We start from the raw sequence: 57671 nt of genomic DNA, 5'->3' as shown, positions 1-57671 counted from the left end.
TCCGTGCCATGCGGGACGCCGGAGCTGCTACCGCCCTTATGGGAAACCACGAATTCAATACCCTCTGTTTTTGGCAGCAGAACGGTACTGGCGGTGGGCATTTTCTGAAGACTATTACGGGTGGCTACCTGCGGGACCATTCCTTCAACAAGGTGGCCATCCTTGCACGGACGGTGGAATCTTACCGCGGGCGGCAGCAGGAATTCCAGGAGATGCTGGACTTTCTGAAGACATTGCCGTTCTATATGGAAACGGACTTGTTCCGGGCGCAACACGCCTGCTATGACGCCGAATGCGTACAGGCCCTGCGAGAGGCGGGCATTACAAGCTTTGCCGATGGGAACTTTGACGAACTGATTGCCCGGGCCTGCGACAGCCACAATGAATTTGAGGATTCCCTGTTCCACCCTCTGGATATCTTGCTGAAGGGCCCCGAGATGGAGCTGCCTGCAGGCGGGACCTTTCGGGACGGCGAAGGCGTGGTGCGCAAGAAGATGCGGCTCCGCTGGTGGATTGACCCGAAGAACGCCACCCTCCAGGACATTGCGCTCCAGCCCGGCGTGGACTTTTCCGACGAACCCGTTCCCGAGCCCATTCGGTCTCGCAAGTTCTACGGCGAAAACGAACGGCCCGTGTTTTTCGGGCACTACTGGCTTAAAGGCGAGCCGGCCCTTATCCGCAAAAACGTGTGCTGTCTGGATTACAGCATCGGGAGTTTTTACGGACATGGCCGTATGGTGGCCTACCGCTTTGACGGAGAGCAAACCCTTGATGCCCGCAAGTTCGTGTGGGTGGAGGGGCCGCCGGTTTGAAAACTCTATCGTCTCTCGCCTCTCGTCTCTCGTCTCTTAAGCTGACCGTCTTTTTGCTGGTCGCGTTCCTTCTGGTCATATTCTGGGGCGTCTTGGGACAGGCAAACGCCGAAGCGGCAGGAATGCCGGCGTCTGTTGCGGTAGAACGGTTTTTCGGGAGCTATTTCGTCTGGGTTTTTGACGTGGTTCCCGTGCCTGCCATGAAAAGCTTGGCGGTGTTGGCCTGCGTGAACCTGGTGGCCGCTATGATCTTTCGTATGCCCCGCGGTCTAAAGTTTGCTGGACTTTACGGAATCCACATCGCCCTGCTGGTGCTGCTTGCGGGGAGCCTTGTGGGAGGAGCCCTCCAGCGGGACTACAACGGCTACAAGAACGTAGCGCCCGAAAGCGTGCCGGAAAAGTCCGGAACCTTGACCATGTTCCCCGCAGGAGACAGCCTCGGGACCGTCGCGGTGCAGTTTCCTCTGGAAACTGCCGGCTGGACCTACCATGTGGAATATCGCGGGCGTTTCCCCATGTCGCCCAAGGCCTCCATCGACCTCTATACGGTAACCTACGACCCCATGCGTTTTGTGCCCTACGCCTTCATGTGCCTGGTGCTGGTCAGTCTTGTTTTTCATTATGTGGTCGTGGTGGTGCGCACCCGTAAGGGGGACTCGTGAAACGGCTCTCTTCGGGACAGTTCCCGCACTTTTTATTCCTGCGCCCATTCCCGCGCTTTTTGTTCGCGCCACTGCTCTTCGTGACGCTCCTGCCTGTGGCCTTGCCCTCGGCATGGGCTTCTGAACGGCCGGAGCTGCGGTCTGAATTGCGGGGCTCGGCGACGGCGGTGGTGTACCAGGGGGAGGTGCGGCCCTTCGCCTCTTTTGCACGAGATGTGCTGGACAACTTTTCGGGGAAGGTGTCCTACCGGTGCAAGGACGGCGAAGCTGACCGTTGCCCACGCAAGATGCAGGCTACCGAGGTGGCCTTGGGGATTATAAAAAATGAGCCCCAGAGTCGGGACTGGAAACTTTTCAAGGTCTTGCGGAGCGACGTTTCGGAGGCCTTGCATCTGCCGCCAGGCGAACGTTACGTGAGTTACGGCCAGCTGCAGCCCGCCCGGGACCTGCTGGAACTTTACGCCAGCCGAGATGACGGTCATGCCGCCACTCTGGAGATGAAACGGCTCTACGAAAACGTCCAGCTGTTCGAAACCCTGGGGGACAGCGCCCGGGTGAAGGAACTTTTCACCCTGGCAGAACCCGCCTTGGCCGAAAGCGGCCCTACGGTTCGGCGGGTCAACCTGGAACTGGCCTACTACTTTGTGGACCCTGTGCTGTGGGCCTTCGTGGCGGCATTTGTCGGGTTCTTGCTTTCCCTCTTGAACCTGAATTTCAAGAAGACGGCTCTGGACCGAGCCGCCAACGGGGCAGGCCTTGTGGCTTCGGTGGTTTTGGTCCTGACTCTTGCGGTGCGCTTTGCGGTGACGGGCCACCCGCCTATGGCGAATTTGTACGAAATTATCTTGTGGGTGGCCCTGCTGCTGGAGTCCTTTGAGGTGGTGGCGTTTTTCCGTTGCCGCCGTCGCCAGTTCTCCCTAATGGTGCCTATCGCCTTCGTGGCGGCCCTGCTGCTGTTCTTTGCGCGGTTCGTGCTGGAAACCGGCGATGCCTTCCGGGCGCTGCCCGCCATCTTGAATTCTTCGGTGTTCCTTACCCTCCACGTGTTTACCATCGCCATGGGATTTGCAGGCATGATTCTTTCGGGAATCGTGGCCCATGTGGCCCTGTTCCGTTTCCGTGGCAGGGAAATCCCCCGTGATGAGCCCCTCGTGCCGCTGCTCTACGGCACCCTGGTTTTCGGTTCGGTCCTGACCATCGTGGGCACTCTTTTGGGAGGCGTGTGGGCGGACTTTGCCTGGGGGCGTTTCTGGGGGTTCGACCCCAAGGAATGCGGGGCCCTCTTTGTAATCCTCTGGGCCATGCTGGGTTTGCACCTGCGGGCCGGGCGCTTGGTGACAGGCCGTGGCTTTGTGCTGTTCAACGCTTTCAACGTGGTGGTCACCTTCCTCTGTTGGTTCGGAATCAACCTCCTGGGCGTGGGGCTTCACAGTTACGGCTTCCAGAACGGCACATTTACCTGGCTCTTGAGCTTTGTTTTGGCGGACTGCGCCTTGATTCTCCTGTTAAATTTCTATTTTCGAAAACATGAGTGAGAATGTACCGAATGCAGAAGATGCCGCCGAGGAATCGGCGGAACTTCCGAAAGTGGAAAGCCGCGAAGACCTGATGCGCATTATCCAGGCCCTGGTCTTTGCGTCTCCGGATATCGTGACCCTGAAAAAGTTGCGGGAAATCCTGGGGGATTTCTTGGATGCCCGTACCGTGGCCGAGGCCTTGATTGCTGCCAACGATTCCCTGAACAAGATACAGTCTCCTTTCGAAATTGTGGAACAGGCCGGCGGTTACCGATTTAGGACCCGTGCCAAGTATTACCCCTGGGTGCGCAAGTTGTTCCCGGAAGCCAACGCCCGCAGGCTTTCCCAGGCGGCCCTGGAAACATTGGCCGTAATTGCATACCAGCAACCCATCACCAAGGCCGCCATTGAACAGGTCAGGGGCGTGGCCTCTGTCGATGGGCCGATCCGTAACCTGCTGGACAAGGGATTTATTTCTCTGGGTGCCCGTGCGGAGACCGTGGGAAACCCCTATACCTACGTGACCACCCAGGAATTCATGAAGTATTTCGGGATTAATCGTATTCCCGAAGACCTGCCCCGCTTGCGGGAATTCAGCGAGCTTCTGGAGGCGGGCAATCTGGTGCCCCAGTATTCGATTCCTGAAAGTTCTCCGGAGGAGCCCAAGCCCCCCGAGGAAGTTCCGGACCAGATTGAGCTGTCCATGGGAGAGACCTGATGGCCGCTACGCCCTTGATGCAGCAGTACTACGAAATCAAGAAACAGAATCCGGGCTGCATACTTTTCTTTAGAATGGGAGACTTCTTCGAACTTTTCGAAGAAGATGCCGTTATCGCTTCCAAGATTTTGGGGCTTACCCTCACCAGCCGAAACAACGGGGCGGCGGGGGAGACACCCCTTTGCGGGTTTCCGCACCATGCGGCGGACCGCTACGTGCCCAAGATGGTGGCCGCAGGCTATCGTATAGCCATTTGCGAACAGGTAGAAGACCCCAAGCTTGCCAAGGGAATCGTGAAGCGGGACGTGGTGGAAATCATCAGCGCCGGAACCGCCATGGACGAGACCAACCTGAACGCCAAGGAGGCCAACTACCTCTGTGCCTACATGCCGGCGGAATCGGGAGACGAGTCGGTGTTCGCCTTTGCCGACGTGACCACGGGCTACCTTGCGGTAAGCAGGAGTTCGGTGCAGGCTTTCGAGTGCGAGTTCTGCCGCCGCATGCCCAAGGAAGTGGTGGTGGCCGAAGGTTGCGAAATCCCCTCGGGCGTCATGGACATTATCCGCTCCGAAAACATCTTGATTACGGAGATTCCCGCTTTTCTGTTCGGGGCGGAACACGGTCGGGACGTGCTGTTTTCACACTTCAAGGTGGAATCCTTGGTAGGCCTCGGCCTGGACGGTCGCGACCGTGAAACGGCGGTGACGGGCGCCCTCTTGCAGTATTTGATGGACCAGAAAAAGTCCGAGCTTTCCCACTTTACGGGTCTCGAGATTTTGAACCTGGACGACTACATGACCCTGGACCCCAGCACCCTCAGGAACCTGGAGCTGGTCCGCCCGCTGAACGCCGACGATTATTCCAGCACCTTGTGTTCCGTTCTGGACTTTACCGTTACCGCCATGGGCGGCCGCGTGCTGAAGGACTGGGTGAGTCACCCGCTGATTTCTGTGGAAAAAATCAAGGCCCGCGAAGAGGCCGTGTCCGAGCTGGTGGGGAACCCCATGGCCCTGGACGAACTGAAGGAATCCCTCACCTCCATTCTGGACATGGAACGCCTGATGGGCCGTGTGGGGAGTGGTCGCGCAAACGCTCGTGACCTGGCCGGTATGGGTCGCTCCCTGTGTCAGGCCTCAAAAGTTGCTCGCGTGCTTTCGGAGCTGCATTCCCCCTTGTTCGAACAGTTCCGTCAGGTGCTGGAACTGGCGAGAGGCAGGGGAGAGGAACTCCTGCAGAATTTCAACGACGACTTGCCCCTGACGGTTCGCGAAGGCGGCATGATTCGGGAAGGCGCCAACGTGGAGTTGGACGCCATGAACGCCGACATCAAGGATAAGCGCCAGTGGATTGCCTCCCTGGAAAGCCGCGAGCGGGAACGACTGGAAATACCCAGCCTCAAGGTGGGCTACAACAGGGTGTTCGGCTACTACATCGAGATTACAAGGGCCCAGATGGCCAAGGCCACCAAGCCCATTCCCGACGAATACATCCGCAAGCAGACTACCGTCAACGCCGAGCGCTACATCACTCCCGAGATGAAGGAGTGCGAGTCTGTCATCAGCAACGCCGAGGTGAACATCCACGAACTGGAGTACCGCATTTTCTGTCAGCTCAGGGACCGGGTGAACAGTTGGCGTAGCGAACTCCAGGAAATCGCCGACGCTATCGCCCGTGTGGATACGCTCTACAGTTTTGCCCGGGCCGCCCGCAAGTACAACTACGTGTGTCCGGAGGTCTATACCGGCACGGGTATCGAGATTCGGGGCGGTTTCCACCCCGTCATCGTGGCGGTGAATCCGGATTTGGACTTTATTCCCAACGACGTGGAACTTTCTCCCGAGGCCACCCGCCTGATGCTCATTACGGGCCCCAACATGGCGGGTAAATCCACTTACCTGCGGCAGACGGGACTGATTGTGCTGATGGCCCAGATGGGCTGTTTTGTGCCGGCGGAATCGGCCCGCATAGGCGTGGTGGACCGGATTTTCACCCGCGTGGGGGCCAGCGACCGCCTGAGCCGCGGGCTTTCTACCTTCATGGTGGAGATGATCGAGACCGCCAACATTCTGCGGAATGCCACGCCTCACAGCCTGGTGCTGCTGGACGAAATCGGCCGCGGAACCAGCACCTTCGACGGCCTTTCTATAGCCTGGTCCATCGTGGAGACTTTGCATAGCGAGCCTTCCCGTATGGCGCTGACGTTGTTTGCCACCCACTATCACGAACTCACCGGCCTTGTAGATTCCCTGGAACATGCAGGGAACTATCAGGTGGCGGTTCAGGAGAAAGGCGACAAGCTCATCCTCTTGCACAAGATTCTTGCCGGGGCTTGCGATTCCAGCTACGGTATTCACGTGGCGGAAATGGCGGGACTCCCCTCTACGGTGGTGCGCCGGGCCCGCAAGATTCTGCTCCGTCTCGAAAAGCAGAAGATCGACCCCAGTGACGAGGCGATTCACAAGAAAATCAAGGACAGGCCCCAGATGGACCTGTTCGCCGCCCCCGACGAGTCCCTGACGCTCTTGAAACAGGAAATCTGCCGCCTGCGTCCCGAAGAGATGACCCCCCTGCAGGCCCTGCAACGCCTCACGGAACTGAAGGAAAACTATGGGAAGTAGGTTGTGGTGAGTAATGTGAGGCTCGAGGCTCGGGGCGAGAGGTGTCGCAAGCGTCATCCTCGCGACCTGTGGTGAGCGAAGTCGAACCAAGGCGAGGATCCATACAGTTCGGTGAACGCTTGTTAATATCGAAGGATCTAGAAACGAAGGATTTAAAAAAACAGGAGTAACAATGTCTGTACAAGTAATGGTAAATGGAATTCCGGGCAACATGGGCCGTATCGTGGCCGAAACCTGCGTGGCCCGCGGCTTGGAACTGGTCCCGTATTCCCTGACGGGCGAAATCATCGTGGAAAACGAGGCCGAAGTGGCCGGCAAGACCGTCCAGCTCCTTAAGCCCAGCAACCGCGAAGAACGCATTGGCGAGGTGCTGGCCAAGTACCCGAAAATGATTTGCATCGACTATACCCACCCCACGGCGGTAAACGACAACGCCGCCTTCTACGTGAAGCACAAGATTCCCTTTGTGATGGGCACTACCGGTGGCGACCGCGAAGCCCTGGCAAAGCTTGTGGCCGACGCCAACCACCCCAGCGTCATTGCTCCCAACATGGCCAAGCAGATTGTGGCTTTCCAGATGATGATTGAATTTTTGGCCAAGGAATTCCCCACGGCATTCAGCGGATACAAACTTTCCGTTGTCGAAAGCCACCAGAAGACCAAGGCGGACACCAGCGGCACGGCCAAGGCCGTGGTGGGGGACTTCCAGAAGATGGGATTCGACTTCTCTGTAGACGACATCGAGAAGGTCCGTAACGAAAAGGAACAGGTGGAACGGATGCATGTACCCGAGGAATACCTGGGCGGTCACGCCTTCCACACCTATAGCCTGGACAGCGCCGACGGCACCGTGCATTTCGAGTTCCAGCACAACGTTTGCGGCCGCAAGATTTACGCCGAAGGCACTGTAGATGCGGTGAACTTCCTCGCATGCCACCTCGCAAACGGAACCGCCAAACCCTTCAACATGATGGACGTTTTGCGTTCTGGAAAAATGCGTTAAGAGGAGTTACTAGTTACTAGTTCTGAGTTACTAGGAATGCGGGTAACAAGACGCATCATGTTGTCCTAAACCTAGTAACTAGTAGCTATTAACTTAGAACTTGCCGAAGGCAAACTATGCGGTCCTACATCCTCCGACGCCTGCTTTTGATGGTCCCGACCCTCATCGGGATTTCGCTGGTGTGCTTTATACTCATCCAGCTGTTGCCGGGCGGTCCTGTAGAGGAGATGATTTCCAGGGCCCAGCAGGCCGCCGCCATGAAAGGCGGGGTAGATGCGTCCAAGGCCCTGTCGCCAGACCAGATAGCCCAAATCCAGGCCTACTTTGGGTTTGACCAGCCCGCCTGGAAGCGTTACCTGACCTGGCTCTGGAACGTGCTGCACCTGGACTTGGGCGCAAGCTACACCTACGGCCTCCCGGTATGGGACGTCATCGTGAGCCGTTTCCCCATATCCCTGTTTTTCGGAATCACTTCGTTCTTCTTGAGTTACCTGATTTGCATTCCCCTTGGCCTCTGGAAGGCGGTGCATCACGGGAGCAAGCTGGACTCCCTCAGCTCGGGCCTGATATTCTCGGGCTATGTGATGCCGGGTTATGCCCTGGGCATCCTCCTGATTATTTTCCTTGCGGGCGGGTCCTACCTGGATATCTTTCCGCTTGGGGGCCTGACCAGCGACGACTTCGAGGATTTCTCCTTTTTCGGGAAAATCGTGGACCTGGGGCATCACCTGATTTTACCGATTTTCTGCTACATGATTAGCGAGTTCGCCTTCCTCACCTTCCTCATGAAGAACTCCGCCCTGGAGGAACTGGGCAAGGACTACATGCGCACAGCCCTTGCAAAAGGCATGAGTTTCAAGCAGGCCCTGGTGCGTCATGCGCTCCGCAATGCGCTTATTCCCATTGCTACCCGCCTTTCCGAAATCTGCACCCTCATGTTTGCGGGAGCTCTCCTTATCGAGAAAGTCTTCGACATCGACGGCATGGGCCTTTTGTACTACAACTCCATGGTGAACCGGGACTACAACGTGGTCATGGGCATCATCTTCCTCAGCAGCCTCATGGCCATGGTGGGTCGCCTCTTCAGCGATATACTCTATACGCTGGTGGATCCGAGAATCAAGTTCTCGTAAATTCTTTTTTTTGTTTTATTGGCCTCTATTATAACGAATCGAAGGCCTGCTTTACAAGAAAACGGTTTCTAAACAGGGAATATTTGTTTTTGGCTGGTCCGTTCGTCTTGGATTTATTCATCGTGCATCCGCGATGCTCCGTTTAGAACAAAAGAAGTGGCGTTGCCGCACTTGTTATGCTGTTTTTACAGCGGCAGTTCCATCTGCTCGGAGGCTTTGTGGCTGGGCATGCTCTTGTGGAGTAGCCTGTAGGCGTTGCTGGTAGCGACGCGCCCCTGCTTTGTGCGGGAAAGCAGCCCCTTCTGGATCAGGTAGGGCTCGTAAACTTCTTCCAGGGTGTCGGTCTCTTCGCCCAGGGCCGCCCCGATGGTACCCAGGCCTACTGGGCCCCCGTCGAACTTGTCAATCATCATGGAGAGGATTTTCCGGTCCATGGGGTCTAGGCCTTCGCTGTCGATGCCCAACATCTGCAGTGTGCGTTCCGCCGCCTCCAGGTCGATAACGCCTGAACCGCGGACCTGTGCCACGTCACGGCAACGGCGCAAGATGCGGTTCGCGATGCGGGGAGTGCCGCGGCAGCGCCCGCCCAGAATCTGGGCGGCGTCTTGGGTCAGTTCAATCCCGAGAATCTTGGAACTGCGCATCAGGATTTGCATCAGGTCCTTTTCGTCGTAGAGTTCCAACCGGTAGGACAATCCGAAGCGGTCGCGCAGGGGGCCGGTCAACAGGCCCGTGCGTGTGGTGGCGCCCACCAGTGTAAAATGCTTGAGGGGCAGGTTCACGCTTCGGGCCGCCGGGCCGGAATCCAGCATGATGTCCAGCCTGAAATCTTCCATGGCGGGGTAGAGGTATTCCTCGACGGTGCGGTTCAGCCGGTGAATCTCGTCGATGAACAGCACGTCGTTTTCTTGAAGCCCCGTAAGGAGCCCCGCCAGGTCGCTGGCCTTTTCCAGCACGGGCCCGCTGGTGATGTGGATGTTCACGCCCATCTCCTTGGCGATGATGCCCGCGAGCGTCGTCTTGCCGAGGCCAGGCGGCCCCGCAAAAAGGCAATGGTCCAGGGCGTCTCCCCGGTGCTTGGCCGCCTCTATGGCGATAGAAAGGCTCTCCTTGATGGAGGCCTGGCCCGTAAACTGCTCCAGACTGAGCGGCCGGAGGGTCTGCTCCATTTCGGATTCGTCCATAGAGTTTTTGCCGGGAGAAATGACGCGTTTATCTTCCATACTGCACAAATATACACTTAAAAGCGGGCTCTGTCAAGCCTGCTTTTATGGATAAGAAGTAGATGAACCAATGCTGGGGTTGAATCCGATGGAACGAGGTTTACACCTTCGCGGCCTTTTTCAACGCTGCAGCCTTGTCGGTCTTTTCCCAGGTGAAGCGTGCACCCGTGCGGCCAAAATGGCCGAGGGCGGCGGTAGCCACGTAACCCGGCTTGCGCAGGTCCAGCATCTTCTCGATACCGGCGGGCGAGAGGTCGAATACCTTGGCGACAATTTCTTCGATCTTGCGGTCGTCGATCTTGCCGGTGCCGAAGGTGTTCACCAGCACGGACACGGGCTTGCTGTAGCCGATGGCGTAGGCCAACTGGACTTCGCAGCGGTAGGCGAGGCCGGCGGCCACGATGTTCTTGGCCACATAGCGTGCGGCGTAGGCGGCGCTGCGGTCAACCTTACTCGGGTCCTTGCCGCTGAAGGCTCCACCACCATGACGACCCATGCCGCCATAGGTGTCCACGATAATCTTACGGCCAGTGAGGCCGCAGTCACCGTGGGGGCCGCCCACAACGAACTTGCCGGTCGGGTTCACCAGGTAACGGGTCTTTTTGTCCAAAAGCTTGGAAGGAATCACCTTCTTGATGAGCTTTTCGATGATTTCCTTTTCGATTACGGAATGCTTCAGTTCTTTGCCGTTCACGAATTCGTCGTGCTGGGTAGAAATCACGACGGTGTCCACGCGGACCGGCTTGTCATTCTCGTCATATTCGACAGTCACCTGGGACTTGGCGTCCGGACGCAGCCACTTGATTTTGCCTGTTTCGCGGAGGTTCTGAATTTCTTCCATGAGTTTGTGGGCGAGGCTAATCGGGAGCGGCATCAGCTCCTTGGTTTCGTTCACGGCGTAGCCGAACATCATACCCTGGTCGCCGGCACCCTGCTTGTCGTCTTTCTTGCCTTCGGCGGCTTTGGCGTTAACGCCCTGGGCAATGTCTGGGGACTGCTTGTCTAGGGCGACCAGGACGGAGCAACCCTTGTAGTCGAACTGCAAATCCGGGTTCACGTAGCCGATGTTCTTGATGGTGTTGCGGGCGACTTCCTGAAAATCGACAACGGCCTTGGTGGTAATTTCGCCGGAAATCACGACGAGTCCTGTGTTTACCAGTGTTTCGCAGGCTACGCGGCTTTTGGGATCCTGCGCGAGGCAGGCGTCCAGGATGGCGTCCGAAATTTGGTCGCAAACTTTGTCCGGGTGTCCTTTGGACACGGATTCAGAGGTAAAAAGATAATGTGCCATTATGGCTCCTGATGGTTGAAATTTTATTCTATGCATAAATCTACAAAAATGCATAAAAGGTGGCAACGGGGGAGGGTAAAATAAGTGAAATCTGTTGCTATGTGTTGTTCTCTTTTCTAAATTTGGGCACATGACCAAGTTTAGCGAATTCCCGTATATTGCCGACCGCTTCAATGCCGTCCGCAGGGAAACTGTACAAGTCCGCGTTGGCGAGGCTTTGATAGGGGGGGGCGCCCCCATTTTAGTTCAGTCCATGACCACCACCAAGCCGAAGGACGTCGAGAAGACGGTGGCCGAGACTCTGGCGCTCGCCAAGGTGGGTTGTGGCCTGGTTCGCATTACCGCTCCCACATTTGCAGATGCAGCCGCTCTTGAAGAAGTGATGAAACAGGTACGTGCCGCCGGTTGCACGGTGCCGGTTTCTGCCGACATCCACTTCCAGCCGAAGGCCGCGTTCGAGGCGCTCAAGTGGGTCGAGAAGGTCCGCATCAATCCGGGTAATTTTGTCGACACGGGCATTTTGACGCTGGACCAGCAGACGGACAAATTGTTTGACGAGGGCAAGGAAAAGGTGGCCGAAGCCTTTACGCCGTTCGTGCAAGAGGCCAAGCGCCTGGGCCGGGCCATCCGCATCGGTGTGAACCACGGTTCGCTTGCAGCCCGTATGATTTACCGCTACGGCGACACGGTGGAAGGCATGGTGGAAAGCGCCATGGAATACCTGGCCGTGTGCGAAGCCGAACATTTTGACCAGGTCGTTTTGAGCCTCAAGAGCAGCAACCCGCGGGTGGCGATTGCCGCCTACCGCATGCTCGCCGCCCGCATTAAGCAGGAAGGTTTCAAGCCGTACCCGTTCCACGTGGGCGTGACGGAAGCGGGCGCGGGTGCCGACGGACGACTCAAGTCGGCCGCGGGCATCGGCGCACTCCTGCTCGATGGCCTGGCAGATACGATACGCGTGTCCCTGACCGAAGATCCGGTGGCCGAAGTCCCGGTGGCGCAGGAACTCATCAAGGCCTGCGCTTTGCCTGCCGTTCCGACGGCTTACAGTGTGCCGGTTCTCGAAAAAGACCCGTATCATTATGAACGCAGGGCGACGACGCCTGTCGCTGTTTCCGGCGTGGAAATCGGTGGCAACAGCCCGGTGAAGGTCGGCGTGAAGGCCGACGCGATTGCACTTACCGGCGAACGCCGCAACGCTGAATTCGCTCTCCCGAGCCTGGATGCAGCCCCCGTGGTGCAGTTCAAGGACGCCATGGATATCGCGGGGTTCGCCGCGAATCCGGCGAGCGTGCCCGCAGATTCCGTATTCTGCTACACCGGCGCCGAGATGGTTTCGGGCGTGCGCGCTTTGGCAGCGGCTCTGGAGTCGGCCAAGCGCCAAGACCCGATTTTGCTTTACGCCAAAATTGGTGACTCCGAAAAGGAAACGCTCCGCGTGTCCGCCGATATCGGAAGCCTCGTCACCGACGGTCTTGGCGATGCCGTCGTGATTGACGGCTACAAGGGCGCGAAGGAAAGCGTGCTCCTTGCATTCGATATTCTGCAGGCCGCCTACTGCCGCCGCAGCAAGACGAACTTTATCAGCTGCCCGAGCTGCGGCCGCACCCTCTACGACATCCAGCAGGTGATGGGCAAGATCAAGGCCCGCTTCGGTCACCTCTCCGACATTTCCATCGGCATCATGGGTTGCATCGTGAACGGCCCGGGCGAAATGGCTGACGCCGACTTCGGTTACGTGGGCGGTGGCCCCGGCCGCATTACCTTGTTCGAAGGCAAGACGGCTGTGAAGAAGAACATCCCCGAAGAGGACGCCATCGAGGAACTCGTGAATTTGATAAAAGAGAGAGGCAGGTGGCATGAGTAAAAGTTACCAGTTCTGAGTTACTAGTTCTGAGAAATTCTTATGAAGAACGTCAAGCAAATCTCTAGTAACTAGTAACTAGTAACTGACAACTAGCCCTTTAGGGCGCGACTTTTAACTTAAACAAAGGACAATAAAATGGCAACTATTAAGACGATGAACAACATTTCCAAGAAAGGCTTGAGCCTGTTTGGCTCGTTCTACCAGGTTTCCGACTCCGTCGAAAAACCGGATGCCATCTTGGTGCGTTCCGCCCAGGTTGATACCGACAACTTTGACGGCCTGCTGGCTGTCGCCCGCGCCGGCGCTGGCGTGAACAACATCACTATCGACAAGGCTTCCGCAAAGGGCATCTGCGTGTTCAACACTCCGGGTGCAAACGCCAACGCCGTTGCCGAACTCGTGATGACCGTGCTCGGCATGGCCGTCCGTAACGTGGACAAGGCCGCCGCATGGGTCAAGAACCTCGATACCACCGACCCGGACCTCGCCAAGACCGTCGAAAGCGGAAAGAAGAAGTTCGCCGGCATGGAACTCGCTGGCAAGACTCTCGGCGTGATTGGCCTCGGCAAGATCGGCGTGCTCGTCGCCAACTATGCCCGTTGGAAGAACATGCGCGTCATCGCTTACGAACCGTATCCGAACGCCGCCAACATGCACGAACTTTCCAACAAGGTGGAAATCGCCGACCTCGACACCGTGATTGCGAAGTCTGACTTCCTCACCGTGCACGTTCCGTTCATCAAGGGCGTGACCGAGAACTTGCTCAACCGCAAGAACCTCGCCGGCTTCAAGGGCAGCTACATCATGAACTTCGCCCGCGGTGGCATCGTGGAAATGGCCCCGGTCAACGAAATGCTCGCCTCCGGTTCCCTCCAGGGCTACCTCTGCGACTTCCCGGATGCAGACCTCATCAAGAACGACAAGGTGACCTGCTTCCCGCACCTCGGCGCTTCTACCGAAGAAGCCGAAGAAAACTGCGCCGTGATGGCTGTCGAAGAACTGAAGGACTACATCGAATTCGGTTGCGTCCGCAATTCCGTGAACTTCCCGGCCCTCGTCGATCACCCGCATGCCGGCGTCAAGAGCCGCGTCGTGGTCATCAACCAGGACGTTCCGAACATGATTTCCGAAATCACGAAGGTGTTCGGTGCCGAGGGCATCAACATTGCCAGTTTCTCTAACAAGAGCAACGGCAAGATCGGCTACAACCTCGTTGACGTGGAAAGCAAGGTGGACGACTCCATCATCGAGAAGCTCTCCAAGCTCGACAAGGTCATCAAGGTCCGCGTGATCCATTTTTAAGACTGCTCGGGCTAGAATCTGACAGTCAAGTTTAGGGCTGGCCCTCGCTCTCACAACCGCCCCCGGTTAACACCCGGGGGCTTGTTGTTCACGGCTAATCTGATGGGGGAGGAATCCCCCTCGCTTCAGCCGCCTTGTGCGCGGCACTTTACGGAAGTCTTTCCCGGCTTAACCGTCATCCCCGCGCAGGCGGGGATTTCTTTTTATACTCGCGCCCAAGCCGTCTTCCACTACCCCCTCTCCTAGGGGGCCACCCCCTAAAACCCCCGCATCAGCGAAGTTTTTGTATGTTGGAATTTTATTTTTCCACCGTCAGCAAATCCTCGACCCAGGCGTCTCGTTTTTTGCGGAGGGCTTCCAGGGATTTGTCGTCGGCGCCGCTTTCAGTGCAAGTTTCTACAAGTTGCGTATAACTTAACAGAAGCTTTCCAGCCTTGGGATAGTCCGGCTCAAGCTGTTTAAGGGCGCTTTCAATGGCATTGTCAGAATATAGCCTAGAAATACCTTCTAGGCTGCGGATAATGTAGGATTCGCTGTTCCCCGCAATTTTGGCTTCCTCAGCCTCCTTGAACTCCAACGGGCGAATCTGGTCCACCCAGGCACATTGCTCCATATAGAGCTTGTCCCATTCAGCGAGGCTCTCCTTTTTGTCTGCCAGTGCCAGTTGCCGCTCCATCATGGGCTTATAGGACTGGACGTCTAAGTCTGACTTGATTTCTTTAAGAAAGTTTGCCAAATTCTGGAGGTTTCCTTCTGTAGGGTTGTTCAGCAGACATTCCTTCAATACTGCCAGCTTGTCTTTGGAAGGCAAGCTCTTGAATGCCTCCGTTTGGGCGTTGTTGGCCTTTACATGTGCCCAGAAAATACGGGCAAAGAGCAGTACAAAGAGCAGGGTTACAATTACGGTCCAGTTCATGTAGAGAATTATAGGAAAACGTAAATCCTTTTTAACAAAATATGGTGAAAACCAATTGTTTTGAGTCACGGAAAAAATGCAATACCCATTTTTTCGGTAAAAAATCGCAAAAAAGACTAACATGTGGGTCCAATATGGATTATATTTACACAGGTCATATTGTACCTATTGTATATAGGTGGAGATTGAGTTATATGAAAACAGTAAAATGGATTGCGGCTTGCGCTTGCTTTGCGGGTTCCGCTTTTGCTGCAGACGCCCAACTGGACATCGTGGTCCGCGACTTTAGTGTGGAACACCCGGACTTTGAGAACTTTTCGGAAGAGTTTGCCAGTACAGGTGACAACAATTACTGCGGTGGCCAGTGCGGCAACAAAATGTTGGCTGAAGCCGCGACCCTTGGTTGCGTGGGGTATGATCAGGCTTGGTACGATAGAGCGGCTTTCCACATGTCTTGTGGAAACCATCGTTCCGGTAATGGGTCTATGATTGGTGTCGATGGCAAGCCGATGATTGTAAACCCTCAGCTTCCGCCCTATTTGCAGCAGGTCAGTACTGGCCCTGCTCTGGAGTATGGCGAATGTGCTGACAAGACCCGTAACTACGCCAATGGTCAGAACTCTCCTCTGGAGTCTGTTAAGACGGCTAGCTGTGCTCAGGCTGGTGCTTGGGCCAACAAGGTTTACTATACCCCAGGCATGGTTCAACCACATCTGGTTTTCGATCCGAAAAAACCTGATGGCGAATATGATATGTACGATGGTGTACATATTCAAAAGCTTGCGGATTTGTGCGACAACGGAAATTTCCAGCAGTGGTACGAAGATGTGGAAGGTGTGAACTTCCGAATCAACAAAACATTGGATTTGCCTTCGGTGGGCCACAACCTTTATCAAGTGAATTACAACTACAACAATGGTGGTTACGCACCTTTGGATTCTGTCGTTAATGGCATTTATTCTGGTGTTCCGGCCTGTAATCCTCAGGTGCAGGTCAAGGGTGCGAACAACACCCCGATCAACCCCTCTTGTACTCAATGGGGGCCTCAGTCCTTGGCTATTTTCTGCCCGCCTTACAACTACCAGTATAAGGATGATCAGAAGGGAAAGGACGAGTGTGCTCGCTGGAAAGCTAACGGCGGTCCCAAGTCACCTACGGCAGCTCAGGCTGTCGGTGCAAATCAGTTCTTGCGCAACTATGCCTTCACTATGATGGGCTACGCTAAGTTCAAGTACAGGGCCGTCAACCAGGAGGGCGGTGGCGAAGTGTTTGAGTTCGTGGGTGACGATGACATGTGGATCTTTGTGGACGGCGTACTTGTGGTGGACCTTGGCGGTAACCACTTGGCCGCCCCCGGTGCTGTGAACATTCAGACCTTGGCCCAGAATAACCATGGTTGCCATGCTGGCGAACCTTTGGCTGACTATACAAACTGCACTGGCGCAAGCGATGCAACCGGTTGGGGCGAAGGCTCCTGGCACCACCTGCACTTCTTCTATGCAGACCGTCAGACCGATGGTTCTAATATGCTGATTCGTACCTCCCTTTCTGAACTGGCTCCTTCTAAGTATGGTCAGCCAACCATTACCGAAGCGCTTGCTACTATAGATGCGGGACAGTCCTCTATCTCTGTTACCATGAATACTAAGTTGGATGCTACAACGATGCAGGCTCTCCAACAGCAGGCTGCGGCTAATGCTGGTGTTCAAGTTGGTGGTAAGGTTGATCCGGCTTCTACAAGCTATTCCATGCTGGTTCGTCGTGTGGTGAATGGTCAGGAACAGGTGTTCGGCGTACTTCTGACGGGCGTTTCTGAGGTGGATAACGGAACAGGTGACATCAACTACGAATTTAAGGGCGTTCTTGTTGACGAGCAGGGCAACATTATCGGTAATATCCGTAATGGTGATGGCCTTGCTTTCAACTACACGGGACTTGAGGGTTCTGAAAACATGGTGTATCCGTATTGGAACACCCATGCTATTGATGTTGTGTCCGCTTCAGGTAAAAAGGTGGAAGGTTTCCCCGATGAATGGGCTAAGGTCATGCTGACGGTTAAGTATGAGGAAGCTGTTGTCCAGCAGGACAAGGCTATCAACCGTCCGGACTTTACGGCACAGTCTCAAAAGCTTACGAATCTCGCTGGTAGCGATGGCCTCCCGAACAATGCTACGGGCGAATTGAAGATGATTCCCATTACACCGGACATGGTGAATGGGGCCGACCCCAACAGCGTGAGCGCAGACTTGCAGAGAAAGTTTGTAGACGACCCGAGTCTCGGTTCTTACGCTACCTATGCGGGTAAGGATTCCAAAGAAGGGCTGTGTACCCATGCCCCAGGCGAAATCGATCCTTGCGTGACTTTTAACTTCCTCGTGATGCAGCCGTTCCGTGTGAATGTGCGCGTATTTGACCACATGGGTCATTTCGTGAGCCAGTATAGCCAGGAAATGGGAATTGATGAGTTTAACAAGGCTCTAGATGGAGTGCCCAAATACAGTGATGACTGTTCTGCAGACAACAAATTGCATGGTGCTGGAGCGATGCTTGTGGCCATGAAAATGTACCCCGTTGCTCAAAATGGTAGAAAACTTGGTACGGGCCCCTACATTTATCAGGTGACGGTTGTCCGTATTGATGGTAAGTATTGCGCTATTCAGGCGGGTGAACCAACCGAAGTGGAATTCATCTACACCCGTACCTCAGAGACGACCACTCGCGGTTACCACAGGGTTAAGAAGTAAAGTAGTGGTATAGAAACAATTGAAAATCCCCGTCAACGACGGGGATTTTTCTGTATCGTTGAGAAAAAAGAGAAGCCTCCGCTTAGCGGCGTCTGAAAGCCATTTGCTAATGCTGGCGCATTAGCGCCTTCTCTCGGCCATCTCTTTCTTCAAGATGTCCATGACGGCGCCCAGGTCTGCCGGGGCCTTGAACACGGGGTTCGCGAACTTGGAGCAGATATTCTCGAGCTTCTTTTCGTGGTAGCCCACCTTGAATTCGGTGAACTTGAGGCCGTGTGCCGTGCTGATGACGACCACGTTTTCTTCCTTGTCGATCTTGCCCGCGGCCACGAGCTTTTCAAGGGCGCCAAGGGCCACGCCGGTGTGCGGGCAGCAGTAGAGACCGATGCGGTCACCGCGGTGGGCGGCGTTCGCGAGTTCTTCTTCGGAAACACTCACGACCATGCCGTTCGTCTTCTGGATGGCGCGTACGGCCTTCGGGTAGCTGACCGGGTTACCAATCTGGATGGCGGAGGCAAGCGTCTTCTTCGCCTGCATCGGGACGAGCTTGTCGAAGCCGCGTTCGTAAGCCTGGTAGAACGGGTTAGCATTCTCGGCCTGGGCGACGATGATGCGCGGAATGCGGTCGATGAGGCCCATGGCCTTGCAGTCTTCGAAACCCTTGGCGAGTGCGCTCACGTTGCCGAGGTTTCCGCCCGGGATAATCACGGTGTCGGGCACCTTCCAGCCCATTTCCTGGCAGATTTCCGGAGAAATGGTCTTCTGGCCTTCCACGCGGAGGCTGTTCATGGAGTTCGCGAGGTAGATGCGGTTGTCGGCGGTGACCTGCTGCACAATCTTCATGCAGCCGTCAAAGTCGGTGTCGAGGGCCAAGACGATGCTGCCGTTAGAAATCGGCTGGATCAGCTGGGCGACGCTGGTCTTCCCGGCGGGGAGGAACACGATGCTCGGGATGCCGGCCTTGGCGCAGTAGGCGCTCAAGGCTGCGGAGGTGTCGCCGGTAGAGGCGCAGGCCACGGCGTCAATTTCGTGAATCTTTTTCTTGATAATGTGGTTCACCTGGTTCACGAGAACCGTCATGCCGATGTCCTTGAAGCTGCCCGTGTGGGAGTTGCCGCAAAGCTTCACCTTGAGGCTCTTGATGCCCATTTCCTTGGCCAGCGGGGCCGCGTCAAAAAGCGGGCTCCAGCCTTCGCGCATGGTGACGATGTCTTCGAGGGGCATGTCGGGGAGCACCATCTCGCGCTTGCTCCAAATACCGCTCATGTCGGCCGGTTCAAAGCTCATACGGCGTTCGGCAAAGAGCTTCTTCCATTCGTCGGGGCTCTTCTCGGCAAGGGCTGCACGGTCGTGCTCGACTTCGAGCAGGCTTCCGTCCACCTTGCTGCGGTAAATGACGTCGGTCAGCGGGTAGGTATCGTCCCCGTTGATGTTCCTAAAATGGGCGTTGAATTGGGCCATAATGTCCTCTTGTTTTTACGGCACAAATATAGTAAAATGGGGCTATTTTTCTATATTATATCCGTATTTTATGAATTAGACCAGGAGACCTGGGTGAAAAAGATTTTATTTGTTTACCTATTGTTGATGGCTTTAGCCTTGTCTGCTTGTATCTTTGACTCCGATGAGACTGTTATGACGGACTGGCTTTCTGACCAGGGAATTCCTGGTGGCTATAGTGTTCAAACATTGAGTGTCGAAAACCTGACGCCTCTTTCGTCAGAAGTTTTTTTGGACTCTGCCCCAAGTCTTGCAAATGACAGGGCCGTGCTTGGTAAAACAGCAAATATTTCCCATGATCTTGTTTTTGACATGGCTTTTTATGATTCCGTTTTCTTTGCGGATCTCAAAAAGTCTGATTCGGCTACGGCGTACATGTCTCTATATGTTTTAAGGCCTTTCTACTCATCTAAGTCTTACCCGGCTGATTCTCTGCCTTTAAATGAAGAATTGACTTTGAATGTTAGCTGGATACTTGACAAGGGCCCTTCTAAATCATTTGTAGATAGCGTTGGAGACATTTCTGATTCTTTGTGGCTGTCTAGCTTGTCGAAGTGGAAAGCAGATTCTTCGGTGGATATCTCTGTTTCGATTTCTGTTTCTGCTAAGGATTCGGTGATGAAAATATCGCTTCCTTCGGCATTGTTGACTGCTATGAAGGGTGTTTCGCGGGCCTGCCGCCTGCAGCTAAGATTGTCTGCTCCGGAGGCGGCAAGAACCTATCGTTTCTACGGAGCAGGGACATCGCTGTACCCAAAACTCTGGGTTTCTTTCCCCAAAGAAAAGAGCTATAATGAATACGATCCCTTCCGCATGGCCCATATCATCTCGAACAAGGAGTCATGTTCTGATTGCTTAGTTCTCCATGGCGGTATCTATGATTCTCTTGTTGTGGAATACGAAAGTGCTCCTATTATGAAAGCATTGTCCGAGTTTTATGGTGATGAGTTCCCTTATATGGCTGACGATGGCGATGATGTTCGCCAGACGGTGGTCCTTGCCCAGATGACTTATGCAAAGGATGACAGCCAGGGTTCAAACGAACTGGGACTGCCCATCCAGGTTGTGGTAGGCTCCTATACGGATAGCGCAGGCAAAAGCGTCCGCCAGATGGAGGCCTACAAGTTGAACAAGTCTTTGATTGCGTCCAAAGGTCACCCCAATATGGTTTTCTATGAAGGGGACTCTCTCACTCTGCAGGTGACTTACGGCCTTCGGGACTTTATCAACCGTGCTCGCGACGGCCGCACCTTCAAGATGATGATGCGTCTGGGTTACCCGGTCTTGCAGCCGAAGGATTCCTCGTATTCTGACCACGTGACCTCTAAGAAAGATACATCCTATGTATTTTTCTCCCATTTTGACCATGCCCGCTACGATTTCAGTTCCGTCATGAAGCAGCCCTCGACCTTGAAACTCTGGCTTGCAAACAAGAGGGGGGATAAGTAATGAAAAAGATTATCCTTATTCTCCTTGCTTTAGCCGTCTGCGGTTTCGCCTCTGTCATCGGTCTTGACGCTCTTGGCGAGGAGCAGGTGGCCGGCGGTATGGCGTCTACGGCGGGCCGCGGTTATGCCGGTGGTGCAAAGACGGGAGATGCCGAAGGTCTTTCGGTGCTGAACCCTGCCCGCAATGCATTCGATACCAAGGTTGTTTTCAATGTCAATTTCTTGATAGAAATGGTATCCTTGGAAAATCACGGGGATAATTTCGGGGTGAACAACATCACCATGCCCTCGTTCAACCTGTCGTTCCCTATGGGCGGCTTTGGTGCCATGGGACTTTCCCTGTGGCAGAGCTATGCGTCTAATTTGAACGAAGAAGTGAGCAACGGTAAGAATTCGCTGGAAACCACCATCGAATACCAGAGCAGTGTCTACGAGATTGTTCCGAGCTACACGTTCCGCCTGCCGGTCATCCGCAATTTCTCCGTAGGTGCGTCGGCCCACGTGGTGATGGGCAACTCCATACGCAAAATTTCTATGGGCCCGAATACGGAAGGGCTTTCTTCTGAAGATACTTGGGCGGTAAGCAATGCCGAAATTTCTGACTACGTGGATGGCACTTGGGAAATCAAGAACCATCCGGCATATTATACGGCCGCCTTGCAGTATCGCGGCCATCAGTCCTCGTTCTACTTCTCTTACACTACGCCCCATACCCTTTTGAACGAATTGGACTACAATTTCCGCATGAGCGAACTGGATACCTTGGCTCCTACCAAGAAATCCAGGGAAATCGATGTTCCTGCAATGCTTGCCGCGGGCATGAATTTCCGCTTTATGAAACGGAACAATGTGATGTTTGACATTGCGGCCCGCGGATGGGACAAGGATATCGAAAACATCGGTGGCAGTTTCAATATGGAATCTGTCACGGAAACCCAGAAAGATTTGTTGGTCGCTTTCGGGCTCCAACGCGATGGAAGCCCCATGTTCTATGACCCGTACCTGGATCGCATCACCTACCGTTTGGGAGGTTGGTACAAGACCTGGTATGTGAAGGATGTTTATGAACTGGGCGGTTCTTTGGGTGCTGGATTCCCTTTGGGCCGTAAGGGGACAACGTTGGATTTGTCTTTCCAGGGAGGAAAGCGTTTTGCCGATTCTGGCCGTGGGTGGGATGAAATCTTTTTAGGGTTCCGCATAGGCTTGATGGGTGTCGGCAACTGGGGTCAGACCCGCTAGAAGTTTTATTAAAGGAGGCTGAAAATGGCTGTCAAGAAAACAACTGCTGTAGCAAAGAAGGCTGCCCCGAAGGCATCTGCCAAGACTACGGCAAAAGCTGTAGAAAAGAAGGTCGAAAAGACCGTAAAGACTGCGGCGACCAAGGCTAAGGCCGCTGTGGAAACGGCAACGAAGAAGGTGGAATCCGCCAAGAAGACTCTGGACAGGTCCAAGTCTATCAAGAAGGTGGCCGAAGCCGTGAAGGCGACGGCAAAGGCCCTTGCCAAGGTGGCAAAGTCAGCTCCTAAGGCTTCTGAACAGACCGACGTGTCCAAGAACATTACGGCCAAGAAAGTTACGAAAGCGGCAGCAAAGGTGACTGCGAAGGCAACCGAAAAGGTTTCCACGGTCAAGGCTTCTGCAAAGCCCGTAACAAAGACGGCTTCTTTGGCCCAGTCCTACGACGCCGAATACCTGGTGCTCATGCAGAAGGACCCCAACTGGATGCAGGCCTTCTGGGATGTTTCCGAAGACCGTATCAAGCGTGCCCGCAAGGGTAAGGGCAAGCTGGTGCTCCGCCTGTTCAACATTTCTGGCGACCTGACGGTCAAGCGCAACAAGAAGCGCAAGTTCCACGATATCGAGGTGCCGGCCGATGCCCGCAGCTGGTATGTAGAGAACAAGGCTTCCGAAAAGACGGTGGCCGTGCTGGGTTTTGCCGCCGGCAAGAACTTTATGCCTCTCGTGGAATCTGCTCCTGTGCAGGCCTACTCTACGGACGGTTCCGAAGTGAACCTGAACGACGCCTTTGTCCGGGCCTCTTTGGGCGGTGCCGCCCTCGGCGGGTTCGGCAGCTCGGGCCTTTCCAGCATGTCTGCCAAGAACTGGCTTGAAAGCCTCTCTAGCTCTTCGGGCTCCATGTTCTCGGGCGCTCTTTCCAGTGCAGCCCTCAAGAGCAATAAGCTGGAACTCCCCAAGGATTCCGTGAACTACGGCAAGGACTTTTTCCTGTGGGTCAAGACCCGCCTGATCGTCTATGGCGGAACCCGTCCTGACGCTCACCTGCAGGTGCGTGGCGAACCGTTCCCCCTGAATCCGGACGGAACATTTAGCTTCGAAGAGGACCTGCCCGATTCTACGAAGATTATCCCGGTGTTCGCCACCGACAAGGACGGCGATTTCCCGACGACGATTGTTCCTATCGTGGTGAAGCGTACGGAGTAGTTCCCGCGAGGGTCGCTCCAAGGTCCGGCGTCTATGTCCGCCCCCGGCAAGATACACTTGCTGCTCCACGCGCACCTTCCTTTTGTGCGTGAGCCTGAATTTGACCGGTTCTTAGAAGAGAACTGGTTTTTCGAGGCTATGGCGGAAACCTACCTGCCCCTGATCCAGATGCTCTGGCGCCTGCAAGAGAAGGGCGTGCCCGGCACCCTGAACCTGAGCGTGTCTTCGGCCCTGCTTGCCATGCTTACCGACAAGCTCCTGCTGGAAAAGTTTACCCGGCATTTGCACAAGCAGCTGGACCTTTTGGAAAAGGAGCGTGTTCGCGCCCGCGGTGACGAAGCCTTGTCGGAGGTGGTGGATTTTTATTACCGTCGGCAGCTGGCCCTGATCAGCACTTGGGAAGGCCCCTGCGACATGGAAATTGTCCCGGTTCTTAAGGAACTGGAAGAACGGGGCAAGCTGACGCTCATTACCTGCGTTGGGACCCACCCGTTTTTGCCCGCCTACCAGTCAGATGTAGAGGCAATCCGCCTGCAGTTGGGCATTACCGTCCGCGCCTTCGAAGAGGCCTTCGGTCGCAAGCCCAGCGGGCTCTGGTTGCCGGAGTGCGGTTATTTCCAGGGGCTGGATTCCATTCTGGCTGAATTCGGCTTCAAGTATTTCTTCTTGGAGACCCATGGCGTGCTTTTGGCAAAGCCCGCACCCAAATACGGAGTATTTGCGCCAATAAAGACCCCTGCGGGGCTTTATTGCATGGGTCGTGAACAGAGCAGCTCTATGGAGGTCTGGAGCCGTAAGACAGGTTACCCTGGGCATCCGGAATACCGGGAATTCTTCAAGGATATTTCCCAGGAACGCACTCCCGAATACTTGGGCGATTACTTTATGGCGGGCAAGACTCCCATAGAGACGGGCCTGAAGTATTACCGCATTACCGGCAGCGAAGACAAGCAGATTTACCGCCCTTGGAATGCGCTCCGCCTGGTAGAGGATCACGCCCGCCTGTTTGTGGCGAACCGTGAAGCGACCGTTACCGAACTCTTGCCCCAGATGGATGGCAACAAGGTCTCCATCTTGTGCCCTTACGACGCCGAACTCTTTGGACACTGGTGGTTCGAAGGTCCCCTGTTCATCGAAAAACTGTTCGAGCGGGCCGCCAGTTCCCGCGTAGTGGAAATGGCCTCTCTAGAAGACACCATGCAAAGCTCTCCAGACCCAGATATTCATGACCCCATCTTTTCGTCTTGGGGCGAGGGCGGCTTTGGCGAAGTCTGGATGAACGACGAGGTGAGCTGGGCCTACCCGCTGTTTTTCAAGATGCGGGGCATGATGAACGACTTGAAAGCCAGGCAGAACAGGGCTCCCAAGGCTTTGGCCAGTTTCTTGAAACGCTGTTACGATCAGGTGGCTCGCGAACTGGTGCTTTTCCAGGCTTCGGACTGGGCGTTCATGATCCACAACAACTCTGCCGCCGATTACGCCAAGTTCCGCCAGAATACCCACTACAAGAACGCCTGCGCCCTTTATGCGGCGGCTACGTCAGCGCTGATGCTTGGCCGCAAGCGCTCCGGCGAAAGCATTCTAGAAAAGCTGGAAAAACAGGATAATCTATTCCCTTGGATTGGCGAGCTGGATTAACGCCCTTGCCGGAATCCAGAACCAGTCAGGCCTGAATTCCAATTCATAACACGCCTCGTAGATGGCCTTTGCTATAATGTAGGGCTTTAGTTCTTGCTGCAGGGCGTCTTCAGGAACATTTGCTGTTTTTGCATAGCCCCGGATAAAAGCATGTCGGACATTGTCCATGTTTATTTTGCTGACGGCTTCGGTGTAGGCGAAGCTGCGGATCATTCCCGCCACATCTACGGCGGGGCTCCGGAGTCCACGGCGGAATTCCAGACTTCTGGTAGGCTCTCCTTCGAAGTCGATAATCTTGAAATGCGCGTCGGGCGTCATCAGGACCTGCCCTAGGTGAAAGTCCCCGTGAATCCGTTGTGGCTTAAAAATGGCGCTTATGTTCGGGGCTGTTTCGGTCCAGATTTTTTGCAGGTGGGGGTGGATGACTTGAACGGCAGTCAACTCGTCATTCCCGGCAGCGTCCGGAAACCCCTTTGCGTCTCCAGACTCGTCATTCCGGGCCCCGACCCGGAATCTGGCTGCGTTTTGTTCTAAAAGCCTACTCAACCGTTCAATCGGTGGCATCTCCGAAGGCGCTTCGCATCCGTCCATTTCACGCAGGACCATGTGCATGCGGGCGGTCTCGCACCCCAGTTCGTAAGCCTTTTCAGCGGTTGGTTCCCGGGTGAAAACATCCCAGGCGTTTTGGGCGCCGGGGATGTGCTTTTCTAGAATCCCGAGAACGAAGGTCTTGCCGCTGTCACTGGTGTAGCGGCAAGAGGCAAGCAGTTCGGGGCTTCCCTGATAGCCCTGTTCGTTCAGGAAACGCAGAACTTCTTCTTCGGGATGGGCTCCGGCCTGCAGGCGCCTGAAAATCTTGAAGAACAGTTTTCCCGGAGCAACAAAAGAAGAATTGCTCTGCTCGGCAGAAATGGGTTTCAGCGATTCAAGGTCTTCCCGTCCAAATTTGCTGTAGGTTACAAACGAAAAGATTCCTTTCTTGCTTCTGAAACTCTTGGAACCTACGGTTTTCCCGAGGGCACGGTATAATAAGGGCCCAATAAAATCGTCATTTTCGGTGAGCAGGTAAAGGTCAGGTTCCCCTTCCCGAAATCGCAGGGATACAAGGGATATGGAGGCGTTGCCGATAGTGAGTTCGTCAATTTGTTCAACATGGGTGGGTGTGCGGCCCTTGCCCATGTACCAGCGCTTGCCGATGATGTCCTGCAGGTTTATCATTTGGTTGGAAGCTTTGGAAAGAATCCTCGTTTGCGCAAGGTAGAAAGAATTTTCAGCTGGTTTTCCAGAGGTTCTTTGTCAAAGCCTTCCAGCACGAATTCGGGGATTCTCTTCTGTGGACGGAATGCTGCGGGAACATCTTCCATGTCCCCCATTTGCCAGGCGGCAAGAAGCTTTGGGAGAAATTGATTCCAGGGAAATTTGTCAGCGGGGGTCAATATAAATTGGCCGGGCTTAAGACCGTCTCTGGATTCAATGAAGAGGGAACCATCCCTGCGGCACGAGGCCAATGCCCCTTGCCTTGCCACTCCGTTAGTGGCCGGTTGCGCTTCGATTTCCAATACCAGTTGCACGCTAGGCGGCCAGCAATTCCCGCTGGATTTGGGCGTATTGGTAGTTGGAAATGGAGGTAATCTTGAGTATCAAATCCCTAGCGACTCCAGCCCTGATCAGGGCTCTTGCGTAGTTCATTTTGTTCAAGTCCAGGTTTGTCATAAGGCACCTCGCTTTCCCATTTGTTCACTAATTTAGATTAATTTTATGACAAAAGCATGACAATTCCCCAAGTTATTTTTTTCTTATCGTCGAAATAAAAATCGATTTTAGCGGCATTAAAATCGTAACTTCTTGAATGCTATGAAGATAAAATTTTTGTCTTTTCAAACAGGAATACTCCACGTTGGAATATGCCTGTGATGTAAATCACTTACGAAAAATGTAAATGCTAAAAGATGGGAAAATCCTTACGGATTTTTTCCACAACAGATGCCGAAATTTCTGCAGAAACCACTTGTTCTTTTTTTGTTTCTGCCTTTACGATAATGTCTCCGTCGGGAGCGATGACCTGCGAATTACCGATGTAGGTGCCGTCGGCAGAGACGTTGTTCACCGCAAGAACATAAGCCTGATTTTCGATGGCCCGTGCACGCAGCAGTGTTTCCCAGTGTTCGTTGCGCACGGCAGGCCAGGAGGCTTGTACGGTAAAGGCTTGAACGCCGTTGGCTCTAGCTTTTCGAAATTCTTCGGGGAATCGCAGGTCGTAGCAGATGGATGTTGCCAGGGTAATGTCTTGGATTTTGAACAAAGTAATTTCTTTGCCGGGGGTGAAATTTTTTTGCTCCGGAAAGAAGGGGTGGACCTTGTCGTAGTAAAGCTGTTTGTCTGTTGCTTTTGCTGGGCCGTAAAGACAAATGCGGTTGGTAAAGCCGTTGTCTGCGCGGTGCATGCCGCCACCTAAGATGAAGCAGTCCGTTTCTTTTGCGAGTCCGCTCAGCATTTGTGCCGTTATGCCGCTACCCGTTTCGAAATCTTCGGCAAGTCCCTCTGCGCGTTCAGGAATGTACCCCGTGGCAAACATTTCGGGGAAAAGAATTAGGCTTTCGCGTATGGGCTTGGCTTCGAGTACTATACGCCTGGCCTTTTCCAAGTTCTTTTCTTTTTCTCCCGGAACGGATTCCATCTGTACGAGATAAACGCGCATGGCAGAAATGTAGTAAATAGGGGGTAGGGGCTAGGATTTAGGGACTAGGATCTAGGGGCTAGACTGTAGGAATAGGAAGCAGAGGTATGGGGTTAAGCAAGAGGCGTTTTTTTATATTTGGCATAAAATTCGGGTAATGAAATGTTGGGAGTGCAAAAATGAAAGGGTTGTTTTACAAAAGAATTGCTGCATTGTTGATTCTCGTAGTGGCAACGAATGTTTGTGCGATGCAAATTTTTGTAAAGATGCTGACGGGAAAAACTTTGACGTTGGAGGTGGAACCTAGTGATTCCATAGATGCGGTCAAGGTGAAAATTCAGGGAAAGGAGAACATTCCTACGGAGGAACAACGACTAATCTTTGCTGGGAAACAACTGGAAGATGGTCATACTTTGGCAGATTACAATATAGAGAAAGAGTCGACCCTCCACCTTGTTCAACGCTTGCATGGTGAAAGTTCAAGTTCTATGGATGATGCGTCCAGTTCTTCGCAAAACATTGAGTCAAGTTCTTCGGAAATAGCGGAATCCAGTTCTTCGCAAAACATTGAGTCAAGTTCTTCGGAAATAGCAGAATCTAGTTCTTCACAAAACATTGAGTCGAGTTATTCGGAAAGTGTAATTTCTAGTTCCTCTGAAAAAGGCGCAGGGTCTAGTTCGGGAAGTCGAGAGACGCAGACATTGTACCCCATGCCTGCTGAAGGCTTTGAAATTGTTGTTTCGGATAACATGTTGGTGGTAAATTCACAAGGTTCCGATGTCAGTATTCTTGTCTTTGACATGATGGGTAACTTGAAAAAGAGATCTCTTAATCATTCTGTGAGTTTTGAGTCCATCCCTTCTGGATTGTACCTTGTCCGTGTTTCTGTTGGGAATGTGACAAGGGTTCGGCAAATTTTGGTCAAATAGCAAGGCATTTTTTCTACATTGTGTCTTATGAACTTTAGATGGCTCTGGATTTTGGCCCTGCTTGCGGCATACGCTTTTGCCGCGACGCCTACGCCCATTGTGGGTGTGGTGGTGGATTCGGAGTCGGAACTGCCTATTACCGATGTGGAGGTGACTTACCGGTCTGGCAAGAAACTGGGGACCACTAATTCCGATGGCCGTTTCGAGTTTACGGTTGATTCCCGTAATGCGGCCCTGGTGTTCAAGAAGCCCGGTTACGACAGCGTCTTTGTAGAGTTGCAGGACTTTGCCGATGTGCTGGACATGGTGGTAAGCCTTTCGTCGAACCTGCGGGACCTGGGGGCAAGCACCATCGTCGGCGGCGGAGAACCTGAGAAGTGGGAACCGGTTCGTACCATTTCGGTGGACAAGCTGGAAGATGCGGCGGGCATGCGTTTCGATGTGACGGAACACCTGAGCCAGATGCCGGGAATCTCGGGCCAGAAAGATTTTAGCAGTGCTCTTTACTACGACGGTTCCCGTGCGGGGGACGTGGCTTACCACTTGGGCAGGCTCCGGATTCCCAACATGCGTCACCTGGATGTGGGCTTTCCCGGAAACCTTTCGGTAATCAACCCCCACATCTTGAGCGGGATTGAAGTTCATGACCATTACGGTTCGGGCCCAATCGGCCAGGGCCTTGCCACCTCTATCCAATACCTGCCCGAACAGACCAAGGGAGAGTGGGGGCTTAAGGGTGCCGTTGGCCTTACGGTGCAAGAAGTGGTGGTGGATGCCCCTTGGCTTTTCTGGGATAGTTTCCGTTTCGCTTTCCGTAGGCTGGACGGCGAGATGCTCAAGAACCTGGGCGAAAAATTCTTTACAGAATTCCGCAAGCGTGATGGCGACTGTGTAAACGATTGCCGGGTCAAGTCTTCGGACCCCTTCGACCTGACAGCCTTTGACATTTACGCCCAACTGAACGGTTCCGATTCCATGGGCAACACCTGGGCAATCCGCACCCTGTACAGTTCCGACGAATACAAAATCCGGCAAGATACTTCTACGGCCTACGACGAGGTAAATTCCATCGATATTATCGCGGGTGAGCAGAATTACCTGGTGTTGGGGGCGGAATACGCTTCCCGCTTTGGGACCAGCGCCCACGCGGGTTTTGTCCGGGAATACCTGAGCGATACCCTGCGGGATACCACCGGGTTCAAGACTCCTGCCGAGGGCGTCAATATGGACCAGGCTCAACGGTCCTTCATTGACGGTTACGACTATACCCACACTACCATTTCGGGTGGGCTGGACAAGAATTTCAAGGGGAATATTCTGGGCTCTAAGCTCAGCGGCGCTCTCCTTTACGAGCAGCACATTTTGGAAAGGAACTACTTGAATTTCGGCGAACAGTCCGACGACTACCAGACGGGCGTTGTTTCCGGAACGGGTCGTCTGGACTGGAAACGGGATTACTACCAGTACATTCTTTCTGCGGGAGCCGTGGCCGACGCCATGGACCACAAGGCCGCTCCTACGGCCTCGCTGGACATGGAACGGAACTTGTCGGGAGCGGATACCGCCTACTGGCGCCTGTTCGGAAACGCCGCCTACCGCAGCGACTGGAAACCCTACTACGACAAGGGCGACCTGACGGGCCGTCTAGAATCGGGAACCTCTGCCAAGTTGGGTCTCGGTTACCGTTCCAAGTACCTGGATGTGCAGGCTTCTGGTTTTGGCCGTTACTATCCTGATCCGCTGCTGCCCATGCCTAAGGCCTACGCTCAGTACGAAGACGTGACCGACGTGGATTTCGCCTGGGTCTTTGGCGGCGGTGCCAAGATGGAGTGGAAAACATCCCACCATTTCTCCATGTCCACCAATATCAGTTCCGTCTATGGCGAATACGAACTGGAAGGCTCTGGCAATTCCCTCCCGTGGGAGGCGAACTCCCGACTGGACGTGGTTTCTCATTTCCGTTATTACCCCCGCAAGGACTCCCTGGTTTCGGTCATCTTGACCCACCATGCTTTGTGGCACAGGCCCTTGTACTATTACCAGATAGAACCTTCCAGTGCCGATGGCACCAACGGCAAACGCAGGCTCAAGGACCTGAATGAATTTACGGACTTGTTCCGCACCGACTTGCGCCTGAATCTGGACCTGATGACTTCGAAGTATTTCTTCAGGAGTGCCCGGTTCTACCTGGAAGTGGACAACATCTTTGCCAAGCTGGATGTGCCCGCTCTCAAGTTCTTGGGCGGCGAGAACGCCCGTGAGCGTTCTTGGGTGACCAGGGATGCCGATGGCGATTCCAACGACGGTTACGACCTGGTTCCCTTTATGGCGAAAGGCATGGGACTTTACTTGCAGTTCGGCGTAGAAGTGCAGCTGGGAATATAATGGTGCGAAAATGTGTAGTGTGAAATGGGTGGTGAGTTGTGAGTAATGAGTTATGAGTTGCAAGTTTTGAAAAAGACGTTATTTCTGTCTGTTTTTCTCTTATGTGCTGTAGCTTTTGCTCACGAGACGGATTCCTTGTTCGTGCCGCCCAAGCCCGAAAAGCCCCTGCGTTTCTGTTCTTCGGTCAAGAAGTGGATTGAATTTGCCACTACGGATTCCAATATGGTAGAAATCACCCGCCTGAAAGGGCTCCGCATGGACTTGCGGTATGGCACTTTCAACAACGTGACGGGACACGATTTGTATTGCGGAGTGCAGCGGGCTTTTGTCCATAAAGACGCCCTGCCGAAGCTCAAACGGGCCATCAAGATTATGGAGAAGGAAATGCCGGGCTCTGTGCTGGTGATTTTCGATGCCTCCCGCCCTCTGTATGCCCAGTCGGCCTTGAAACGTACGGTGGCAGGCACGCCCTATTCTAACTATGTGTCATCTGGCGTTACCGGCGGGCTCCACAATTATGGACTTGCACTGGACCTGAGCATCACCGATGCCGAAGGGAACCTGCTGGACATGGGAACGGACTTTGATTCCTTTGAGCGGTGCGCAGGCGAGGTAGGGGAGGCGGATGCCCTGCAAAGCGGTCGCCTTACGGAACAACAGGTAAACAACCGCAAGATTTTGCGCTCTATTATGCTTCGAGCGGGTTGGGTTCCTCTAAGTAGCGAATGGTGGCATTTTAACGCCTATACGCGGGCCTACACCAAGGAAAACTATTCGCTTTTTCCGCTGTAAAAGACCGTTCGCGCTAAAATCAGGGACAGTCTCTCCGGTTTGCGCTCACTCTCGCCTTCACAGCCGATTAATATCGACTGTTCCGGCTCACGTAAGGACCGTTCGCGCTAAAATCAGGGACAGTCTCTCCGGTTTGCGCTCACTCTCGCCTTCACAGCCGATTAATATCGACTGTTCCGGCTCACGTAAGACCGTTCGCGCTAGAATAAGACCGCTCGCACTATTTTACAAGTGCCGCTTTCAGGGCGCGGATGGCGTTTCCCCGGTGGCTGATGGCCTTTTTCTCTTCCAGTTCCATCTGGGCGAAGGTGCGGGTCTCGCCGTCGGGTACAAAGAGGGGGTCGTAGCCGAAGCCCATATCGCCTACGGGGGCGTGGTTGATAGTGCCGCGGCATTCCCCTTCAAAGATGCGAGGCTCGCTGATGCTGAACTTTCCGTCGACTTGCGAAACGGTCTGGTACGAAAGGGCGCAGAAGTAACGGGCCCTGCGGTCTTCGATATTTTCCAGCTTTTTCAGGAGAAGTTCGTTGTTGCTTATGTCGTTTCCATGGCCTCCGCTATAGCGGGCACTGTAGATTCCGGGTTCCCCGTTCAGGGCGAAAACCTCCAAACCGGAATCGTCGGCAAGCACGGTAGCTTCGATCCCGCGTTCCATAAGCCAGCGGGCGGTGGTGCTGGACTTGATGATGGCGTTTTCGGCAAAGGTCTTGCCGTCTTCTACGATGTCGACGTCAAAGCCGATGTCTTTCAAGGTCTGGAATTCGTAATGATCGGTTCCCAGAATGTGGGCGAAGTCTCTAATTTTTCCGGCACTTCCGGTAGCGATGACGAATAGGTGTTTCATAGGATTTAGGGGGTAGGATCTAGGGGCTAGGATCTAGGGGGTCGCTGGTTGCAAGAGGCTTTGGGGTATGAGGTTCGAGGCACGAGGTTTGAGGTCGTTGGTACAAGAGGCGTCATCCTGAGGAGTGCAGCGACGAAGGATCCAGGCCGAAGGAACAACTGAGCTTCACTCACAACTCATCACTCACAACTCATAACTCACTCAGTATTTCTCCGGCTTCATCACGATGAGGATTGCATCTACGACAACGCCAACTCCACAGAGGCCTGCCGTGCAGAGCCGGAGAATGCCTGTCCAGATTTTACCTTCATAGAAACGATGGATTCCCAGGTATCCTAGGAATATGCAGAGAAGCAGAGCAATCCACTTATTGTGTTCACCTTCGGCGACCATATAAACTCCTTTTTTTCTATTAAGAATATAGAAAATGTAGTAGGGAATTAGTTTTCAGTTGTCGGTTACGAGTTGTGAGCTTCGATAGATAAAAAGAATTTTGAAGTTTGGATATAGTAATTGAGTAACGGAAGTAATACGCTACTCACCACTCACTACTCATAACTCACAACTCGATTTCTCACGCTCTTGGGTGAGTCTTCTTGAAGGCCTGCTTCAGCCGTTCCGCGTTCACGTGAGTGTAAATCTGTGTGGTGGAAATGCTGGAATGCCCGAGCATTTCTTTTACGCTCATGATTTCGGCACCGTTTTCCAGCAGGTGGGTGGCAAAGCTGTGCCGCAGCACATGGGGGCTGGCCTTGCCTTCCCAGCCGATGTCCCGAAGCAGGTTTTGGATATCGTTTCGGAGAGTTCGGATGCTGTAAGGTTTACCGTCTTCGCTGACAAAGACAAATCCTGTGGCTGAAACCAGGTGCCCCGCTTCGGTCAGCTTGGCCTTGAAAAGCCCTAGGCGTTCCACAAGGGCGTCCGTGATGGGAACAATCCGCTCCTTGTTGCCCTTGCCCAGCACACGAACCAGCCTTTCTTTTTCCCGCAGGCGGTCCCAGGTAAGACTTTGGCATTCCGAAATGCGGAGTCCCGAACCGTAGATGAGCTCCAGCAATACTCGGGCTCGGACCTGCGGAAGAGTCGGGTTTTCAATTTCGGGAAATCTTTCTTCGGAAAGGTCCTTTTGTCCGAGGAACGCCACCAGGCGTTTTGGCCGTTTGGGCATGGGGATGTTCTCTGTCGGGTTGGTTTCCAAAATAGAGGACCGGACCAGATACTTGCCGAAACTTTTTAGAGCGGCCAGGTGTTCGCAGATGCTTGTGGGGGAAAGCTTTTGCCGCATTTTCAAATCCCATACGAAACTTTTGACCTGCATTTCCGAAAAAGACTCCAGGAGAGCTTCTTCACCTACAAGTGCTAGGAACTTGTCCAGGCTCTTGCGGTAGGTGTCAATTGTTCTAGGAGAAAACCGGCGTCGGGTTTCCAGGTAGGTCAAAAAATTGGATATGTGGTTTTGAAGATTCATTGAATTACATCTGAGTCGATAAAAAAATCTATTTTGTTTTGGAGAAAATGTCAATGACATTAAAATCTTTTGCTGCGTTCAGCCGACCACGTTTGTGGTGCGCCATCCTTTTGTTCGGGATGGGGGTTCAGGTGTTCGCCATGGATCGCGTGTCAGGAGCGAATGCGACCTTGGATACAGAGCCCGGAGCCCGTTCTGCGGCTTTGGGGTCGGCCACTATGGCGGTAGACGGGGATTACCTAGGTTTGGTTTCCAATCCGTACCAGCTATCCAATATCCGCTATGGGTGGGCTAGCTTTTCCCATACGGCTTATTTCGAAGATACCCAGTACGATTTTGCTTCGGCGGCATTACCTTTGGGCGAGGGTCAGGGCCTGGGGATTTCCTTTGCTCGATTCGGTGCTGACGACATCCCCTATATTCGTGAAGGAGAACCCATTCCCGAAGGGAGCGATTACAATACCTTGTCCTATGCGGACTGGATGTTTTCGGTCACTTTTGGTCGGCGCATTTTGCCTCGTCTGGATATTGGCGTTGGATTTCATGGGCTGTACCGTGAGATGGACCAGACCGGCTGGGGATTCCGGGGCGATGCGGGGTTACGCTATCGTCCAGTGGATAAGTTGTATGTATCGGGCCTCTTGAAGGGCTGGACCTCTTCTGCCACAACCTGGGAGTCGGGGGAGGTGGAATACTCTTCGCCGGAATTTTACCTGGCGGCAAGCTATTCCCTTCCGGTTTCGTACCTCTATGGAACACTGGGACTGTACTGGCAGAGCGCGGGACTGTTCCATCACGAAGCCCGCAGTCTGGATTTTGATACCGACGAGGATAGCGGCGGCCGCCTCTGGGACGACCCGGTGGATTGGCTTTCCGGCGGTCGCGGCGGTGTGGAATTCACTTTTGATTTCGGACTGTCTCTCAGGGCCGGCCTCAGCAGTTTCACGACCCTTCAAAGTGTAACCGCAGGTGCGGGTCTTGTCATCGCTAAGTTTTTGCGGGTGGACTATGCCTTTGAATCTCACCCGGTGCTCTCTCCAGTCCATCGGGTGAGCGTCAGCATCAGCCCGTATCTGTTCTCCCATCCAGAAAAGCCAACCCCGGTAGAACATCGGGTCGTTCCGGCAAGGGAGACTGTGGAGCAGGATGTTTCTGTTGAGGCCGAAGAAAAGTCCAACCCGGCTCCGGAAACGGCAGCCCCTGAGGGAACCGTTCCCGACGAAAATCCGGTCCAGCCTGAAGAAGGTGCCGACGAATCAAAGGAATCTTCAGATGAAGTCCTCTACAATGCACCTGCTGGTGGCGTCTATTGGGAAGAATAATTGGCGTTTTATCAAGAAAAAAGAGTAAAAACCTTTAATTTCGTTAATTTTTGGTTATATTTAGACCATGAATTCTTTGAAGAACTATCGCGAAGTCGGAATATTTGACCTTTTGTCTGCCCCCCTTAACCCGATTGGGGCTTTCGATGCGGAGCAATTCAAGAAGGATGTTCGCGCCTTAATCGACGCCAACCCCGACGATAAGTTTGTGGCCGTCGACCTGATGGGTCTCGATTTCGTCTATAGTGACGCTTATAACGCTTTTATTCAATTCCAGCAAGAGCTGTCTTCCAAGGGTGGAATGCTGGCCCTGCTTTCCAACAGCAAGACCATTGCTGACGGTCTTATGAAGGCGGGCCTCGCCTCCAAGTTGAAGGTTTTTTCCTTTGAAGCGGAGATGATGTCCTTCTCCCTGCACAGCCAGTCTCCCGAACAGGAAAGTTCTGCCAGTGCTTCCGAGGAACCTGCAGTTGTCGCAGCAGTTGCTTCCCAGAACATTGGCGGCGGTGCGGCCCCTGCAAAGCGGACCGAAAGAAAGACAGGCCTCAACAGGCGCTTTACCAAGAGTTTCAACGCGATTATCAAGAAGAAGGACAACCTGGAAAATCAAGGGATTAAGGATCCATTCGAGGAACCTCCCACGACTCACAAGGTTGCACCTGTGATAGCAGTCGTCCTTTTGATTTTTGCCGCATTGGCGGTGTTCATCTTGATGTAATGAATGCCCGTCGAATTTTCGGAATACCGCTGTAAACGTAAGTACAAATCGGGATCCCACAAGTTTCCTTTGTTTCGGCTAATCCTTTTGGGACTTGCCTTTTTGTTGGCTTACCGTTTGGGATTTTTTTCCATGGTGGTGGATCTGCTGCCCTTGCCTGGTTCGGCAGAGATGAACGATAAGCCTTCTTGGAAAGTCGCCTGCGAAAAATATTCAGGGAAAGCTTTTGAGCTGGATGGCAATCTTGGCCAGTGCTCTTGGATTGTTCGGGACTCTATGGCAGAATTGCCCAATAGTTTCTTGCGCTATGTGGCTTCGCTTCGCAAGGGGCCAGCATCATCTATCCATTGGGTTGCCCCAATAGGGGATTTTTCAAGGGCCCTTTTTGTCCTTCACGAGGACTCCATATCCAGTGCTTACTTGCATATTCCAGCGGCGGATTCTTCAATGATATGGATCGATGCTTCTACGGGTTGTCGTTTTCCGGGGCTTTGCCCAAAACAGCCATTGGGATGGTCGTCGTTGTCCATTTCGGATGACTTTGACTTTAGTGGCCAAGAGGCCTTGCTCGCCATGGACAAGTTGCGCGGCATAGGGGAGGCTCCCGTCAGGCCGATTCTTTCGGGAAAGGTTCTGGCAACCGGCAAGGATTCCTTGGGCTATTATGTTGAGTTGGATCATGGTTATAATGTAACCTCCAAGATGTCTGGACTTTTCCGCTACGATAAGGATTCTGTTTCCTTTGAACCCGGTTCCTGGGTGGACTTGCAAACCCTGGTTGGGCGTATTGCACCAAGGGACAGTTCCGCTATTTACTTGACGATTCGTCGCAATGGACATTTTGTTCGCTGGAACGATTTCTTTGCCGAAAGCCATCCGGTAGATTCTGCTAAAATTTCTAAATTCAAGGAACAGATTGGCTTGTAACTGGGCCTGGAGTCGTTGTGAATTTTATCAAGAAAGTGCCGTTGTTCTTTGTCTTTGGGCTGCTGCTGGTTGTTGCCTGTACCCAGGATGATGACGGCCCTATTGATATATACAATTCTACGGATGTGTTTGGCGGTGAAGGATTTTTCTTGGGTGCGGAACTGGATTCAGGAAGCCTGATTCACCTGGCCGATGATACCCTGTACATCCATTTGGACAGTATCTGGTCTTTTTCCAATTGTGCCTTGAAATCCATAACGATTGATACGGCGTGGCGAGATACCGCCTTAGAATTGGAACCCATCATTCAGTACCAGACCAAGAAAGAAGACTGCGCGTCTCCCATGTTTCGGCCGGATACTGTTCTAAAAGTGCTTTTCGATAGGAATTCGTTGAAGGGAATATCCCAAATAGAGATTTATAACGATGTTGATTCCCTGCTAGATACGATTCTTGTTCGTCATGGTTCTTTTAGCCTGGATACTTTTAAGGTTTATATAGATTCCCTTTTTGATTCCATAAAGACGTTGCCCTTGCGGACAAAGGGGTCTCCTTCGTTTCTGAAGGTTTTGGACTCCTTGACTCCAAGGGTCTATTATTGGCGCCCTATGAAATCGGTTTGCAAGTTTACCATGGATAAATGCGACAAGATGGTTCCCGATACACTTTTTCCTAGAAGCTGGAGTTTGACCGATACGGCTTTAGTCCCGTTGCGCCAGAAATGTGCCGATTCCACCTTGTTTTATTGTAAATCTGCCGGGTGGGAAAATGATTCCAATGCTTTGGGAGATGTGCAAGAGCGCTTGGATACCCTGTGGCATACCCACTTATACTATGTGGAAAAGATTCCCGAGTGTGGTGCTGTCAATGTGGTTCCCAATAGATTTTCCATCTCGGCTTATGGAACAAAGCGTGAAATGATTGCGGTACGTGAACTGTACACTCCCGATGCTGCAGAATCATTCTGCGGTCCTTCTACGCAAAAGGACATGTTCTGGTTTGACTTGAATTACAACCGTATGGTTCCCGACACCATCAGTATGGACTCCCTGCGTGGGGTGTGGGAAAAGGCTACGGTGGCGACAAGTGTGAATCCGAATAAGCGGAAGTAGTTGTGAGTTTTGAGTAGTGAGTAATGAGTTGTGAGAAACGTATATTTTTTATTTAGAGCATCTTGTTTCCGCTATAACTGAAAACTCATCACTGATAACTGAAAACTGACTATGGAATACTCTTTTGCTTCTGAAATTGCCGAGTCCGACTATCCTTTGATTTTGGAAAGTCGTATTTTCAAGGACTGGCTTGCAGCGACTAGTGCAAAATTCAATATTACCAAGATCCATTTTACCTCGGTGGATTTCTTGCGCAATGGCCGCCAACCGCTCTTTATAAAGCTGAACGCCACGGCCACGCTTCCTGACGGTCGCCCGGTTCACGGTATTGTCCTTGTTCGCGGAAATGCTGTCGGAATTTTGGTGGTGCTTCGTTGCGAGGGGAAAAAATACCTGTTGCTGGTGAAGCAACCCAGGTTTGCCATCAGCGAGCAGGCCTCGTTGGAAATTCCGGCAGGGATTCTGGATTGGACGGGGGACTACCGCAAGGTGGCCCTTTCGGAGCTGGAAGAAGAGGCTCAGATCAAGGCCGATGATTCTGAACTCATTGACTTGATGGATTTTTGGTACCACGGTAAGAGCGAAGGCTTTGCCGCCAGTTGTGGGCTTCTAGATGAACGCATTTGTTTGTATGCCATTGAGCGGGATGTGACTCCAGAACAACTTGCTGCCATGGACGGCAAGGACCAGCAGTACACCGAAGAAATAGAGTGGATTAAGACCGTGGTGCTTCCGTACGAAGAGGCCGCCCGTCAGTTTATCGACGGAAAGAACTTAATAGCGCTGTTCCTTTACGAACGATGGAAACAGGCTACCAGTTCCCAAGGTTGTTGATTGTAAGCCCTGCAAAAAATACCAGCAGGTAACCATACCACAGGTAGGTCATGACATAGTTGAGCCCGCGCTTATAGGCCTTGGGCTCGTTCTTGTTTTTTTCGCGAATGCGTACAATATTCTTACGCAGGTAAAAAACAGATATGGCGATGCCGATTAAGCTGGCGAGAATCAATAGAACGTAAACCATGGGGGGGAATATAGCTATTTGGTGGTTGGTATTTAGTGGTTGGGTGACGTGTTTTTACTAAATTTTCCTTGCTAAACTTAAAAGGAACCGTTATGGATAATATTACCCAGATTTGGAAGAAAATTCAGTCCCCCGAGTTCAATCCTGCCACAGACATGGGTCTGGTCGAACAGGTGAAACAGGTCGCTCTGACCTCCCAGGAGCCCGCCAAGGTGAGTTTTGGTACCTCCGGTTGGCGCGGCGAAATCGGTTCCGAATTTACGCTCCGCAATCTGCAGGTGGTGGGTGCGGCAATCGTCCGCCTGTATAAGGAAGCCACTCCTGAACTTTTTGAAGCTCTCGGTGTGAAAGATTTTGCCGAACTCCAGAAGCGTGGCGTGGTTGTGGGTCACGACAACCGTTTGCTCGGTCACGAATTCTGCGAAGCCGTGGCTGACCAGTTTGCCAAGGCCGGCGTGAAGGTCTACTACGGTGGCGAAATGCCCACACCGGAATTCAGCGCCTGCATCGAGATGCTCGGTGCCGCCTGCTCCATCAACATGACTCCGAGCCACAACCCGAGCCATTACAACGGCATCAAGTTCAACCCGGCCGACGGCGGTCCTGCCGGTCCGGAAATCACGAACGTAATTACCAAGCTCAGCAACGAAATGATGGCCACCTGGAAGTTTGAACCGGTGGGCAAGGTCGACTGGGAAATCATCGACTCCCTCAAGATTTACAAGGAATTCCTTGTGAAGCAGGGAACCATCAAGTTCGACCGCATCAAGGACTTTATCAAGAAGGGCCGCCTGACTCTCGTTTGCGACCACGTGCACGGTTCTACCCGTCGCCGCCCGGCCGCTCTCCTCGACAATCCGGAATGCCTCATTACGCTTCGCAACGAAGACGACTCCCTGTTCGGCGGCATCGCTCCGGAACCGTCCAGCAAGAACCTGGAAAAGGTCCGCAAGGTGCTGGACGAAAGCAAGTCCTGGTTCCGCCTGGGCGCCATCTTCGACCCGGATGGAGACCGTATCCGTTTCTACGACGGCACCCGCGAAATCGACATGAACCAGTTCGGCGCTATCGCTTTCCACTACATGGCTACCTGGCGCAAGGAACAGGGCTGTGTCGCCAAGTCCGTTGCTACTTCTAATTTTGTGAACATCATTGCCGAAAAGCTCGGCGTGCCCGTGATGGAAACTCCGGTGGGCTTCAAGAACTTCCGCCCGTGGCTCAGCCGCAACGCGAAGCAGAAGGCTCTCGTGGCTTTCGAAGAATCCTACGGTATCTCTGGCCTGAACAACACGCTGGAAAAGGATGCCCAGTTCGGTCTCCTCATCGCCCTTGAAATTATGGCTACCACGGGCAAGAACCTGGGTGAATACTTGGACGCCCTGTACGAAGAATATGGCCGCTTCTACCCGACACGTTCCGGTTTTGAAGTGGACAAGTCCCTGGTGGGCGAACCCCTGAAGGCCAAGGTGAACGCCATCGCCGATATTGCGAAACCGGGTGCAAAGGTTATGGTCGGTAACAACGAAAAGACCGTGAAGCAGCTCCTCACCCTCGATGGCGTGAAGGTCATCTTTGACGACGACTCCTGGATGCTGGTCCGTCCGTCTGGTACCGAACCGAAGGTTCGCATTTATACGGAATGCCGCAACCCGGATGAAAAGGACCCGATGTTCGAGGCTGCCAAGGCTCTGTTTTTCAAAAACTATGGTATGTTTGAGATTAAACAAAAAAGGATAGGATGATGAAAAAACTGCTATGCGTGCTTTTTATGGCGCTCGCTGTGCTGAGTTTTGCACAGGGGGATACGAAGCCTGAGTTCCAGGCTTTTTCGAGTTCGCTTCTGAAACTGAAACCTGCCGAGGGTGGATGGCAGAAGTTCTCTCTCAAGGTTGAAGTGGCTCCTTGGGCATTCCAGGCTATCGGTGAAGTCCATGTGGTGGCTGGTGACCCGGAACTTCTGAATTCCGCTCTTTATGACGGTACCCTCTATTCCATAGTCGCCTATATTCCGGCCCCTGCTGCTGGGACCGACGGTAAGGAATATCAGGTGGGCGTGTTCGACGTGATGCTCTTCTTGGAAGACGAACCCACCCAGGTGCGTAACGTGAAGTTCCGTCTTTTACCGCCGGCAAATGACGAGTGGGCCATGGGTATTTTCAAGGACGCTATTGCCTCCGGTACGGCCCTGGGTTCTGTTTGGGGCGGAGCATACGAAGAAGAGATCACCAAAGCATCCGCTGTTCCTTTGGACAAGAAGCAACTTCAGGCAAACCTGAAGAAGAAGGAACGTCCTGAACCGACGCCCGTTGCCGAACCTGAACCGGCTCCTGTTGCAAAGAAGAAAAAGAAACGCTCCTATAACGAAGACGAAGAAGATGAGGATGGTTCTAACCTGACGATCAAGGAAAAGCGCCGCCGTGCTATGCTGCAGAAAAAGCGCGAAGCCGCAGCAGAAGAGGCGGAAGAAGAGGAAGAACCCGTTGTGAAGAAGAAAAAGAAGAGGCGCTCTTATGACGAAGACGAGGAAGAAGCTCCTGTCGTGAAGAAGAAAAAGAAGAAAAAATCTTACGACGAAGATGAAGAGGAACCTGTCGTAAAGAAGAAGAAAAAGAAGAAATAGAAAAACGTCGTCTACGAAGATGACGAGGAAGAGGAATAGTATTCCTGAAGAGTTTAACAAAACATCAACTTTAAACCCCGATAGAGGTATTTATGTCTGGTCACTCCAAATGGGCCACCACCAAACGCAAGAAAGCTAAGACTGACGTCGCCCGCGCCAAGGCGTGGAACAAGCTGATTAAGGAAATCTCCATTGCCGCCAAGCTCGGCGGTGGAAACCCCGACGCAAACCCCCGTCTGCGTGCAGCTATCCTTAAGTCTAAGAGCCAGAGCTTGCCCACCAAGAACATTGAAAGCGCCATCGCCAAGGGTACGGGTGCCAACTCCGGTACCGAAATGACGGAGCCGCTGTACGAAGGACGCGGCCCGGCCGGTGTTGCCATCATGGTGCAGTGCTTGACCGACAATAAGGTCCGTACCGTTGCCGAAGTCCGCAACATCTTCAACAAGAACGGCGGTTCCATGGGTGAATCCGGTTCCGTTTCTTGGGCTTTCACCTACAAGGGCGTGATTATCGTCGATGCCGAAAAGTACCCCGAAGAAAAGGTGATGGACCTGGTATTGGAAGCCGGTGCCGAAGACATGTCCACCGAAGATGGTGTGCACGAAATCTCCACCAGCCCCGAAGCTTTCGACGCTGTTTCCAAGGCGCTTGAAGCGGCAGGGATCGAAATGATGAGTGCGGAACTGAGCTACGTTGCCAACGACCCTGTAAAGCTCGGTCATGACGACGCCCAGAAGCTCCTGAAGCTTATCGACAAGTTCGAAGACCACGACGACGTTCAGGATGTGTACCACAACGCCGAAATCGACGAAGCGGACATGGATGCGGAGTAGAGGCTTGAGGTCGGGCTTCGCCCTTTGAGTGGTGAGGTCGCTCGTTATACTCGCTTTGAGTTAAAAGCCGATTGCCAAAAGCAGTCGGTTTTTTGTTTAACCAATTCTAGTAAGTATTAATTAGTAACTGCCGCGCTATGCGCGGCCTATCGTCCCAGCGTCTCTCTGTAGCTGTGGACTGCGGCCTTGTAGGTGCTGACGGCCTTGGAAATGCGCTCGGCGATGTCCTTTTGGCCCTTGTCGGTTATCATGTAGGCTTCGTCTTCGGGGTTGCTGATGAACCCGATTTCAAAGAGGACGGCTGGCATCAGCGCGCCCACCAGCACCATGAAACCGGCACCGCCCACGCCGCCTGCCTGCTTGCGGATTTTTCCGCCGTCCATGGCCTTGAGCATTTCTTCGGTGAACATGTAGCTGTTCTGCTTATACTTTTCTAGGCGGGCTTCCAGCTTGAACCATTCGATGGGGGACAGTTCTTCTTTGGCGTTCTTTTCGCCGTAGAGCGTGGCCACCTTGTTTTCACGACGGGCGATGGCCTTGTCTTCTTCGCTTTCGGGGGCGCGCAGCACGTAAACATGGTAGCCCTTGACTTGCTTTTTGCGCTCGGCGGTAGCGTCGATGGCGTTGCAGTGCAGGCTGATAAACAGGTCACCGTCCCACTGGTTCGCAAGATTCGCCCGCTGGCCCAGCTCAATGAACACGTCCTTGTCGCGGGTCATCTTGACATTGAAACCTTCTTTTTCCAGTTCTTTTTTCAAAAGCTTTCCGATGGCGAGCACGATGTCCTTTTCGTTGGATTTTTTGCCCTGGGCGCCGGTGTCTTTTCCGCCATGACCGGGATCGATGACGATGGTCTTGACTTCGCGGGTCCCTGCGGTTTCGTTTTTCGGGGGAGCAACAGGCGTGGCGGTGGGAATTGTGCTTGCCGGTACAGCCACCGCTGCAGGAGTTGTCGTGCTTGGAGCAGGAGCGGCGCTTGAACTAGACATAAGCGTTGCGCTGGAGCTGGACTGCGTCACGGAGCTAGAAACCGGTGCGGCGCTTGAACTGCTGGGTTTTGCGTTTGGGAAAAGCTTGTAGGCGTCGTCTCTTGAAATCCAGAGGTGGCCGTTTTCAAGCTTGGGACTTGCCGCAAGCTCCATCACGTTGCTGTTGTGGGAAACGAAGGGAATCCCGACGGCGAACTTGGCCGTATCCTTGGCGGTAACCAAGATGAATGTCTTTTGGATGGGGAACCAATGGAAGGATGCGCCGGCGTCCTTGGAAAGAATCTCTGCATCCAGAAAATTTACCGATGCCGCATTGGAAGCCCCCCATGCGAAGGTGGCGCAGACAAGGCATGCGAATATGGCGGCAACCAGTCTTTTCATCGCAGGTGCACCTTTGCCGCCCGGGCCATTTCCAGTTTGGCGTCGCGGTTGATAATATCTTGCCGCTTGTCCCGCTGGTCCTTTCCGCGGCAGATTCCCATCTCCAGCTTGGCGCGGCGGTTCTTGAAGTAGAGCTTCAGGGGGATCAGCGTGCAGCCCTTCTGCTCCTTGGCCTTGCGCATCTTGGCGATTTCGTGAACATGGGCCAAAAGTTTGCGGCGCCTTGCCGGGAAATGGTTAAAACGGTTTGCAAAAACGTACTCATCGATATGGGCACCTACCAACCAGAGTTCGTTCTTTTTCTCGTCGATGTCGATCCAGGCTTCGCCCAGGGTGCACTTGCCGTCGCGAATGGACTTGACCTCTGAACCGATAAGCATGATACCCACTTCGAAGGTCTCATCTACGAAGTAGAGGTGCTGCGCCTTGCGGTTCACGATAACAGGTGTACTCTGTTCCTTTTTAGCCATAGGTTAGGCCTTCTTTTTCCAGCCGCCTTTTTTGCTGTCGCTGCCGGAACTGCTCTTGCTTTCCCAGCCCACTTTTTTCTTTTGCACATGGGGCACGGCATCGTCCAGGGCCTGCTGCAGTTCCTTGCAGCCGTCGCCTGTAATGGCAGAGGTCACGATGACCTTTTCCCTGTGTTTCTTGAATTCCTTGATGGATTCTTCTATTCCAAGGTCGCTCTTGTTCAGGGCAATTACATAGGACTTTTGGGCGAGCTTCGGGTGGAATGCCTTCAGTTCGCTCTTGAGCACGGTAAACTGCTCGTAGGCATTTTCGGCAAAGCCGTCGATGACGAACAGCAGCGTGTGCGTGCGTTCGATGTGCTTCAGGAACTGGTGGCCCAGGCCCTTGCCTTCGCTGGCGCCTTCCAGAAGCCCCGGAATGTCGGCCACCACAAAGCTGTGACCATTCATCTGCACAATGCCGAGTACCGGCTCCAGCGTGGTGAACGGATAATCTCCGACTTTAGGGCGTCCGCTAGAAATCCTGTTCACCAGGCTGGACTTGCCCGCGTTTGGGAACCCTACCAGGCCCACGTCGGCCATGAGTTTCAGTTCCAAGAAAAGTTCCCGCTTTTCGCCCTTTTCGCCGGGGGTGCACTTGCGGGGAGCTTGCACCTTCGGGGTGGCGAAATGCTGGTTGCCCATGCCGCCCTTGCCGCCACGGGCCGCAATCCATTTCTGGCCTGCTTCGGTGAGGTCTGCGAGGATTCGCCCTTCGGCGTCCTTGACGATGGTTCCGCGGGGTACGTCCACAATCAGGTCTTCGGCAGAAGCCCCGGTGCAGCGCTTGGCGCCACCGGGCTGGCCGTTTTTTGCCTTGTACAGGCGGGCGTTCCCCATGTCCAGGAGGGTGGAATACTGTTCGTTGACTCTGAGAATTACGTGACCGCCGCGCCCGCCGTCACCGCCGTCGGGGCCTCCCAGGGGCACGAACTTTTCACGGTGGAAGCTTACGATGCCGTCACCGCCCTTGCCGGAGCGCACTTCTATGGATTTTTCGTCTAGGAACATGCAACAAATGTAGAAAAATTGTTATCGGGAAAACCCATTTCTACTTGTTGCAGGTCCCGTACTTGCTGATGGAATGAATCTTTGACGAAATGTTCGAGCCTGGTTTCTCGAAACTGACTTCCACGCGGCTGATGTTTTTCACGACGCTGTCGCGTTCGACGCGGAGCCCGAAGCCTTCCTGGACAAAGTCGCTCCACTTGATGTTTGCGGTCACGAGCTGTTCCGTTGCGGGCAGTTGCGCCTTGTAGTAATCGTATTCCGTCAGCTTGTTGTCGTTGGGGAAGCGGATGTTTATAAAGAAGCTTTCGTTCGCGGTGTAGGTAATGCATACGCCGCCCCATTCGGTCAGGTCGTTGCCACGCTGTTCATCGCCGGAAATTTCGAAAAAGATTCTTGCATAGGGGTGGCTGTCGCCGAGGCGCGCGATGGTATAGATGTAGCCGTACTTGTCGCGGGATGCCGATTCGTAGCCGTAACCCTTGTCGCCCGCGGGCCAGCTGAGCGCCGATGCGGAATCCGTATAGAAATGCAAGAAGCCGTAGGTGTCGCTGCCGTCGTCGATTTGCGTGTTCACTCGGCTGCAGGTGCGGCCAAGGTCCGGGTCCATCACGTTCATGCAGTTTTGGGCGCAGTACATGGAGCCGGTGCAGTCCAGTTCGGTGATGGTGTCCAGCTCGACGACCGGGAAGATTACGGTGTCGCCGCCACCGAATTTCTGCTCCAGAATCCAGTGGCCGTCTAGGCAGCGGAATATGGAGCGGTAGTAGGCGGAGTTTTCGCTGGTGTCGGGGAGCAGCGCGCCGGCGCGTTTTTCGGTGCAGCGGCCAAGCCCGTAAACATCGTTCCAGAACGATTCCATGACGGGCTCGAATGCGGAAATGGTGTCCGCGAAATCCCATGCCTCGATATTTTTGCGTATTTTTGGGGCGTTCGTTTCGAAGGCGTTGTCGGCAAGGGTCGCCTTCAACTTTTCGTTGTTCCAGAAACCGTCTTCTTCCAGGTCTTTTGCAAAGTCTGCCAGCTGTTCGCTGAATTCCGCCTCGGTGCAGTTCAGCTGCATCAAGATGGAGATGGCGAGCAGGGCAGCGTCCCCTTCACTGTCGCCGAAGATGTTCAGGTCTTCGAATCCCCTTGAAATGTCCGTAATCCCGAATGCGGCGAAAATTTCCCGCTCCGCTTGCGATTTCGCCTCGCCGATTTTCATGGACTTGTTCCGCACCAGCCATTGCGTGCGCTCGTAGGCGAGGTGCGTGAGCAGGTTGATGTTCGCGGTTTCGCGGTCTTCCAAATCGGTCAGTGCGTTCAGTTTTATCAGGCCTGCCGAACGTTTGCCGGTGACTTCGTTCCAGTAGTATCCTTCTGCTTCGAGCAGCGCATAGGGGGCGTCCAGGTTGATGTTGGAAATATTGAATTCGCCCTTGTTGCTTGCGACTTTTCCCGTAAACGTGTTGCCTGTTTGCACCAGGTTGTCCCCATCGACTTCGTACAAGGTTACGGTTGAGCCGATCACGAACGGTCCCTTCTGCGAAACGCCCGCCACGGTCTTGTCGGCGATGGCGTTTTCGGCTTCGGTGGAACCGCCGGTGGATTTTTTGTCGTCGCCATTGGAGCAGCCGACAAAGAATATGGCCGCGGCAAACATTGTTAAAACTAATTTGTTCTTCATAAAAGATTTACTCCTCATTGGACTCTATCGCACTTCGTGCACCAGAGTGACATATCCATTCTAAATTTTTCATTCCGCATCTTTCGTCAAGGTTGGTGAGCCTGCCGAACCATGTCTCTCGTCTAATTTCTTCGTCAGCGGGAATAGCTGCAAATTCAGCTCGTAGACGCGTTCCACTTCGTCTTCGTTGGTGGCGATGGCGACAATCTTTCGCCGAAAGTGTGCCAGCTCCTTCAAAATTTTCTGGTACGACTTTTCGGTGAGCCCAAGCGTAAGTGTCGAAAAGTTCCGCTCTGTCACGGGAACCTTGTCTAGCGTATTCAGCGCGAGCTCACCCATTTGCCTGTGAAAACTGCGGACGGACGGGGCAACAATGGAAATTCTTCCCGTAGAAAGGGATTTGGATGTTTGCCTGTACTTATTTCCGCGTTTTTTTAGGAATCCGTTCTTGATTAAAAAACTCAGAGAATTGCGTGCGCTTTCGGTAGAAATTTCCGGTAAAGAAGCTAATGCGATTTTTTCAGGACTTGGATTCTTGATAGCCGGGGCAAGTTCTCGTATGACTGCATTTACCCAATTGGCGAAATAGTCGTAAAGCCCCGCCCCAAGGACATTTACCCTGTGGACCTTGGCGATTTCCATCATGTCGGCAAAAACCAGGTTACGCATATCGTCACGTTTTGCCTGGTTGAATTTTACCAAAAGCAGAAAGAAATCTTGCTCGTAACTTGTCAGGTCCATGGCCTCGGAAACGCGCATGGCCGTGTTTTCGGCAAGGCCGCTCTTGCCGTCGCAAACCAGTTTCAGGAATATGGGAGATTTGATTCTCGCTTTTTCCGCAAAGGCTCGCCATGAAAGGTTCTGGGTTTCTTTCTTTTCAATATAGAAATCCAGAATGTACTTTCTAAAATCGTCGTATTCAAGAATGGAACGCATGTTGCAAATATAGAAATAACCGAAGGAATATAGTAATAGAGAATGTAATTTCGATTGTATTATTGCATTGTATCATAAATTTGAAGAAAACAGAAAAAAACACGGGATTTTGAAATGTTTAAAAATTGTCATTTTTTATGATACGGAAAAAATTGAAATCGTTTTTTTTGGGACAAAATCGCCATTTTGGCTAAAAAAATTCTACCTAAAATCGTATCATAACGCATAAACAACAAAGACAGGTTGAAAAAAATATACTATTGAAATAAGAATTACAAACAAAATAATTTCGTCTTAAGCGGAGGGTGTGTTGCTATCATTGATAAGGAAATCGTAAGTAATAGGATGAAATTTCATACGGCTTTGTTAAAACAGGAGTAAAATATGAAAGATGGTCTCAATAATCTCTTGAATGCCGCAGCGAACAGCATTCAGAATGCATCGCAAAATGCCGCTGAACGCATGGCTGCAAGGCGGGCACCTGCAAATGCGGAACCGATGTCGCCTGAGGTAGCCCGTATTGATCAGGAAACGAAACTTGCACAGACAAAGATGGTGATGAGCATGGCGAAGAAGTTGCTTGTAGCCTTTGCGATTTTCACTATTTTGACAATTGGTGGAATCATTGCGTTTGGCGTCTATTCTATGAACAAGGTGGATGGCATGCATGCCAAAAGAATGCATCAGAATGAGAAAATGATGGACAATGCCATTGACAGACTTAAGTATGGCTTGTAATCCTTTGCGAATGGATGCAAGAATATGAAAAAGAAAGAGTCTTTTCCTTTTCCATGGAAGCATGTCCATTTTGTCGGCAAGATGAACTTGGATTTGGAAAATCCCGTGCTGTATCGGTATGAGTCCTTTTCCAGGTTTGAAAGGATGGAAAATCAGGATAAAATAACCTTTATCTCTCCTTTGGTATGGCCGGATTTGTTTGAACAAAGATTTTTTAGCAAGGCTTTTTTGAACAAATTTTTTGGGAAAAGTGGTGCTGACTACCAGAACCGATTTTTTGCACTTTGCTTTACACTCAATGGAACCGAAAATGCGGATGCCATGTGGAGTGTAAGGGCCAAAGAAGATGATGGAGATTTTTGTATAAGATATAGTGTGAATCTCTGGCGCTTTCTTGGTGAATTGGAACGAAATGCGGATAAGAATGGCATCGATTTTTATTTATCATCAATTGCCTATGATTATACGCAAGAGCAGTTGTTGAGCAATCTTCATATTGAAAGTGCCAAAAAAGGTTTATGCGGCTCTGTTCGAAATTTCTTGAACATACTAAGGTTCAAAAGAAGAAACTTTAAATACGAGAACGAAGTGCGTATATGGGCCGTGCGGAACAATGCGCTCAATGTGGATAAACCGACTCTGCTTGAACTTGACATGGATTGGATGGCGTTGAATCTGCAAATACTTGTTGCTCCGTATAAAAGTGACATCAAGTGGAATGGCGATTTGATTGAGCATAACAGGCAAAAAAGGAATTCGGCGCGAAAGATTATGGAAAATCAAAAAAGCAGGATTCTTGCCTTGGGAATACCCAAGGATAACGTAAGGTTATCAGGACTTTATGATGTTCCTTTATGGAAATATTCCAAAAAGGGATCTTTAAATTTAATCAAGGAGTAATAAAATGGAAAACAATAAAATTTGCTTTGCTGTATTTGCTGGCATCTTTTTTTTGAATGCTTTTCTTATAGGGTGCAGCAGGGTGGAAATCGAAGATTACTATTCGGATGGGACTCTGAAGGAAAGATATCAGATTGACAAGGAAACGCAAAAGAAAGACGGTTCCTACAAGTCGTATCATTCGAATGGTCAGCTAGAAGTGAAAACATCCTACAAGATGGGAAAAAGGGATGGGTCGTACAAGAAATACGACAAAGAAGGTGAATTAAGAATCATAGCTTCTCTTGAAGAAGACAACTTGGTGGGCGATTATACGGAATACTATTCCAACGGAAACAAAAGATTTACAGTGTCATATAATGACAGCGGTGCTCTCGATGGAAAATATGAAGAGTATTATGACGATGGAAATTTAAAGGTTAAGACTTCTTTTAAAAACGATAGGCTCAATGGAACTTATGAAAGTTATTACCCAAAGGGAGAGGCTCCGACGGCAGCAAAAAAAGTCATGTTCACGTTCAAGGACAACAAACTGAATGGTGATGCTGAAATTTATATGAACGGAGAAGTCTTCTTCAAGGGCAAATTTAAGGATGGTGATTTTGCACATACGGAATTTCTGAAGGACTCAAGAGATGGTCACAAGTACCCAACAGTTACTATTGGCGGTGTTACATGGATGGCCCAAAATTTGAATTACAAAACGAAACACAGTATGTGTTATAATAAAAAACATGAAAATTGTGAAAAGTATGGACAACTCTATGATAACAGGGATTATAAAGAAGCATGCCCAACGGGCTGGCGATTGCCTACAGGTGACGAATTTGCGGAGCTTGTTGGCGTGCTGGAGGAATTAAGTGGGAATTTGGATATTATCCCTGTTCTCACATTGGTGCCTGGCGGTGGAATTTTTGGGGAAAATAGCATTTCTCATGATGGTGGTAAATACAAATCAGGTCATAGGCCTTACATGACATATGGAGAAAATGCGAGAAAGGAATTAACGGCTTATTTTTCCAAAGGAAATTATTACGCTCAATCAGATGCTATGAGAAGTGCCGCTTTCAATAAAAGACCATCTGGTAAAGAAGGGTTTGCGGATAGGAGCAAATATATGAATTGGGATTTGTTTGGCTTTTCGGCAGAACCGATTCCTTATGCGGATGAAGATTACGGGATCAATTTCCAGAAGGTGGGCGGCTCGTATTTCACCTCGTCTTCAGGAGAGTCGCTGAAACGGAACCTTTTCTCTGTAAATGGGGACCTGTCGTCATCTGAAGCGGTTTATCAATTGAATTTGGGTTCGCCACGTGAATATGACAATAAGTTGAAAAGGTATAATCGCGGATACTATTATCCAATCCGTTGCGTCAAGGGTAGTGACGGTAATGGGGTAGAAAGCTCTAATGTTTCCGATAATGCCCCAGAGGCAAACGTCCCCGCTGCTGCGGAAGAGGCTAACTCGGTAAAACAGGACAATCCTACGGATAATTCCTTGACGGATTCCCGCGATGGCAAGAAATACAAGACTGTGAATGTCGGCGGTAAAGTCTGGATGGCGGAAAATCTCAGCTTCAAGCTTGACGATAGCTGGTGCTATGATGATTCCGAGCAGAACTGCAATGAATATGGTCGTCTATATACTTGGAACGCGGCCCAAAAGGCGTGTCCGGATGGCTGGAGAATGGCATCCGATAGGGAGTGGGATGCTGTGGCGAGCAATAGTGCTTCTTTCGGCATAAAAACTGCAGGATTCCGCAATGCCAAGGGCAAGTTCGAACTACTTGGCAAGCGTGCAGACTTTTGGACTGCCGATGATGCAGGTGACAAAGGGAAGTATCATTATTACAGTGCAAGTGCTGGCACAATGGATAAGAATGCCTATAGCAAGAAGGGCGCCATGTCCGTCCGTTGTATTCAGGCTTCCGCCTGCGATGATATAGATTGGGATTTGTTCCAAGGGGATAGCCCTTCGGCAGAGGCCTATCGTGCGGGCCTTGAGGAAAAAGGTTGTGTTTCGGGTAAATGACAAGGAAGTTGATTATGACAAAGGATGTAGTTTTATTAGTATTAATGGTCACTTTTGTAGTCCTTGCTGCCCCACAAATGGGGGCCATGACGGATTCGCGCGACGGGAAAACTTACAAGACTGTCAAGATTGGCAATCAAGTCTGGATGGCGGAAAATCTGGATTTTGAAACGAAGCATAGCTACTGCTATGATGCCGAAGGTGAGAGATATAAAAAACAGCCGAGTTGCAACGACAAGAAATTTGTCAGCGGTCGGCTCTATACTTATGAGGCGGCAAAGGGCGCTTGCCTTTGAGAAAGAGCTGTGTTTCTTTGTTTATGGCGATAATCTCCCGTTCGAAGGAAGCTACTTGAACATTCCGTACGAAGGCAAACTGGTCAAAACAATCAAGGTTTGTCCAAAGCCGAATGTCTTGGCATTTGTCTCTGCCGAAGATGTTGTTTTGGATACTTTGAAAAAGCGTTATGGAAATGAAATGACAATTGAAAAGTCTCATCTTTACGATGACATATCGAAATTTAATTATAAAAGGGCGAAAAAATGAATACAAGACGAATTAACATGATTGTTGCGGGTGCGTTGACAGTTTTTGGCCTGTGCGCTTGCGATGACGAAACGACTGCTGCGTCCGAATCTCCTGCAATGTCCGTGCTTGAGTCGGGCAAAAAATTGGGCGATTGCACCAAGAACAATGTGGGCGAAATGGTTTATGTGTCTGATTTCTCAGCTGTGTTCTACTGTGCTGATGGTAAGTGGCAGATGCTGAACGGCAAGGACGGTGCCGATGGAAAAGATCGCTCTGATGGAAAAGATGGGGCCGATGGTGAAAATGGAGCTGATGGGCAGGGAGGCTCGTCTGGCCGCGATACCGTTGTTGTGAACCCAAAGGATACAGTTGTCGTTCGCGATACGGTCGTGGTGGTTAACCGTGATACCGTGGTGATTAAGGAATCAAGTGGCTCGGGAAGCTCTGAAAGCTCGGGTACCGGAACATCGCTGACGGGAAAAACGAATTGGGTGTATTTGAACCCTGCAATTAGTTATGGCGAAATAGCCGATGAACGCGATGGCCAAGTGTACAAGACCGTGAAGATTGGTGACCAGGTGTGGATGGCTGAAAACTTGAATTTTGAATACAAAGTTGTTGACGAAAGTACAGGTAAAGAAAAATCAATCGGCAATTATTGCAATAAAGACGGTTGCTTGAAGTTTGGTCGTTATTATTCATGGGCTGCGGCTATGGACAGCGCCGGAGTTTATTCAGAAAGCGGAAAGGGCTGTGGTTATGGTCTGACTTGCACACCAGTTTATCCCGTTCGTGGCGTTTGTCCCGAAGGTTGGCACCTGCCGGATTCGACGGAATGGGAAGCCTTGTATAAGGCGGTGGGCAGTTCCCCCTATGCCATGCAGGCGATTGAATTTGAAAAATGGCTGTATGCGACTAATGCCTACGGGTTCTCCGCGCTCCCTGCTGGCAACTGCAACAGTTTTTATGGTTGTTCTTCCAACTTCGAGAATGTCGGTTCTTACGCCAACTTCTGGAGTTCCTCTGCTCCCGGTAGCACGGACGCCTACTACTGGAACATGGGAGCGACCTATGCAAGCATCAAGCACTACTACGACTTCCGCGGCGCCAAGTACGACGACTTCGCAGTTCGTTGCCTTAAGGACTCCGAATAATTTATCCCGTATAATTTGAAAAAATGCCAGCCCGTTTTCGGGCTGGCTTTTGTATAAACTTTGTCGGCTTTGCTTAAACCAAACTAATCCCTTCGTCCAGCCCGAGGGCGATATTCATGTTCTGGATGGCGGCGCCGCTGGCACCCTTGCCCAGATTGTCGATAATCGTCGTTACCTGCATCACGTTCTCGTTGCCGAAAACCTGGATGCGGGCGTTGTTCGTATCGTTACAGACGGTGGCGTCCAGGCGGCCGTTGAACAGCACGGGGGCGGCTTCGTAGGGCATCACCTTCACAAAGCGGCAGCCTTCGTAGTGCTTCGCCAAAATTTCGGTAAGGCCTTCTGGACCCACCTTCTTGGTGAGTTCGTTTGCAAAGATGGCGACGGTCACGGCCATGCCCTTGTAGTATGGCCCAAGCACCGGATTGAAGAACGGCGTGTTTTCAAGTTCGCAGTATTTTTTCATCTCGGGGAGGTGCTTGTGGGCGAGCGCAAGCGCGTACGGGGCCGGAGCCATGATGGCCTTCGATTCGCCGGCAGCGTGTGCAAGTGCCGCAGCCTCTTCGTATTCGGCAATGAGTTTCTTGCCGCCGCCGGAATAGCCGGTAATGCTGTAGGCGGCGAGGTTCGCGCTCTTCGGGAGGATTCCTGCGGCGATCAGCGGGTGCACGCCGAGAATGAATCCGGAGGCGTGACAGCCGGGGTTCGCGATACGCTTGGCCTTCGCGATGGCTTCGCGCTGGGCTGCGGAGAGTTCCGGCATGCCGTAGGTCCAGGCGGGGTTCACGCGGTGGGCCGTAGAGGCGTCTATGACGCAAGTGTTCGGGTTTTCGCAGAGGGCGGCGCTTTCGATGGCGGCAGCGTCGGGCAGACACAGGAACGTCACGTCGGACTCGTTGATGAGTCTCTTGCGTTCGGCAGTATCCTTGCGGAGTTCGGGGGCAATGCGCAGCACTTCGACATCGTTACGCTTTGCGAGTCTCTCATAAATCTGCAGGCCTGTGGTTCCTGCTTCACCATCTACGAAAACTTTGAACATGGTTTTTCCTTCGGAAAAAGGTTTTGAGGTCGCACCTGCGGTGCTTTGAGGTGTGAGGTCGGCACTCCGTGCCTTTGAGTTTGCGCCTATGGCGCGATTATTTTTGCTCAAAGGGAGCCTTGGCGACCGTGCTCATACCCCAAAGGGGCGAAAGCCCCGTGCTCATGCCTATTACTTATTCGCTCCGCAGCACTTCTTGTACTTCTTGCCGGAACCGCAGGGGCAGGGGTCGTTGCGGCCAACGTCCGGGCCTTCCTTGTGGACGGTTTCTTGCTTGACGGCACGGCCATCGTAGAAGAACCAGGCTCCGCCTACCTTGTGGAACTCGCCCAGTTCGTGGTGGTTGCGGGTGATGTTTCCTTGCTTGAAGCGTGCGATGAATTCCACCCAGCCGATGTTCTTTTCTTCTTCGGTCTTGGTCTGCTTGATTTCGATGCCGAGCCATTCGGAATCGCGGCTCCAGGCTTCTACGCTGGGTTCGTCGAAGTCGCTGCGCTGGGTGGCTTCCAGGGAGTCCTTGAGCCACTTGATTTCGTGCTTGGCATAGGCGGTGTAACGGGAACGCATCAGGGCTTCGGGGCTCTGGGCGAGGGCTGTTCCCTTGATGATGGGTTCACAGCATTCAGAGTATTCTTTGCCAGATCCGCAGGGACATAAATCTTGTGCCATAGTTCAATCCTTATGAGTTGTGAGTAGTGGGTTTTGAGTGATGAGAACTTTTACCCAATGCTCTTTTTTTCTTTAAAAGTTAGTTAATGCTTTTCTGGATAGCTTTGGTCACTGTTAAATGACCTTTTTCATGAGCCAGAATTCTTCCTTGCCTTCGCGGCCAGGAATGCTGTTTACGGGCTTGATGCGTTCCACGATGTCGAACACGCCGTCCAGGCGGGCCATGAGTTCGCCTTCGCTAGTGCAGTGGGGAGGCCCCTGCAGGGTCTTTCCGTTCATGAGGGGGTACATGAGGCAGATGAACAGGCCGTCGTCCTTGAGCATCTTGTAGCAGACTTCAAAAAATTCGTCGCGGCGGCCCGGGTGGATTGCCGAGAAGGTGCCGTAGTCATAGACGATGTCGAACAGCTGGCCGCCACGCTTGGGGTCTTTGGGCGAGAGGGTGAACAGGTCCAGGTCCAAAGAGCGGAGGTTCTTGTACTTGCGGCTCAGGTGGTCCAGTTCATCTACGGCGGTAGGTGCGAAATCTACAGCCAGCACGTCGTGACCTTTATTAGCCCAGGCTTCGGCATCGTAGCCGAAACCCGCTCCAGGAATCAGGACCGAGCCGGTAGCGGGGCAGGAAGGGTTCTTGAAGAATTCCAGGAGGGCGGGTGTCGCCTTCTTGAAATTCCAGTAATCCTTTCCGTCCATGTAGAGGTTGTCCCAGAATTCGGGGAGGTTCTGCGTTAACATGTTTTACCATCCTTTTTGTACGCGAGTTGTCCGCAGGCGGCCAAGATGTCCCGGCCCCTCGGATTGCGGATCGTTATTTGAATTTCGGCGGCACGCACCTTGGCAAGGAAGTCTTCCACTTCTTCGGGGCTGGGCGCGTGCAGTGTGGGGTCGTCACCGTCGTTAAGCACGATGGCGTTCACCTTCACCCGGCGGGGGGCGCAAATGCGGATAAGTTCTTTGGCGGCCTTGGGGGTGCAGGTGATGTCCTTGATGAGGACGAATTCGAAAGTTACGTAGTTGTCGGTGCGGCGGATGTATTCGTCCACCGCTTCCAAAAGCTTTTCGATGGGCCAGGTCTTGTTGACCGGCATCACGGAGGAGCGGTATTCGTTGTTGGTGCTGTTCAGGCTTACCGCAAGGCAGCAGGGGGTGTTCCGGTCCACCAGTTCCTTGATCTTGGGCACTACGCCGCTGGTGCTTACCGTCATGCGCTTGGAGCCCATGTTGAACAGGCTCTGGTTGTGGAGCGTGCAGCAGACCCGGTGCACGTTTTCGAGGTTGTTCAGCGGTTCACCCATGCCCATGAAGATGATGTTGGTGACCTGGGCGATTTTCCCGTCGGCATCGAGAGTGCCGGAATCTTTCAGGAACCAGTTCACGTTGATGATCTCTTCCAGGATTTCGCCAGCTTCCAGGTTACGGGTGAAGCCCATCTTGGCGGTGCGGCAGAAGGCGCAGTTCATGGCGCAGCCCACCTGGGTGGAAACGCATACCGAGAACCGTCCGTTGGAGGGAATCATCACCGTTTCGATGTGGTGGTTGTCGTGGGTCCTGAAAAGCCACTTGACGGTGCCATCGACGGATTCCATGCGGGTCTCTTCGGTAAGGGCCCGGAGGCTGAACTTGGCGGCCAGCTTTTCGCGGAGGGCGGGGGAGATGTTCACCATCTCGTCGTAGGTCTTGACCTGCTGGCAAAAAAGCCATTTCTGGATTTGGTCGGCACGGAAGGGCTTCTCGTCTTGTTCGCGAAGCCAAGCCTTGAGCTCGTCGCCCGTAAGGGTCTTTATGTTGTGCGGCCAATCCATAGCACCGCAAAGATAGAAAAAATATAAGATTTTGTTAAGGGTTGAGTATGCTCAAACCCTTGATATCTAGCGGATTTCAGGCGTTTTCTTGTCGAAATTCAGGACAGATTCCTAGAACATTTTCCGGGTCTTTTTAGGCCCGGTAGAGGACTCCGCTGCACCCTTGTTGCTGAAGAGGGTGGCGTCGTCGGCGGACTTCGTCTTGACTTCGAAATGGTTGCCGTCGCAGACTTCGGTAGGGGCGTAACCTGCGGTGTAGAGGCAGTAGGTCTTTTCGGAACAGAACTCTCCGGCCACCTTGCCGGTGTAGTTGCAGATGCCCCTGCTGGAAACGCCTGCAGGCACGGGGAAGGGAAGTCTCGGAAGGTCCTTGTGAAGTTCGGTCATTACCGCAAGCCAAACAGGCAGGGCGTCTTCGGTGCCGGTGTGACCCGCGCCCATGGTGCCCGGACTGTCGGAACCAATCCACACGCCCATGGTGTACTGCTTGGTAAAGCCGATGTACCAGGCGTCGGTATAGTCGTTGGTAGTGCCCGTCTTTCCGCCGCTGGGGTGGGTAAAGCCGCTGGCCCAGACTCTTGCCGCCGTTCCGCGCACGTTCACGTCTTTCAGCATGTCCACCATCAGGTAGGCGCTGGGGGCCCGGAGCACTTCGTGTTCCACCTTCATGTTTTTCTCGATGGTCTCGCCATTCTTATCGACGATGGATTCGATCATGTAGGGCTCGATACGGTTACCGCCGTTGGGGAACACCGTGTAGGCGGACGTCATTTCCATGAGGGTTGCGCCGACGGAACCCAGGGCGAGACTCGGGACCGCCATGAGCGGT

The 57671-nt window shown here is 52.7% G+C and carries 52 protein-coding genes (1 of these 52 running past the window's edge); 31 read left to right on the top strand and 21 right to left on the bottom strand.

Features of this window, described 5'->3' with window-relative positions; all coding sequences use genetic code 11:
* The 7 genes from IKB43_05795 to IKB43_05765 form a co-directional block, all read left to right on the top strand.
* On the top strand, nucleotides 1–812 hold the 3' portion of the coding sequence (locus tag IKB43_05795; protein MBR2469651.1) for a metallophosphoesterase. 178 nt of this gene lie to the left of the window's left edge; only the last 812 of its 990 coding nucleotides appear in the window; its start codon lies off the left edge, out of view; its stop codon occupies nucleotides 810–812.
* Nucleotides 809–1474: a hypothetical protein gene (locus IKB43_05790; GenBank protein MBR2469650.1), complete on the top strand. Its 666-nt coding sequence runs from the start codon at nucleotides 809–811 to the stop codon at nucleotides 1472–1474. Before IKB43_05795 ends, IKB43_05790 begins: the two co-directional genes overlap by 4 nt.
* The gene (ccsA, locus tag IKB43_05785) at nucleotides 1471–3009 is read left to right on the top strand and encodes a cytochrome c biogenesis protein CcsA (GenBank protein MBR2469649.1); all 1539 of its coding nucleotides are present in this window, start codon (nucleotides 1471–1473) and stop codon (nucleotides 3007–3009) included. The genes IKB43_05790 and ccsA overlap by 4 nt, the downstream gene beginning before the upstream one ends.
* Nucleotides 3002–3709: an SMC-Scp complex subunit ScpB gene (scpB, locus tag IKB43_05780; GenBank protein ID MBR2469648.1), complete on the top strand. Its 708-nt coding sequence runs from the start codon at nucleotides 3002–3004 to the stop codon at nucleotides 3707–3709. The genes ccsA and scpB overlap by 8 nt, the downstream gene beginning before the upstream one ends.
* Entirely contained in the window at nucleotides 3709–6327 is a 2619-nt protein-coding gene (mutS, locus tag IKB43_05775; GenBank protein ID MBR2469647.1) for a DNA mismatch repair protein MutS, read from the top strand. Before scpB ends, mutS begins: the two co-directional genes overlap by 1 nt.
* Nucleotides 6328–6499: 172 nt before the next feature.
* Entirely contained in the window at nucleotides 6500–7330 is an 831-nt protein-coding gene (dapB, locus tag IKB43_05770) for a dihydrodipicolinate reductase (protein MBR2469646.1), read from the top strand.
* Between the two features lie 116 nt (nucleotides 7331–7446).
* Nucleotides 7447–8463 (top strand): ABC transporter permease subunit, encoded by a 1017-nt coding sequence (locus tag IKB43_05765; GenBank protein ID MBR2469645.1) that lies wholly within the window; start codon nucleotides 7447–7449, stop codon nucleotides 8461–8463.
* 185 nt (nucleotides 8464–8648) lie between these two features.
* Here the strand turns inward: IKB43_05765 and ruvB are convergent, their stop codons facing one another.
* Nucleotides 8649–9686 carry a Holliday junction branch migration DNA helicase RuvB gene (gene ruvB, locus IKB43_05760; GenBank protein MBR2469644.1) on the bottom strand — a complete coding sequence of 346 codons (1038 nt, stop codon included), beginning with the start codon at nucleotides 9684–9686 and terminating at the stop codon, nucleotides 8649–8651.
* Nucleotides 9687–9786: 100 nt separating this feature from the next.
* A complete protein-coding gene (metK, locus tag IKB43_05755) occupies nucleotides 9787–10977 on the bottom strand; it encodes a methionine adenosyltransferase (protein ID MBR2469643.1) in 1191 nt (396 codons plus the stop codon).
* Nucleotides 10978–11107: 130 nt separating this feature from the next.
* Between metK and ispG the strand changes: the two genes are divergently transcribed.
* Together ispG and IKB43_05745 are read left to right on the top strand one after the other, a co-directional pair.
* Nucleotides 11108–12844, top strand: a complete 1737-nt coding sequence (gene ispG, locus IKB43_05750) for a (E)-4-hydroxy-3-methylbut-2-enyl-diphosphate synthase (protein ID MBR2469642.1) — start codon at nucleotides 11108–11110, stop codon at nucleotides 12842–12844.
* 135 nt (nucleotides 12845–12979) lie between these two features.
* Nucleotides 12980–14146 carry a phosphoglycerate dehydrogenase gene (locus IKB43_05745; GenBank protein MBR2469641.1) on the top strand — a complete coding sequence of 389 codons (1167 nt, stop codon included), beginning with the start codon at nucleotides 12980–12982 and terminating at the stop codon, nucleotides 14144–14146.
* A 298-nt stretch (nucleotides 14147–14444) separates the two neighbouring features.
* Here the strand turns inward: IKB43_05745 and IKB43_05740 are convergent, their stop codons facing one another.
* Nucleotides 14445–15062, bottom strand: coding sequence for a hypothetical protein (locus tag IKB43_05740; protein MBR2469640.1), 618 nt, complete (start codon nucleotides 15060–15062; stop codon nucleotides 14445–14447).
* A 194-nt stretch (nucleotides 15063–15256) separates the two neighbouring features.
* On the opposite strand from IKB43_05740, the gene IKB43_05735 reads away from it, so the two are divergent.
* On the top strand, nucleotides 15257–17806 hold the full coding sequence (locus IKB43_05735; GenBank protein MBR2469639.1) for a fibro-slime domain-containing protein: 2550 nt from the start codon (nucleotides 15257–15259) through the stop codon (nucleotides 17804–17806).
* Between the two features lie 120 nt (nucleotides 17807–17926).
* Here IKB43_05735 and thrC read toward each other — a convergent pair whose 3' ends face one another.
* Nucleotides 17927–19267: a threonine synthase gene (gene thrC / locus IKB43_05730; GenBank protein MBR2469638.1), complete on the bottom strand. Its 1341-nt coding sequence runs from the start codon at nucleotides 19265–19267 to the stop codon at nucleotides 17927–17929.
* Between the two features lie 93 nt (nucleotides 19268–19360).
* On the opposite strand from thrC, the gene IKB43_05725 reads away from it, so the two are divergent.
* The 4 genes from IKB43_05725 to IKB43_05710 are packed head-to-tail and all read left to right on the top strand — an operon-like array spanning nucleotide 19361 to nucleotide 24834.
* The gene (locus IKB43_05725) at nucleotides 19361–20755 is read left to right on the top strand and encodes a hypothetical protein (GenBank protein ID MBR2469637.1); all 1395 of its coding nucleotides are present in this window, start codon (nucleotides 19361–19363) and stop codon (nucleotides 20753–20755) included.
* On the top strand, nucleotides 20755–21993 hold the full coding sequence (locus IKB43_05720) for a hypothetical protein (GenBank protein ID MBR2469636.1): 1239 nt from the start codon (nucleotides 20755–20757) through the stop codon (nucleotides 21991–21993). Before IKB43_05725 ends, IKB43_05720 begins: the two co-directional genes overlap by 1 nt.
* 24 nt (nucleotides 21994–22017) lie before the next feature.
* Entirely contained in the window at nucleotides 22018–23196 is a 1179-nt protein-coding gene (locus IKB43_05715; protein ID MBR2469635.1) for a DUF4912 domain-containing protein, read from the top strand.
* A 33-nt stretch (nucleotides 23197–23229) separates the two neighbouring features.
* Nucleotides 23230–24834 (top strand): DUF1957 domain-containing protein, encoded by a 1605-nt coding sequence (locus IKB43_05710; GenBank protein ID MBR2469634.1) that lies wholly within the window; start codon nucleotides 23230–23232, stop codon nucleotides 24832–24834.
* Here the strand turns inward: IKB43_05710 and IKB43_05705 are convergent.
* The 3 genes from IKB43_05705 to IKB43_05695 all read right to left on the bottom strand — a co-directional run bounded on the left by IKB43_05705 (nucleotide 24805) and on the right by IKB43_05695 (nucleotide 27532).
* On the bottom strand, nucleotides 24805–26052 hold the full coding sequence (locus tag IKB43_05705; protein MBR2469633.1) for a phosphotransferase: 1248 nt from the start codon (nucleotides 26050–26052) through the stop codon (nucleotides 24805–24807). The two genes, IKB43_05710 and IKB43_05705, sit on opposite strands and share 30 nt — an antisense overlap.
* Nucleotides 26049–26393, bottom strand: a complete 345-nt coding sequence (locus IKB43_05700) for a hypothetical protein (protein ID MBR2469632.1) — start codon at nucleotides 26391–26393, stop codon at nucleotides 26049–26051. Before IKB43_05700 ends, IKB43_05705 begins: the two co-directional genes overlap by 4 nt.
* Nucleotides 26394–26776: 383 nt before the next feature.
* Nucleotides 26777–27532, bottom strand: coding sequence for a nitrilase (locus IKB43_05695; GenBank protein ID MBR2469631.1), 756 nt, complete (start codon nucleotides 27530–27532; stop codon nucleotides 26777–26779).
* A 158-nt stretch (nucleotides 27533–27690) separates the two neighbouring features.
* On the opposite strand from IKB43_05695, the gene IKB43_05690 reads away from it, so the two are divergent.
* From IKB43_05690 to IKB43_05680, 3 genes are all read left to right on the top strand, one after another.
* Nucleotides 27691–28440: a T9SS type A sorting domain-containing protein gene (locus tag IKB43_05690; GenBank protein ID MBR2469630.1), complete on the top strand. Its 750-nt coding sequence runs from the start codon at nucleotides 27691–27693 to the stop codon at nucleotides 28438–28440.
* Nucleotides 28441–28467: 27 nt separating this feature from the next.
* Nucleotides 28468–30825 carry a hypothetical protein gene (locus IKB43_05685; GenBank protein MBR2469629.1) on the top strand — a complete coding sequence of 786 codons (2358 nt, stop codon included), beginning with the start codon at nucleotides 28468–28470 and terminating at the stop codon, nucleotides 30823–30825.
* A 222-nt stretch (nucleotides 30826–31047) separates the two neighbouring features.
* Nucleotides 31048–31617: a peptidase M15 gene (locus tag IKB43_05680; protein MBR2469628.1), complete on the top strand. Its 570-nt coding sequence runs from the start codon at nucleotides 31048–31050 to the stop codon at nucleotides 31615–31617.
* Between the two features lie 220 nt (nucleotides 31618–31837).
* Here the strand turns inward: IKB43_05680 and rdgB are convergent, their stop codons facing one another.
* The 3 genes from rdgB to IKB43_05665 form a co-directional block, all read right to left on the bottom strand.
* Complete coding sequence (rdgB, locus tag IKB43_05675; protein MBR2469627.1) at nucleotides 31838–32461, bottom strand: RdgB/HAM1 family non-canonical purine NTP pyrophosphatase; 624 nt, start codon at nucleotides 32459–32461, stop codon at nucleotides 31838–31840.
* 201 nt (nucleotides 32462–32662) lie between these two features.
* Complete coding sequence (locus IKB43_05670) at nucleotides 32663–32854, bottom strand: TM2 domain-containing protein (protein ID MBR2469626.1); 192 nt, start codon at nucleotides 32852–32854, stop codon at nucleotides 32663–32665.
* Nucleotides 32855–33035: 181 nt separating this feature from the next.
* A complete protein-coding gene (locus IKB43_05665; GenBank protein MBR2469625.1) occupies nucleotides 33036–33929 on the bottom strand; it encodes a tyrosine-type recombinase/integrase in 894 nt (297 codons plus the stop codon).
* Between the two features lie 53 nt (nucleotides 33930–33982).
* Here IKB43_05665 and IKB43_05660 point away from each other — a divergent pair, with 53 nt between their 5' ends.
* From IKB43_05660 to IKB43_05640, 5 genes are all read left to right on the top strand, one after another.
* Nucleotides 33983–35251, top strand: a complete 1269-nt coding sequence (locus IKB43_05660; protein MBR2469624.1) for a hypothetical protein — start codon at nucleotides 33983–33985, stop codon at nucleotides 35249–35251.
* Nucleotides 35252–35318: 67 nt separating this feature from the next.
* The gene (locus IKB43_05655) at nucleotides 35319–35969 is read left to right on the top strand and encodes an anti-sigma factor antagonist (protein MBR2469623.1); all 651 of its coding nucleotides are present in this window, start codon (nucleotides 35319–35321) and stop codon (nucleotides 35967–35969) included.
* A 3-nt stretch (nucleotides 35970–35972) separates the two neighbouring features.
* Nucleotides 35973–36896: a peptidase M23 gene (locus tag IKB43_05650; GenBank protein ID MBR2469622.1), complete on the top strand. Its 924-nt coding sequence runs from the start codon at nucleotides 35973–35975 to the stop codon at nucleotides 36894–36896.
* 17 nt (nucleotides 36897–36913) lie between these two features.
* The gene (locus IKB43_05645; GenBank protein MBR2469621.1) at nucleotides 36914–38008 is read left to right on the top strand and encodes a hypothetical protein; all 1095 of its coding nucleotides are present in this window, start codon (nucleotides 36914–36916) and stop codon (nucleotides 38006–38008) included.
* 111 nt (nucleotides 38009–38119) lie between these two features.
* The gene (locus IKB43_05640) at nucleotides 38120–38842 is read left to right on the top strand and encodes an NUDIX domain-containing protein (GenBank protein ID MBR2469620.1); all 723 of its coding nucleotides are present in this window, start codon (nucleotides 38120–38122) and stop codon (nucleotides 38840–38842) included.
* Here IKB43_05640 and IKB43_05635 read toward each other — a convergent pair.
* The gene (locus IKB43_05635; GenBank protein MBR2469619.1) at nucleotides 38820–39032 is read right to left on the bottom strand and encodes a hypothetical protein; all 213 of its coding nucleotides are present in this window, start codon (nucleotides 39030–39032) and stop codon (nucleotides 38820–38822) included. The genes IKB43_05640 and IKB43_05635 overlap by 23 nt on opposite strands.
* 188 nt (nucleotides 39033–39220) lie before the next feature.
* On the opposite strand from IKB43_05635, the gene IKB43_05630 reads away from it, so the two are divergent.
* The 3 genes from IKB43_05630 (at nucleotide 39221) to IKB43_05620 (ending at nucleotide 42488) form a co-directional block, all read left to right on the top strand.
* Nucleotides 39221–40774: a phosphomannomutase gene (locus tag IKB43_05630; protein ID MBR2469618.1), complete on the top strand. Its 1554-nt coding sequence runs from the start codon at nucleotides 39221–39223 to the stop codon at nucleotides 40772–40774.
* Entirely contained in the window at nucleotides 40771–41652 is an 882-nt protein-coding gene (locus IKB43_05625; GenBank protein MBR2469617.1) for a hypothetical protein, read from the top strand. The genes IKB43_05630 and IKB43_05625 overlap by 4 nt, the downstream gene beginning before the upstream one ends.
* A 92-nt stretch (nucleotides 41653–41744) precedes the next feature.
* Nucleotides 41745–42488, top strand: coding sequence for a YebC/PmpR family DNA-binding transcriptional regulator (locus tag IKB43_05620; GenBank protein MBR2469616.1), 744 nt, complete (start codon nucleotides 41745–41747; stop codon nucleotides 42486–42488).
* Between the two features lie 146 nt (nucleotides 42489–42634).
* Here IKB43_05620 and IKB43_05615 read toward each other — a convergent pair whose 3' ends face one another.
* From IKB43_05615 to IKB43_05595, 5 genes are all read right to left on the bottom strand, one after another.
* Complete coding sequence (locus IKB43_05615; protein MBR2469615.1) at nucleotides 42635–43858, bottom strand: N-acetylmuramoyl-L-alanine amidase; 1224 nt, start codon at nucleotides 43856–43858, stop codon at nucleotides 42635–42637.
* Nucleotides 43855–44328 carry an SsrA-binding protein SmpB gene (gene smpB / locus IKB43_05610; GenBank protein ID MBR2469614.1) on the bottom strand — a complete coding sequence of 158 codons (474 nt, stop codon included), beginning with the start codon at nucleotides 44326–44328 and terminating at the stop codon, nucleotides 43855–43857. Before smpB ends, IKB43_05615 begins: the two co-directional genes overlap by 4 nt.
* A 3-nt stretch (nucleotides 44329–44331) precedes the next feature.
* A complete protein-coding gene (obgE, locus tag IKB43_05605; protein ID MBR2469613.1) occupies nucleotides 44332–45378 on the bottom strand; it encodes a GTPase ObgE in 1047 nt (348 codons plus the stop codon).
* 40 nt (nucleotides 45379–45418) lie between these two features.
* On the bottom strand, nucleotides 45419–47044 hold the full coding sequence (locus IKB43_05600; protein MBR2469612.1) for a hypothetical protein: 1626 nt from the start codon (nucleotides 47042–47044) through the stop codon (nucleotides 45419–45421).
* A 69-nt stretch (nucleotides 47045–47113) separates the two neighbouring features.
* Complete coding sequence (locus IKB43_05595; protein MBR2469611.1) at nucleotides 47114–47980, bottom strand: TIGR02147 family protein; 867 nt, start codon at nucleotides 47978–47980, stop codon at nucleotides 47114–47116.
* A gap of 384 nt (nucleotides 47981–48364) precedes the next feature.
* On the opposite strand from IKB43_05595, the gene IKB43_05590 reads away from it, so the two are divergent.
* Genes IKB43_05590 through IKB43_05565 form a run of 6 tightly spaced genes read left to right on the top strand, consistent with a single transcriptional unit; the run spans nucleotide 48365 to nucleotide 53332 of the window.
* Nucleotides 48365–48718 carry a hypothetical protein gene (locus tag IKB43_05590; GenBank protein ID MBR2469610.1) on the top strand — a complete coding sequence of 118 codons (354 nt, stop codon included), beginning with the start codon at nucleotides 48365–48367 and terminating at the stop codon, nucleotides 48716–48718.
* Nucleotides 48719–48742: 24 nt separating this feature from the next.
* On the top strand, nucleotides 48743–49618 hold the full coding sequence (locus tag IKB43_05585; protein MBR2469609.1) for a hypothetical protein: 876 nt from the start codon (nucleotides 48743–48745) through the stop codon (nucleotides 49616–49618).
* A 4-nt stretch (nucleotides 49619–49622) separates the two neighbouring features.
* Nucleotides 49623–51650, top strand: a complete 2028-nt coding sequence (locus IKB43_05580) for a hypothetical protein (GenBank protein MBR2469608.1) — start codon at nucleotides 49623–49625, stop codon at nucleotides 51648–51650.
* Nucleotides 51647–51946 carry a hypothetical protein gene (locus IKB43_05575; protein ID MBR2469607.1) on the top strand — a complete coding sequence of 100 codons (300 nt, stop codon included), beginning with the start codon at nucleotides 51647–51649 and terminating at the stop codon, nucleotides 51944–51946. Before IKB43_05580 ends, IKB43_05575 begins: the two co-directional genes overlap by 4 nt.
* 55 nt (nucleotides 51947–52001) lie before the next feature.
* On the top strand, nucleotides 52002–52196 hold the full coding sequence (locus IKB43_05570) for a hypothetical protein (protein ID MBR2469606.1): 195 nt from the start codon (nucleotides 52002–52004) through the stop codon (nucleotides 52194–52196).
* The gene (locus tag IKB43_05565) at nucleotides 52193–53332 is read left to right on the top strand and encodes a hypothetical protein (protein MBR2469605.1); all 1140 of its coding nucleotides are present in this window, start codon (nucleotides 52193–52195) and stop codon (nucleotides 53330–53332) included. Before IKB43_05570 ends, IKB43_05565 begins: the two co-directional genes overlap by 4 nt.
* A 73-nt stretch (nucleotides 53333–53405) precedes the next feature.
* Here IKB43_05565 and argC read toward each other — a convergent pair whose 3' ends face one another.
* The 5 genes from argC to IKB43_05540 form a co-directional block, all read right to left on the bottom strand.
* Complete coding sequence (gene argC / locus IKB43_05560; protein MBR2469604.1) at nucleotides 53406–54371, bottom strand: N-acetyl-gamma-glutamyl-phosphate reductase; 966 nt, start codon at nucleotides 54369–54371, stop codon at nucleotides 53406–53408.
* Nucleotides 54372–54542: 171 nt separating this feature from the next.
* Nucleotides 54543–55040 (bottom strand): YchJ family protein, encoded by a 498-nt coding sequence (locus IKB43_05555; protein ID MBR2469603.1) that lies wholly within the window; start codon nucleotides 55038–55040, stop codon nucleotides 54543–54545.
* Between the two features lie 114 nt (nucleotides 55041–55154).
* On the bottom strand, nucleotides 55155–55775 hold the full coding sequence (locus IKB43_05550; protein MBR2469602.1) for a methyltransferase: 621 nt from the start codon (nucleotides 55773–55775) through the stop codon (nucleotides 55155–55157).
* Entirely contained in the window at nucleotides 55769–56842 is a 1074-nt protein-coding gene (rlmN, locus tag IKB43_05545; GenBank protein ID MBR2469601.1) for a 23S rRNA (adenine(2503)-C(2))-methyltransferase RlmN, read from the bottom strand. Before rlmN ends, IKB43_05550 begins: the two co-directional genes overlap by 7 nt.
* A gap of 111 nt (nucleotides 56843–56953) precedes the next feature.
* A partial coding sequence (locus IKB43_05540; protein MBR2469600.1) for a penicillin-binding protein occupies nucleotides 56954–57671 on the bottom strand: 718 nt, incomplete at its 5' end.

The sequence above is a fragment of the Fibrobacter sp. genome, from assembly GCA_017503015.1.
In the GTDB taxonomy this organism is placed as follows: domain Bacteria; phylum Fibrobacterota; class Fibrobacteria; order Fibrobacterales; family Fibrobacteraceae; genus Fibrobacter.
The sequence above is the reverse complement of the archived record's forward strand: the minus strand, read 5'-3'. Positions and strand labels throughout refer to the sequence as shown.

Excerpts from the sequence above, each read along its gene's own strand:
- obgE (MBR2469613.1), bottom strand. The coding sequence starts at position 45,378 with ATGTTCCTAGACGAAAAATCCATAGAAGTGCGCTCCGGCAAGGGCGGT.
- IKB43_05650 (MBR2469622.1), top strand. The coding sequence starts at position 35,973 with ATGCCCGTCGAATTTTCGGAATACCGCTGTAAACGTAAGTACAAATCG.
- IKB43_05595 (MBR2469611.1), bottom strand. The coding sequence starts at position 47,980 with ATGCGTTCCATTCTTGAATACGACGATTTTAGAAAGTACATTCTGGAT.
- ispG (MBR2469642.1), top strand. The coding sequence starts at position 11,108 with ATGACCAAGTTTAGCGAATTCCCGTATATTGCCGACCGCTTCAATGCC.
- IKB43_05695 (MBR2469631.1), bottom strand. The coding sequence starts at position 27,532 with ATGCGCGTTTATCTCGTACAGATGGAATCCGTTCCGGGAGAAAAAGAA.
- IKB43_05705 (MBR2469633.1), bottom strand. The coding sequence starts at position 26,052 with ATGATAAACCTGCAGGACATCATCGGCAAGCGCTGGTACATGGGCAAG.
- IKB43_05635 (MBR2469619.1), bottom strand. The coding sequence starts at position 39,032 with ATGGTTTACGTTCTATTGATTCTCGCCAGCTTAATCGGCATCGCCATA.
- IKB43_05600 (MBR2469612.1), bottom strand. The coding sequence starts at position 47,044 with ATGAAGAACAAATTAGTTTTAACAATGTTTGCCGCGGCCATATTCTTT.
- IKB43_05640 (MBR2469620.1), top strand. The coding sequence starts at position 38,120 with ATGGAATACTCTTTTGCTTCTGAAATTGCCGAGTCCGACTATCCTTTG.
- mutS (MBR2469647.1), top strand. The coding sequence starts at position 3,709 with ATGGCCGCTACGCCCTTGATGCAGCAGTACTACGAAATCAAGAAACAG.
- rlmN (MBR2469601.1), bottom strand. The coding sequence starts at position 56,842 with ATGGATTGGCCGCACAACATAAAGACCCTTACGGGCGACGAGCTCAAG.
- IKB43_05555 (MBR2469603.1), bottom strand. The coding sequence starts at position 55,040 with ATGGCACAAGATTTATGTCCCTGCGGATCTGGCAAAGAATACTCTGAA.
- IKB43_05715 (MBR2469635.1), top strand. The coding sequence starts at position 22,018 with ATGGCTGTCAAGAAAACAACTGCTGTAGCAAAGAAGGCTGCCCCGAAG.
- IKB43_05665 (MBR2469625.1), bottom strand. The coding sequence starts at position 33,929 with ATGAATCTTCAAAACCACATATCCAATTTTTTGACCTACCTGGAAACC.
- IKB43_05765 (MBR2469645.1), top strand. The coding sequence starts at position 7,447 with ATGCGGTCCTACATCCTCCGACGCCTGCTTTTGATGGTCCCGACCCTC.
- thrC (MBR2469638.1), bottom strand. The coding sequence starts at position 19,267 with ATGGCCCAATTCAACGCCCATTTTAGGAACATCAACGGGGACGATACC.
- IKB43_05550 (MBR2469602.1), bottom strand. The coding sequence starts at position 55,775 with ATGTTAACGCAGAACCTCCCCGAATTCTGGGACAACCTCTACATGGAC.
- IKB43_05745 (MBR2469641.1), top strand. The coding sequence starts at position 12,980 with ATGGCAACTATTAAGACGATGAACAACATTTCCAAGAAAGGCTTGAGC.
- IKB43_05740 (MBR2469640.1), bottom strand. The coding sequence starts at position 15,062 with ATGAACTGGACCGTAATTGTAACCCTGCTCTTTGTACTGCTCTTTGCC.
- IKB43_05580 (MBR2469608.1), top strand. The coding sequence starts at position 49,623 with ATGGAAAACAATAAAATTTGCTTTGCTGTATTTGCTGGCATCTTTTTT.
- IKB43_05565 (MBR2469605.1), top strand. The coding sequence starts at position 52,193 with ATGAATACAAGACGAATTAACATGATTGTTGCGGGTGCGTTGACAGTT.
- IKB43_05620 (MBR2469616.1), top strand. The coding sequence starts at position 41,745 with ATGTCTGGTCACTCCAAATGGGCCACCACCAAACGCAAGAAAGCTAAG.
- IKB43_05585 (MBR2469609.1), top strand. The coding sequence starts at position 48,743 with ATGAAAAAGAAAGAGTCTTTTCCTTTTCCATGGAAGCATGTCCATTTT.
- rdgB (MBR2469627.1), bottom strand. The coding sequence starts at position 32,461 with ATGAAACACCTATTCGTCATCGCTACCGGAAGTGCCGGAAAAATTAGA.
- IKB43_05660 (MBR2469624.1), top strand. The coding sequence starts at position 33,983 with ATGACATTAAAATCTTTTGCTGCGTTCAGCCGACCACGTTTGTGGTGC.
- metK (MBR2469643.1), bottom strand. The coding sequence starts at position 10,977 with ATGGCACATTATCTTTTTACCTCTGAATCCGTGTCCAAAGGACACCCG.
- argC (MBR2469604.1), bottom strand. The coding sequence starts at position 54,371 with ATGTTCAAAGTTTTCGTAGATGGTGAAGCAGGAACCACAGGCCTGCAG.
- IKB43_05720 (MBR2469636.1), top strand. The coding sequence starts at position 20,755 with ATGAAAAAGATTATCCTTATTCTCCTTGCTTTAGCCGTCTGCGGTTTC.
- dapB (MBR2469646.1), top strand. The coding sequence starts at position 6,500 with ATGTCTGTACAAGTAATGGTAAATGGAATTCCGGGCAACATGGGCCGT.
- IKB43_05690 (MBR2469630.1), top strand. The coding sequence starts at position 27,691 with ATGAAAGGGTTGTTTTACAAAAGAATTGCTGCATTGTTGATTCTCGTA.
- IKB43_05655 (MBR2469623.1), top strand. The coding sequence starts at position 35,319 with ATGAATTCTTTGAAGAACTATCGCGAAGTCGGAATATTTGACCTTTTG.
- IKB43_05590 (MBR2469610.1), top strand. The coding sequence starts at position 48,365 with ATGAAAGATGGTCTCAATAATCTCTTGAATGCCGCAGCGAACAGCATT.
- IKB43_05625 (MBR2469617.1), top strand. The coding sequence starts at position 40,771 with ATGATGAAAAAACTGCTATGCGTGCTTTTTATGGCGCTCGCTGTGCTG.
- IKB43_05735 (MBR2469639.1), top strand. The coding sequence starts at position 15,257 with ATGAAAACAGTAAAATGGATTGCGGCTTGCGCTTGCTTTGCGGGTTCC.
- IKB43_05680 (MBR2469628.1), top strand. The coding sequence starts at position 31,048 with ATGGTAGAAATCACCCGCCTGAAAGGGCTCCGCATGGACTTGCGGTAT.
- smpB (MBR2469614.1), bottom strand. The coding sequence starts at position 44,328 with ATGGCTAAAAAGGAACAGAGTACACCTGTTATCGTGAACCGCAAGGCG.
- ruvB (MBR2469644.1), bottom strand. The coding sequence starts at position 9,686 with ATGGAAGATAAACGCGTCATTTCTCCCGGCAAAAACTCTATGGACGAA.
- IKB43_05685 (MBR2469629.1), top strand. The coding sequence starts at position 28,468 with ATGAACTTTAGATGGCTCTGGATTTTGGCCCTGCTTGCGGCATACGCT.
- IKB43_05670 (MBR2469626.1), bottom strand. The coding sequence starts at position 32,854 with ATGGTCGCCGAAGGTGAACACAATAAGTGGATTGCTCTGCTTCTCTGC.
- IKB43_05575 (MBR2469607.1), top strand. The coding sequence starts at position 51,647 with ATGACAAGGAAGTTGATTATGACAAAGGATGTAGTTTTATTAGTATTA.
- IKB43_05710 (MBR2469634.1), top strand. The coding sequence starts at position 23,230 with ATGTCCGCCCCCGGCAAGATACACTTGCTGCTCCACGCGCACCTTCCT.
- IKB43_05615 (MBR2469615.1), bottom strand. The coding sequence starts at position 43,858 with ATGAAAAGACTGGTTGCCGCCATATTCGCATGCCTTGTCTGCGCCACC.
- scpB (MBR2469648.1), top strand. The coding sequence starts at position 3,002 with ATGAGTGAGAATGTACCGAATGCAGAAGATGCCGCCGAGGAATCGGCG.